This is a genomic window from Daejeonella sp., from assembly GCF_036405355.1.
Taxonomy (GTDB): domain Bacteria; phylum Bacteroidota; class Bacteroidia; order Sphingobacteriales; family Sphingobacteriaceae; genus Daejeonella.
Genome location: NZ_DASWXT010000050.1, coordinates 1 through 57,671 on the forward strand (window position 1 = coordinate 1; position 57,671 = coordinate 57,671).

Genomic DNA, 57,671 nt, shown 5'->3' on the forward strand with positions numbered 1-57,671 from the left:
TTGCTTTACTAAAGTTTTGAAAGTTTTAACCTGCATCTCTTATCTTTGTATATGGAAGAACCATTTGATATTTTTATAGGATCAGCAACCTATTCCGTATTTCCGGAAGAGGATAATACATTTACTATTTTCAAAGAAGGCAAGGAATATATCCACATTCAAAAGGATACAGAAGGCGTATGGTTAAAACTCGATTATGAAACCGACCTTCCGATTTTTGATGAAGATCCTGAGGTAAATGATATTGGTCGCGAGATAAATTTACACCAGGCCGATTAGTATTATCATTATTTGTTCATCGACAAAGAATTAACTTTTTATAAAAAAGGCCGTTCCGGAATCCGGAGCGGCCTTTTGAGTAGTTAGGAGAAAAATTATTTCAACTCTATCAAACGTGAAGTGCTTTTAGCTTCCTCACGTTTACCAATATCGAGTTTAAGTATTCCGTTTTCATAGCTTGCTTCGATCATATTGAGATCAGCCTGCTCAGGAAGGTTAAAGGACCTGACAAAGGATGTAAAGCTATATTCACGATGGGTATAGCGCTTGCCTTCTGAATTGTGTTCCTCATTGTCCTGGTAGGAAATATTCAGGATTTGCCCCTCTACATTAATTTTAAAACATTCCTTTTTTAATCCCGGAGCAGCCATTTCTACATGATAGAAGTCGGCACTCTCACTTGAATTCACAGCAGGCAGAGAGCCGGGAATTCTTTCACTGAAAAAGGTATCATTAAAAATTGATTCGAAAACATCATTAAAGCCTGGCAATAATGATCTGCTTCCATTGTTGTTAAATTTAACCAGTGTCATAATTGTTATGATTTAATAAAGTTTAAAATAAAGTTTAAAATTTCAATTTGTTAAACTGCCGGCAGGGCCAGTTTTACTTTTCCGCTTTCATCAAGGTAGACTGCTTTTTTGATTATTCCTTTCTTCAACAGCACTTTGTATTCTGTATCCACCCTTCTGCCGTTATTATCAATTCGCTCCTCTTTGTCAACAAGCGACCAGCCATTATATCTCGATTGGATCGTCTGGTTCACAGGTTCAGGTAAAGAGTCCTTTTTAAGAGTCTGTTTTAAGCGCATCAGGTTTCCCTTGCTATTGTAAATTGCTTTATATCTGCCCTCACTATTGATGATATCCACTTCATAATACAGGGGATCCTGTTGTTCAGACGCAGGGCTGATCTCTACATTCCACTGTTTTCCATAATTCTGAGCTGTGATTTTTGTAAGGGTCTGGCTTATGGGTTCAGGGAACGATTTTTTAATAGAATCCAACACCACAGTAGGTGTATTGCCATTTTCAGTAGGTTTAAGAGCTACTTTTACTACTTGTGCGCTGCCTGACAATGTTGCAACGTTCAGCGCCATGATTAAGATTAGTTTTTTCATAATTGTTTCTAGTTAAAGGTTCAACCATAAATAAATTAACTTTTACCATAACGGTGATTTATCCTGTACAAATTGTGTACAAAACCCTGTTTAAAGCCTCCAAACTGACATTTTGTTAATTTCATTACCTGATTTCTGAATTTTTGACTTTTAAAAATGACATATTTTAAGATTTAATGAAGCCCCCTTCCTGATAACATAAAGTAGATTAGATTTAGTGATGAGGCAGACATAATATACTCTGTACTGAACTCGTCTGGAACCTGTAATTAATTACTGATTTACTACCGCTTCTTTTGTTGAAACTCCTGAAATGTAATTCTTAGATTTAAAAACAACTATAAGTAGCTTAAATACAACTATAAGTGTTGGTAGTTTTCGCGTTCGGCAAGTTCACCTGCATAGCTTTGCTTATCGAAAATTAAATAAAAGATTTACAATGGAAACTAAGATGATCGGCAATAAAATTGCCACAGCCCGAAAGAGAATAAACATGTCGCAATCCCAACTTTCTCAACTTCTGTTTATTAGTCCGCAAGCGGTTGGAAAATGGGAGCGCGGTGAATCAATGCCTGATATATTAACCCTTAGCCGCCTGGCAGAAATTCTGGCTGTTGACCTGAACTATTTTTCTGAAAACTTTCAATCTGATGATAATCAAATGCCTTCCAAAATATCGGCTGAAGATATTGAAGACATTGACCAGACTACGCAGCCGCCACTTACACAAGAACGTCAGATTAAAATAAATCTTAAGGCGGTCAATCTGCAGGAGAGTGATTTTGCGGGCACTGTATTACACAAAGGGAAATTTAAAGCGAGTCCCTTATTCAGGGCCGACTTTGCGGGTGCCGACTTGACCGGAAGCTCATTTGAAGTCAGCGATGCCCGTGAAACTAATTTTGACGGCACAAATCTGACAGACTGCAGCTTTTCCATCACTGACCTTAACGGGGCCAGCTTCCACAAATCCATTCTTGTCCGTACCGATTTTAATAAGTCATCACTTATCGGAACCAGGTTTACAGATGTAAACCTGATCGATGTGAAATTAACAATGACCGACCTCAGAAAAACAATTTTTGAAAACGGCACCTTTACAAACGTTGATTTCAACTACTCCGACCTGCGGGGAATGCATTTTGAAGGTCAAACCTTTATCGGAGTACAGTTCGACAAATCTGCACTGAACGATGTTTCGTTTACCGGAGCCACACTCAGAAACGTATCATTCCGGCTGCCATTTTCTCTAACAAACAAATCTTACCGTGCTTTCAAGACCGTATGCTTTGACGGGGCAATGATGGATAAACTAACTTATGCCGGACTGAAAGGTCTATGGGTTGTCGATTTATCAAAGGTTATTATTATTTAAACAGGAATATCATGGAAGCTTGTTCAGCTACCCTTAAGCGATGATTCCCTGACAATCAATAAAGGCTCAAGAACAATCTTATCAGGTTCTCCATCATAAGGATTTGCCTTATTACTCATTGCAAACAGTAATCGGGCGGCCTCCTCTCCCATCTCGACTGTCTTTTGGTTTATCGTAGTTAAACTTGGGGAAATATGCTCGCTAAATCCTTCGTTCGAAAATCCAACTACCCCCACATCCTCAGGAATCCGGTATTTTTGAGCCTTTAATGCTTTTATTGCTCCCAGAGCCGTAAAATCTTCAACGGCAACGACGGCATCAGGAACTAATTGAAGCTGTAATAGCTTATCCATACATTCTGTCCCTGATTTAATGGTGTTTTTACCATAAATGATCAGTTCTTCTTCAACAGGGATATTATACTTTCTCAAAGCGTCCAGATATCCGCGTAAGCGCTCATTAAAAATTGGAATATGTTTTAGGCCTGAGATATAGGCAATCCGTTTATATCCGTTTTGAATGAGATGCTCGGTTGCGATAAAACCACCTTTGTAATTATCTATTGTTACTGTCGGCACAGGAATATTTTCATTGACCGTATCAAATAAGACCAGCGGAATATTGCGCTTCTTAACTTCAAGGTAATGCTGATAGTTAATGGTCTGTTTCCCCATCGTGGCTATGATACCATCCACACTCGACTGGATGAAGGTATCAATACCTTTAATTTCATTTTCGGGCAATTCATGCGACTGATACAATAGAATACTATAGCCATTCTGGTTAATGATATTTTCCATACCGAATACAATTGAACCAAAAAAGCTTTTATCTGCACTCGGAATAATGACACCTATAATTTTCGTCTGACCCGACTGCAGTGAAGAAGCAATTTTATTCGGCCTGTAATTTAATCTTTCAACTGCTTCATTAACCCGCTGTTTAGTCGTGGCACTGATACCCGGATGCCCGCTCAGGGCTTTTGAAACACCCGAAATCGTAAGGTTTAATTCTTCAGCAATATCCTTAAGCGTCGTTCTCTTTGCCATTCTTTTTAAAATGCATTAAAATGATTTGAAAATTGAAAATTAAAAATATACATTTATTCAAACGTTTGAATAGCTAACAAATCAAATCATTAACCCTATTTAGCATAATCGCCTTACCAGCGATAAAGATACCTTATGATTAGTATAAATAAAACACTGAAGCCTTCTGACCTTCAAACTAAGCTAAAACAATTCTGGAAGCTCTCGGGCCAAAAGATAATGGATCTGGATAAGAATTATGATGTTTCTAAAGGATCGCCAGTCTTTACTGTGAAAGGGAAATACAGCACCCGTGGCTGGACTGAATGGACCCAGGGCTTTCAGTTTGGTTCTGCCATTTTACAGTTTGATGCGACAGGCGATAAAGAATTTCTGGAGATTGGCCGGAAGAACACTTTGGCAGTGATGGCCCCGCATATCAGCCATATCGGAGTTCATGATCATGGTTTCAATAATGTGAGCACCTACGGCAATCTCCTGCGACTGATGAACGAGGGCAAAACAGAATATAACGAGTGGGAAAAGGAATTTTATCAACTGGCGCTTAAAATTTCTGGTGCAGTTCAGGCAAGTCGCTGGACAAACGTAAAAAATGGCGGCTTTATTCATTCCTTTAACGGACCGCATTCCTTATTCGTAGATACGATCCGCTCCTGCCGTGCCTTATTGGTGAGCCATCTTCTGGGTCATGTATTTCAGGCTGAAGGCGATATAAAGATCAATTTACTCGAAAGGGCCATATTGCATCTTAAAGCCACTGCAGATTATTCAGTTTTTTATGGTGAAGGCCGTGATATGTATGATTTATGGGGCAGAGCGGCACATGAAAGTGTTTTCAATACCAAAGACGGGAACTTTCGCTGTCCTAACTCACAACAGGGTTATACCGGTTTCAGCACCTGGACACGCGGATTAGCCTGGGCAATGTGTGGTTTTGCCGAAGAGCTTGAATGCTTCGAAACGCTTTCGGATGCTGAACTTGATCTGTTTGGTGGCCGTAAAGAAACGGAAGCCTTTATGCTGAAAGCAGCAAAAGCAACCTGCGATTTTTACATTGAACATACCCCATCTGATGGCATCCCCTATTGGGATACCGGTGCACCCGATCTTCATAAACTCGGCGATTATTTAAATCGTCCGGCCGAACCATATAATGATTTTGAACCTGTGGATAGTTCTGCAGCTGCGATTGGGGCACAGGGACTCCTTCGTTTAGGAAAATATCTGATCAGGAAAGGTGATCAGGAAGCTGGTGAACGCTATTGGCAAGCCGGTTTAACGGTAATGAACACTTTATTTGATGAACCTTACCTGAGCACAGATACGAATCATCAGGGTTTGATCTTACATTCAATTTACCACCGTCCGAATGGATGGGACCATGTCCCGCAAGGCAGCAAAATACCAAACGGTGAATCCAGTATGTGGGGAGATTATCATGCGCGTGAAGCTGCATTATATCTTCAGCGGATCATAAACAATGAATCCTATTTATCATTTTTTGGAGGTCTAAAATGATGCCGGAACAATTGATGGATCTTTCGCGTTTATGTGTTCACACAATAACCACTAAACCCTGGACTATTGAACAGGCTGCAAAGAATTTTTCAGAGGCAGGAATTGGAGGAATTACGGTCTGGCGTGATACGCTGAATGGAAGGGATATCAAACAAACGGGGCAAATGCTCCGGGATTCTAATCTGGATATTGTCTCACTTTGCCGGGGAGGCTTCTTTCCGAACAGTTCAGTTGCAGGCCGGCAGGAAGCAATTGATGATAATCATAAGGCAATTGATGAAGCTGTGGCATTGGGCGCACCATTGATTGTTTTAGTCTGTGGTGCAGTGCCCGGACAATCTTTAACTGAATCGCGTAAGCAAATAAAAGACGGAATTGCGGCTGTTTTACCATACGCTGAAGCTGCCGGAGTAAAATTAGCCATTGAGCCTCTGCACCCGATGTATGCAGATAGCCGATCAGCGATCAATACGTTAGCTCAGGCAAATGATATGGCTGAAGAACTGAATTCTCCCTGGCTTGGAATCGCACTGGATGTCTACCATTTATGGTGGGATCCTAATCTGGAACAGGAAATTAAACGCTGTGGACAAAACAATAATCTTTCTGCCTTTCATATCTGCGACTGGAAAAGCCCGACGCTTGATATGCTCAACGACCGGGGTTTAATGGGTGAAGGCTGCATTAATATTAAAGAAATACGGGGATGGGTTGAGGAAAGTGGTTTCAATGGATTTATAGAGGTAGAGATCTTCTCTAACTTATATTGGAAAGAGAATCAATCCGTATTCCTTAAAAAAATTACCGAAGCATATTTAAAAAATTCTTAAGAATACAACATAATGAAAGTACATAACATAGGAATCATCATGAACGGCGTCACCGGGCGCATGGGAACCAATCAGCATTTATTAAGGTCGATAGCTGAAATAATTAAGCAGGGAGGAATTAAGGTTAGTTCTGACGAAATCATCATGCCTGATCCGATACTGGTAGGCCGTGATATCCATAAATTAGAAAAATTAAGTCAGCTGTCTGGCGTAAAAAAGATGACTACCAATGTGGATGAAGCCCTGGCCGACCCACATAATATCATCTATTTTGATTCCCAAACCACAGGCAGAAGAGCAGAAGGTGTAAGAAAAGCAGTACAGGCAGGCAAGCATGTTTATTGTGAAAAGCCGATAGCCATTGATACCAAAACTGCACTTGAATTATACGAGCTCTGCAAGGCTGCAGGATTAAAAAACGGGGTTGTGCAGGATAAGCTATGGCTACCCGGTATCATGAAGCTGAAGAGGCTGATTCAAAACGGATTTTTTGGCGAGATCCTGTCTGTTCGGGGCGAATTTGGTTACTGGGTTTTTGAAGGGCATTCCATCCCTGCTCAAAGGCCTTCGTGGAATTATCGCAAGGAAGATGATGGTGGTATCATCGTAGATATGTTATGTCACTGGCGCTATGTGCTTGATCATGTTTTTGGAAAGGTAAAAGCAGTATCATGTCTGGGTGCAACTCATATCCCTGAACGTATTGACGAACAAGGCAAAGCTTATAAATGTACTGCCGATGATGCTGCCTATGCGACTTTTGAATTAGAAGGAGGTGTAATTGCCCATTTTAATTCATCCTGGGCCGTTCGCGTTCGCCGCGATGATCTGCTAACCCTGCAGGTTGACGGAACCAAAGGCTCGGCAGTTGCAGGTTTGAGAGAATGTTATACACAGCATTACGGTAACACACCTAAACCGGTATGGAATCCGGATATCGAGCAACCGATTAAATTTTTTGAGGGCTGGTCTAAAGTGCCTGAGCAGGAAATTTTTGAAAATGCATTTAAAGTACAATGGGAGCTGTTCTTAAGACATGTTGTAAAAGATGAACCATTTCCATGGGATTTGCGGGAAGGTGCAAAAGGGGTTCAATTGGCAGAAAAAGGTATTGAAAGCTGGGAGAAAAGGTGCTGGCTGGATGTACCGGAGTTGTAGAGCAATGGGCTGTGAGAAATGAGATATGAGCAATGAGATTTGGGCTGTGAGCTGTGAGAAATGAGATTTGGGCTATGGGATATGAGCGTTGCCCAAGCTGAAAGCCCATAGCTCAAAGCCCAAAGCCCAAAGCAAAATCAATAATAATTAATTGGCATTTATTAGCATATCATATGCAAACAAAGAAAATAGCATTTATAACCGGGGGCACCCGTGGAATTGGTTTTGGCATAGCGCTGGAACTGGCGAAGGCTGGTTTTGACCTTGCCATTAATGGTGTCCGCGCTGAGGAAGCCGTACAGGAGGTGATTCGGGAACTTGAAACACATGGCGGACAAGTAATTTACTGCCGGGGCGATATCGCTTCAAAAGCAGACCGCACTGCAATGATTGAAAAAATCAAGGCTCATTATGGAGGTCTGAATGTTTTGGTCAATAATGCAGGGGTAGCACCCAAAGAGCGTAAAGATATTCTGGAAGCATCCGAAGAAAGCTTTGAGTATCTGCTGTCCACCAATCTCCAGGGACCCTATTTTCTGACTCAGGCAGCAGCAAACTGGATGATTGTTCAACAGCAGCAGGATAAAAACTATAAAGCCTGTATAATCAATGTTTCGTCTATTTCAGCAACGGTTGCCTCGGTTAACCGCGGAGAATATTGCGTTGCAAAAGCGGGCTTAAGTATGACAACACAGCTTTTTGCCTCCCGTTTGGGCGAATTTAACATTCCGGTATATGAGGTAAGGCCGGGTATAATCCATACCGATATGACTGCCGGTGTTACCGAAAAGTATGATAAATTAATTGCAGATGGCTTATGTGTTCAAAAGCGCTGGGGTGAAGCTTCTGATGTTGCTAAAGCAGTGCTGGCACTGGCAACAGGTTATTTCCCCTATTCCACCGGACAGGTAATTATGGTTGATGGTGGCTTAACCCTTTCCCGTTTATAAATAGAAGATCAATAAACCATTGAAAATGAAGCAAAACCCTATTGACATTCAAGCTACTGATCAGGAATCTACAGATCCTGTTGATTTTAAATATATCATCAAACAACTGGTACAGATTCCGGTTATGGTGGCAGCCCTGGGTTACCTGGTGGATATGTATGATTTGTTTCTGTTCAGTGTGGTTCGCGTCCCAAGTTTATTATCACTGGGAACTTCCCAGGAGGCCTTATTAGACGATGGTATCGTTTTATTGAATTTACAGATGGCCGGACTATTGATCGGAGGAATATTCTGGGGGATTTTGGGGGATAAAAAAGGGCGGCTTTCTGTACTCTTCGGCTCGATCCTGATCTACTCTCTGGCTAATATTGCCAATGGCTTTGTCACTTCCTTTGAGCAATATGCCGTTTTAAGATTTATTGCAGGTGTGGGTTTGGCTGGTGAGCTGGGTGCAGGGATTACCCTTGTTGCTGAAGTGCTTCCACGCAAAATACGGGGTTACGGGACTACCCTGGTGGCAACTATGGGAGTCTTAGGGGCTGTTCTGGCTTATTTTATGGCAGATCTGTTTGATTGGCGGACTTCATATTTCATAGGTGGCGGACTTGGTTTATTATTGTTGGTACTCCGGATGAAGGTATTTGAATCAGGAATTTTTGTAAAAATCAAGGATAAAAATATCGAACGGGGTAATGTTTTAATGCTTTTTAATAATAAAAAAAGGTTTTTTAAATACCTTAAATGTATCCTGATCGGTTTACCTATCTGGTTTGTTGTAGGAATATTGATAACATTCTCTCCTGAATTTGGTAAGGCCCTTGGAATAACAGAACCGGTCAACGCAGGGAAGGCCGTTATGTTTGCATTTTCAGGTCAGGTGCTCGGTGATCTGGCAAGCGGATTTCTAAGCCAGTATTTCCAGAGCAGAAAGAAAATCATTTTAAGCTTTATGCTGATTTCCTCTCTTATGGCGGCGGTTTATCTTTTATTCCCGACAAAGGATATTGTTGTTTTCTATGCTATATGCGCACTTTTAGGCTTTGCTAACGGCTACTGGACACTGTTTGTGACTGTTGCTGCCGAAATGTTTGGAACTAACCTCCGGGCAACGGTCGCTACTTCGGTTCCTAATTTTGTCAGGGGCTCTGTGATACCGTTAACAGCATTATTTATTCAGTTCAAAGGGAGTTGGGGCATTATTTATGCGGCAGCCGCAGTTGGTTTACTGTCGTTTGTAATAGCTGTAATTGCGCTCAGGTATTTAGATGAGACCTTTCATAAGGATTTGAATTATGTGGAGGAGGAGGATTAGGGACCCGATAGCTATCGGGTGGGGAATAGGAAATTGGGAATAGGAAATGGGGAACTAGAACAAATACAATTCTTAACATTAAAATTTGAAAGATGAGATCAACACTATTTTTTTGTTTGATAGTTGGTGTATTTTTGGATGCAAGTGCCCAGGTATCTAAGACCATTCGGATTGCGAATGATAATATTGTAAGAAAAAATAGTATTGTCCGGTTCAAATTAAAGTCTGCAGGGGCTAAAGAGAATATATATCTTATTGATAAGGACAAAAAGAAGTATCCTGTACAATTTCTAACAGATGGCTATGCCTGTGCGATAATGAGTCTTAATCCGGGGGAAGTTAAAAGCTTTAAAACGATCAGGGAAAGAAAATCAGCAAGCAAAGCAGATGTTTTATTAACAGAGGCTGAAGCTAAATTCACAGTAAATGGCAAGCAGGTTATCGGTCTGCAAACCGGTAAAAAAGAATTGCCGGCAGAGATTGAACCTGTATTCCGACGCGGAGGGTATATTTTTCCGGTGCTCTCCCCTTCCGGTCTTTCAGTTGCTGATGATTACCCATTAAATCATAAACACCATCATGGGATATGGGCTGCATGGACAAAAACTGAATTTGAGGGTCGGAAGCCCGATTTTTGGAATATGGCCGATAAAACAGGTACTGTTTTGTTTGATGGAATTAAAAATACGGAGTCAGGATCAGTATTTGCGTCTTCAGAATCTGTAAATGCATATTATGATCTCTCAGTAAGCCCAAATAAGAAGGTTTTGGATGAAAACTGGATGATTAAAGTTTACAATACAGAAGGTGATGAAAAGCCTTATTATATCATTGACCTGGAACTCAGACAGCAAAATTCCACCTCTTCTGTCTTAAAACTTCCGGAATATTTATATGGAGGAATCGGCTTTAGAGGCAATGGAGAGTGGAATGGAAAGGATAATGCCAATTTTTTGACTTCAGAAGGCAAGGACAGAAGTAATGGGCACGCTAGCACTTCAAAATGGGTTCACATCAGTGGTAATATTGGTGGAAAACTTAGTGGTATCAGTATTTTATCCCATCCGGATAATTTCCGATCTCCACAACCCATGCGTATCCATCCTACAGAACCTTTCTTTTGTTACGCACCATCACAAGCAGGCGACTTTGAAATTAGGCCAGGAAAGGAGTATATAGCCAGATACCGCTTTATTGTTTATGATGGGGCAGCTGAAGCAGCTTTTATCAGCAGGATGTGGGATGATTATGCTCATCCACTGGTAATTAAATAGTCAAAGATGGCAGCATACAAGATTTATCCAACCAAGCAAAGTCAGTATAGTTTAATTGCAAATAAAACAATTAATATGGTTTACTTAAAAGTATTTATTGTCTTCTGTTTTGCGCAGCTCATTATTCTCAATGCAGAAGCACAAACAATCAATGATTATCCCCAGGATAAGAAAACCATTGAAGAAGGAAAAGCCTTATTTACCCAGAACTGCAGTTCCTGCCATAGTTTTACACAGAGAGGTATCGGACCGGATTTATCAGGCATAACTACTGAGCTAACCAAACCTGCACTCCTTCGCTTTATTCGCAATTCACAGAATGTAATTGAAGGTGGAAACCCGCGCGGGATTAAATTGCTGCAGGAATATAAGGTTCCAATGCCTTCATTCGAAGCCCTGAGCAATGATCAAATGCTGTCAGTATTGGCCTATATCAATACATTTAAGGTAAAAAAAGAAGCAGCAACTGAAAAATTCGGGCCTGTATTGAATGACCCTATCCCCGAAAAGATAAAAAAATCAGGTTTAAGACTTGAACTGGAGGAAGTTACTAAAGCCAATCCAAGCGCCGACAAAATACCTCTGGCCAGAATAAATCAAATGCGGGTTTTACCAGGTAAGAAGGAACGCAGCTTTATTGAAGATCTGAGAGGTAAATTATATGAATTAAAAGGCAGTCAACTGACTGAGGTAATGGATATTAGTACTCAAAGACCAGCCTTTATTTCAGTACCAGGTTATGCTACCGGTTTTGGAAGCTTTGCCTTCCATCCCAATTTTTATAAGAACGGATTATTTTATACCATTCATTCTGAAAAGCCGCGTTCAGCTCCCTCAGATTTCGCTTATGCGGATTCTATTCCGGTTCTGGTACAATGTGTACTTACGGAGTGGAAAATTAATGACCCAAAATCAGACAAATTTGAGGGTAAAAGCAGAGAACTTTTACGGATTGACATGCCAACCGTAATTCATAGTATGCAGGAAATTGTCTTTAATCCCCTCTCCCGGCCCAAAGATTCAGATTATGGATTATTATACCTTACAATGGGCGACGGTGGTTCGGCAGAAGCCGGGTTTTCTTTCCTTTGCAATACAAACACTCAGATCAGGGCCTCCGTTATACGCATAGACCCTCGGGGAAACAATAGTAAAAACGGGAAGTATGGAATCCCGGCTATTAATCCATTTGCCAGCGACAATGATGATAAAACACTTGGAGAGGTATATGCAAGAGGATTCCGCAATCCAAACAGAGTAGCATGGACACCTGATGGAAAGATGCTGGTATCTGATATCGGCTTAAACAGTATTGAAGAATTAAATCTGATTCAGGCTGGAGCTGATTATGGCTGGCCACAGCGGGAAGGAACATTTTTCCTGAATAATAAAGGCAAAATGAATAAGGTATATGCCTTACAGCCTGATGAATCGGACTTTAATTTTGCTTATCCCATTGCACAGTTTGATCATGATGAAGGAAATGCAATATCAGGAGGTTATGTTTATGAAGGCAATATCGAACAGCTTAAGAATAAGTATATTTTCGGCGATGTTACGACCGGAAGGGTATTTTACCTTAACAATGAGGAAATTGAAGCAGGCAAAGAAGCCCGAATTCTGGAATTTGACTTGTCATTTAATGGAGTCACCTCTACCTTTAAAAACATCACCGCCAGCCGCAGAGCTGATCTTCGTTTTGGATTAGGAGCGAATAAACAATTTTATCTTTTTACTAAAACTGATGGAAAAATCTGGAAAGTAACGGGATGTAAGTGATTATGATTTTTACTCTTGCATCGTCACCGGTAAACTGCCAGTATTTTAGCCTCCTAAGTATTCCAGTAAGTTCGTTAAAGTATTTATGACATGACCAGTACGGTTGCTCAATAGGCTTTAGCTTGAGCTAATATTCCGTTTATTTTCGGGCCAGTCCGAACGGAGTTCATCCGGGCGGGCTTCAGCCCATAGACTACAGTAATTGAAAGTTTTGGAATAATAAAAATTTGGATTAGGGAATGGCGGGTATGAATTATTTATCGGCAATTTGGTGCTGAAGCACCAGTAATTGTTCCGTTCTGGTCGCTTAGGTTTTGGGCTAAAGCCCGATCCGAAAACCTAATCATTACCCGGAGCTAAAGCTCCGGGCTATTGAGCGACGTGGCTAACCCAACGATCGATCAATAGGCTCCAGCTTTAGCTGGGGTCAAATAATTTGTTCGTTTTCGGGCCAGGCGGAAATACAGACCGGACGGGTTTTTGACAATATTCCATAAGACGGGAGCAAAATTATATTGAGCTGAAGCCCGACTAATGCGGTCGCTCAATAGGCCCCAGCTTTAGCTTGGGTCAATGAGATTGTTCGTTTTCGGGCTTCAGCCCAATATTCAGCAACAGGTGAGAAAAATTACATTGGGCTTTAGCCCAATAGATAGAACATTAATTTCATCCAATTTGTTTGAAACCTATTTTATCAATAAAACTATTGTATTCTTCTTCAAATGATTTTCTCTTATGATGCCTTTCCTGATTTTTAATGTATTCTCTTACCCTTGCTAAATTGGATTCAGAAACAGAAATTGCCAGGTATTCATCCTCCATTCAAATTTTGATGCATACGAATTGGTAAATCCCCCTCTCAGGTTGATCCATCTCGAAGATTCTCCTTTGATTAGTTTTAGAACATCTTTAATACATTGATCGCTTTTTAAAGAAATGAGACAATGGCAATGTTCATCATATCCGTTTATGGTATCTATATGGATATTCTTCTTTTTTGAATTTTGGCGAATGTGTTCCCATAATTCATTCCGGAATTTCGATGATTTTAAAAATGGAATTCGATTTTTTGTGCTCCAAACACAATGGATAATTATTTTTATAAATGACATTGCAGGGCTTTTTAGACCACAATATTTGAAAGTTTTGGAATATTAAAAATTCGGATTAGGGAATGGTGGGCGTGGATTGTTTATCGGTATTGCGGCGCTGAAGCACCGGTATTTGTTTCGTTCTGGTCGCTTAGATTTTGGGCTGAAGCCCGATTTGAAAACCGGATCTTAACCTGGAGCTAAAGCTCCGGGCTATTGAGCGAGGTGCCTATCCCAACGTTCGATTCGTCATAATATTTATGGCATGACACTAGTACGGTCGCTCAATAGGCCCCAGCCTTAGCTGGGGTTAAATAATTTGTTCGTTTTCGGGCCAGGCGGAACGGAGTTCATCCGGGCGGGTTTTAGCCTAATAGTTTTTTCCGTAAAATATCACCCCCATGTCATCTCTGCTAATAAATTGGAATATCGAGAATTTCCGATATATCTTTGCACAGTGGATCAGGTAGAAATTTTCAAAGCACTGTCAAACAAGACGAGATTGCAAATCCTTAATTGGCTTAAGGAACCGGAATTAAACTTCCCGGATCAAAAACAACATGCCGGTTTTGAACATGGGGTTTGCGTTGGACAGATCCAACTAAAGGCAGGACTTACCCAGTCGACTGTTTCTGAGTATTTATCGCTTCTGCAGCGAGCCGGACTCATCAAATCAACCCGGATTGGTCAATGGACCTATTACCAGCGTAATGAAGAGGCTTTTGAGCTTTTAAGCCAGGTTATTCAAAAAGAAATCTAATTAAATTTAAAAAATAGTATGAATACAGACAGTTTATTCAGGCCGTTCAGCCTGAAATCACTCAATATAAAAAACCGCATTGTAATGGCGCCAATGACGCGTTCGTTTTCTCCAAATGGCATTCCTACAGATACTGTAGCAGCATACTATCAAAAGCGGGCAGAAGGCGAAGTGGGATTGATTCTCTCTGAAGGTACGGTCATTGACCGGGTATCTTCCTCAAATGATCCTAATATCCCCCATTTCTATGGTGAACAATCCTTAGCCGGATGGAAAAAAGTAATCGACAAGGTTCATGAAGCTGGAGGCAGTATGGCTCCGCAGATATGGCATATGGGTGTTATGGATAATCATCGTTCCGGCTGGTTGCCTGCACAGCCATTTGAGGGTCCGTCTGGCTTAAACCGTCCGGATTTCAAAAACGGTAATATCATGACCAAAAAGGATATTGAAGATACTATCATAGCCTATGGAAAAGCGGCTGCTGATGCCAAGCGTCTCGGTTTTGATAGTGTTGAGCTGCATGGAGCACATGGCTATTTAATTGACCAGTTTTTTTGGGATGGCACCAATAAACGTACTGATGAATATGGTGGAAAAACACTTGCAGATCGCAGCCGTTTTGGTGTGGAGGTAGTCAAAGAAGTGCGCAAACAGGTGGGTGAAGATTTTGCAGTAATTATTCGATTATCACAGTGGAAACCTTCTGCATATACCAATCAAATGGCCAAAACTCCTCAGGAAATGGAATATTGGCTAAATCCGCTTTCGGAGGCCGGAGTCGATATCTTCCACTGTTCTCAGCGCCGTTTCTGGGAGCCTGAATTTGAAGGATCAGATCTTAATTTTGCAGGATGGGCAAAGAAAATTACCGGTAAAGCCACGATCACCGTTGGTTCTGTCGGTTTAACAGGCGAATTTTTAGCAGCATTTGCTGGTGAAAGTTCTGAGCCCAGCAATCTGGATGAGCTGATGAGGCGTATGGATCGCGGTGACTTTGACCTCGTTGCTATTGGTCGCCCCCTACTGGCTGACCCTAACTGGGTTAAAAAGATTAAAAATGGTCAGAGTGATGAGTTAAAAGGATTTACGAAAGCTGCACTTGGAGAATTGGTTTTAGAATAAAAATGCGACTGCTCATTAATAATGAGCTAAGGGAAATTTTTAATTTATAAATCAAGAATATAAAGCCTGATGTGAAAATATCAGGCTTTGATGTTTTTCCATATTCATTCTTTATTGTTATCTTAAATTAATATGAGTTTACCTGGTTTATTTCAAATGGCAGGTGGTCCTTTTGCCGGGCTGTTGGTCCCGATGAAAAACAGCTCCGGGTAAAATAAACCTTGCCGGAGGAAGTATCTTCCGGCTATTCGTAATTTGAACCAGAACGCAATTTCTTGCCGGAAATACTCCGTAGGAAAGGACTGTGCCTGCCTATAACACACAGATATTGCTTTCCAAAATCTAATAATTGTGAGTCCAGTGCCTTATCTGACCAATTATAACTGTAATATATTAACCTTCCTTATATCCACTTCAGGTTAGATTAATCCTCCGGTTTCAAATGTTTAATTAAAATCTACTCTACCTTCCCAATAACCATTCATCAAATTTTATTTTAATTTTATACCCAATCAGTATTAAAATGAAAGTCCACCAGACCACGATATATGACATCGCCAGGGAATTAAATATATCCAAGTCTACCGTTTCACGGGCTTTAACCAACCATCCGGAAGTAAAATCTGAAACACGGAAAGCAGTTCTTGAACTTGCCGAAAAGCTGGACTATCAGCGTAATATGCTGTCAATCAATCTGATTTCAAGAAAAAGCAACCTGATTGGGATCATTGTTCCTGAATTCAATACTTCATTCTTCCCACAGGTGGTGATTGGTGCACAGGAAATGGCTAGCAAGCATGGTTATAATATCATTGTGAGCCAGTCGAACGAAAAATTTGAAACCGAAGTAGAAAATGCCAGGGTCATGCTGGCCAGCCAGGTTGATGGAATACTAGTCTCAATCACAAAAGAAACCCGAAGCTATGAACACCTGAAAATTTTTGAACGTAAGGGCATTCCAATTGTTTTATTCAACCGTGTTTGTGATGAAATGATAGTACCTAAAGTGGTGATCAATGATTATGAAGCTGCATTTGGAGCTGTTGAACATCTTATCCTTACAGGTAAAAAAAGAATTGCCCATCTGGCAGGTCCTGATTCCTTAATCACAAGCAGAAAGCGCTTGAAAGGATATCTGGATGCCCTTAAAAAGCATAAAATACCGGTAGATGAATCTCTGATCATCCCCTATGATCTAACCATTGGTAAGGTAAAGATCTATATCAAACACTTAATGGATCTTAAAAGTCCGCCTGACGGATTGTTCGTTGTAAATGATCCGGCAGCAGTCGAGGCGATCCAAACAATTAAAAAGATGGGAATCCGTATTCCGGAGGAAATAGGAATCGTTGGTTTCAGTAACGACTATGGCTCCGACCTTATCGAACCCAGTCTGACCACTGTTGCTCAGCCACAAAGACTGATGGGCAGTACTGCGATGCAATTATTGCTCGACCTCATGGACAAGGAGGTCTCACAATGGAAAGCCGTTACTAAAACCCTCGATTCAAAGCTGATAGTCAGAAACTCCAGCGTGTTACAGGAACCAGAACCTAACTGATTCCTAATGTTTTAATTCATCTAAAAGACCTGCACCTCGAATATTGCTGCCGGAACATTACTTGCAGGATGTTCAGGGAAAATCCTGATGGAAGAGGTACTTATTGCCTTATCGAATATCACTTCATTAACTGTCTGATAATTACCAGTTTTTTCAAAGATCAGGTTGCCTGAGGCATCCATTATTTTATAATTTCTGACTGTATGGGGCACAATACGCTCTGGATGAACCCTGAGGGTTGACTCGAGCGGATGATCAAAATCTGAGTCGAAAAATAACACAATCCGCCTGATCTGAACAGTTTCATCCCAGCTTAAGGTTACACAAGGATTTACATCACTAAGATCGGCTACCCAGGCATTAGCAGCATTTGTTGGACGGCAGAATCCATTATTCAGGTTTGAAACTTTAAAAGGTTTGAGTGCAGCAGACAGTTTAAAGGCCAGATTTTGCTCTGACGGCCTTCTTGAAGGGAGCCAGAACTCAAAGGTGTCGATTCCGATCCCATCGGGTGGTAACTGTACCCCGCTTGTTGCTACGGCTTTATTGTAGCGGTTCATTAACATCATGGTTCCTGTAAGGAACATCTTACTGGTTTGAACTGAAACAAGTTCATTTTTAAGAATACAGACAAAAACATACTGTTCCTCCCCTATTATTTGATCAAAATCAACGCTTATTGTACTCTTTCCCGCTGCGGCAGGAATTTCACGGCTCTCCAGGATTATCTCAGGCGTGTAATTGATTTGTTTGGCACTGACACGTAATTGAAGGCTTAAAATTGTAGTCTTTTCTGCATCGATCTCAAAACTGATCTTTATCTGATCTCCAGGGGCAGCCGGTAATAGCTGTGCAGTAGAATATTCAAGTTTCTGCCAGCTTCCATCAGCCTTTAATTCTTTAAGTTTAAATTCAGAACTGGCACTGATACCTGCTTTATGCGCTAAATTCGTCCTTTCCGGTTTCAATCCAGGAATAAAATGTCCCCTTTGCATCAGTTCCTGCCTCAACTCCTGAACTTTTGAAGAATTAGCGAGTTTTGAAGGGGTAATCTTGTTCTTCAGGCAATATTGAGTCGCCAGACCCAGAACCTGCGCCGAATAAGATACTGTGGCCATTACCCTAGCAGAACCGAATGCCACGTGACTGGCACTTATAATTCTGCCGGCTAACCAGAGATTTTTAATGTTTTTGCTATACATGCATCGAAGCGGGATCTGATATATCCCCTTTGAATGCCATTGATTACATCCCGGCCTGTCACTAAAAACTCCATCGGCCGGATGCAGGTCCAATGACCAGCCACCATAAGAGACAGCGTCCGGATGCTCCCTTTGTTCAACAACATCCTTCTGTGAGAGCATATAATCTCCTTCAAAACGCCGGCTCTCCCGCTTACCAGGTATATGTCCAACCCATTCAAGAGTCAGGTTTTCAGCTTCAGGGTATTTCCCTGAGTTTTTAACATGATCCCAAATACCATAGATTACTTTCCATAATTCCCATTTAATCTCTTCGGTCTGATGTATAGTATCGAGCCTGCCCCCGTATTCAAGCCACCAGAGTTTGCAGCCATGATCACTGATATCATAAGAACGGTATTTAACAATAGAAGAAACATCCTTTAAAGCATAAGATGGGGCAGTAAATGTTATTGGACGACCGGCATTTTTTGTAAAGAAGTAAATGGAATGTCCTAAAAGTTCTCCATATTCCTTGTCAGGTGCAAACCCCTCATCAAATTCATCCTTTGACTCTGCTCCCATCCTGAATGCAGCACCGGCCTGAAAAGCCACAATACCGTCTCCGGATGCATCACAAAAATAAGGTGCTGATAAAATATAACGGGTCGAGTTCTGGCTGCAAAAGGCAATTACTTCACTGATCATATCAGGACCTGATTTTACAACTTCATAAACCGCAGTATTTAAAAGAAGCGTTAGATTCTGCTCATTCTTCACCTTTTCCAGCAAAATAGTGTCAAGAATGATTGCATTACCATCCGGGTTGCGGTACATATTCTCAATCAGGATTTCACTCAATACACCACCTTCCCTCGACCAGCGATTATTATTCCCCATGCTGGAAGTCGCTCCTAAAATCCACAATCTCACTTCACTGGAGGCGTTTCCACCAAGTACGGGCCTGTCCTGCACCAGAATAACCTTTAAACCCTCCCTTGCAGCAGCAATGGCTCCGCATGTACCTGCGATACCCCCTCCAATGATAACCAGATCAGCATTCATTGGACGTTCATAAATTGAACGACCGGCAGAAGAAAACTCACTTTTAATCATAAATTATAAATTAATATCAATGGATAGACTAACCTTTGGAATAGAATATGATCCTTTTTGATGCCCTCCAGGGTATCAGTGCCAGCACAAAAATCAGGGCAGCTATCGACCCCAAAAGACCAATATTCTCTCCAGTAATTAAACCTAAGACCAATAAGAGAAATGCAGTAAACGCCAATGCAAAGGCAGTTATTTTTAAACCAAATTTATTTTGTTGTAATGATTCGCTGATCTCTTCTTCACTTAAATTAGCCTGCTGAGCCTTTCTTGAGTTTTTCAGGGCTTTAAATTCCATATATTGTGAACTCATATAATTTGCATAATAAGCCCTGATCTCATTGCCTATCAAAAGCAGCAGAGGTACACCTACCCCAACCAGCATTTCTTCTGCCCGGCTAAGTTTGAAATCAATAAGGAAGGGTAAAATGATTTTAAATATCAGATTGATTCCTAAACTTACGTAAGTGATGATCAGTGTGGCTTTTCCGCTAAGTCTTTTGGAGAACAATGCCCAGATCGGTGGAGCTAAAATCGGACCACCGGTGATTGCACCCACACTTATGGTCACATTCACCAAACCACCGATATATGGCACCATGAGCGCAATTGCGATCATCCCTAGGCCAATTAGCCAGGATGACAGACGCGCAACCCGCATTAGCTTACGGTCGCTTGCCGCAGGATTGATCCTGCCTTTATAAATATCATTAGTAAATACGGCTGAAACAACATTTAAGGTTGTATTTGCGGATGCAGAAGTTGAAAAATACATTCCGGTAAGCATCAAACCTAATAATCCCGGAGGGAGCACCAGCTGACAGATCATTAAATAAGCATTCTCTGTATCAAGACCAGTCAGAGAAGGATTAATAGTCTTGTAAATCATTGGTGGCAGCATCCATAGCACCGGGCTGATCAGATACAGACCCGCAAAAAGGTAAGCTACCTTTCTGGCCGATTTACTATCCTTAACACTGGTATAACGCTGTACAAAGGTCCAGTTGCCCCCGATGTAAAAAATATGGTAAAGTGTAAATGCAATGATGAATCCCAGAGTAAATTCCCCGTTAATCAGTTCAAAAAATCCTTCCTGAGCATTCGCCTGAAACTTTGCGAGTCCTCCTGCAGCATCAAATGACAGGGGAAGGATAATCAGTACAGCCGCAGTTAATATTACAAACTGAAGAATATCAGTTACCATAACAGCCCAAAGTCCGCCAACAGCCGTATATGCGATCATAAATAAGCCCAGCACTATAGTGGAAGGCATTAATGGATAACCCAATGAAGCGCTGACAAGCTTTGCAACCGGATATAATACGGTACCTTTAATAAATAAAGAAACCAGCATAAAAATATAGATATAGGTCTTTTGTACCTGAGGACCGAGGCGCTCCTTGATAAACTCTGCCGCGGTAAGGTTACCCGTAGATTTCCATAAGGGAGCAAGATACATTCCACTGATCAAAGCCCCAATACACATGGTCCACTGGATGGTAATTGCTACCCATCCGTATTTATAAGCTATTGAACCCCAGGCTACAAATGTACCTGCAGAGAAAAAACTCATAAAGAGCGATAATCCGCCGATAAACCATGGAACTGACTCTCCTCCCGCAAAAAATGACTTTAAATTAATTCCTGTTCTTGCGAAAACAAGTCCTATGCATAATACGAATGCCGAAAAGACAAAGATGACTATGGTATCTATATTTGGACTCATAATTAATTAAAATCTGCGTTAAATACCTCTCATTAATTTAAGACACTTAAACCCTATCCTGTTGAGTACTTATTAATAAGCCCTTACATTCATTGCTCTGAATGAAACACTTATATAAATGTATTGTTAAGATTAAAACTTTGTCTTAAGCCATTGATAAAAATATTTTCGGGAACAGTCCCGATTTTCGGGAGCGCTCCCGGCAAGGCTGATGTTTTTCAAAAAATCTAATTAATTAAGTCTTTTATTTCTAATCCTTAAAGAATATGCGAACCATAAGGAATGTTATCCAATAAAGCCTGACAGCTTGGAAAATATTTATAGATTTATTAAAAATTAAAACGATGATCAAAGCATTTTCTCCAAAAATATTATCCCTTGCGTTTCTGCTCTCCTGCACATTTTCTGTTTTCGCTCAAAATGAAAAAGCTGAAGCAGATTTGCGTGAAATAATGAAAAAACTGGATGTGGTGGGTCTTTCTGTTGCCGTAGTAAAAAAAGGCGATATCATTTATGCCAATTCTTTCGGTTTAAAGAATATTGAGACAAAAGCTCCTCTTTCGGATACAGATATCTTCCGGATTGCATCCATATCCAAGTCATTTTCAGCAACTTCTATTATGCAATTAAGAGAAGCCGGAAAGCTTTCACTGGATGATGATTTTAGTGATCTGGTAGGTTTCAAAATCAGGAATCCAAAATTCCCCGACAAGGTAATCACATTGAGAATGGTACTATCGCATACATCGAGTATAAATGATAGTCAGGGTTATTTCACGCTGGATGCAATTAATCCTTCAAAAAACCCGGATTGGGCTAAATGTTACAGCGATTATGCTCCGGGAGCAGGGTACAGATATTGTAATTTAAATTACAATATGGTGGGCACTGTTATTGAAAAACTAAGTGGTGAACGTTTCGACAATTATGTTAAAAACCATATTTTGAATCCACTCAAACTTTATGGTGGTTACAATGTAGACTCACTGGATGCAAGCCGTTTTGCAACACTGCATGAGTATGATGCCAAAACAAAGACATTTAAACCATCTCCTGCAGCTTATAATCCAAGACGTGAGGAAATAAGAAATTATGTAATGGGTTATACAACCCCTATTTTCTCACCGACCGGGGGGATGAAGATCTCTGCCACTGACCTAGCAAAATACATGAGCATGCACATGAATATGGGTAAATATAAAGGCAGGAGAATTATGTCGAAAAAGAGTGCAAAACTAATGCAGACTAAAGTAGCTGATGAAGAAGGTTATGCCCTCGCCCTGACAAACTTAGATGATCTGATACCCGGTAAAATGATGGTTGGACATACCGGTTCGGCATATGGATTATACAGCGCAATGTTTTTCCATCCTAAAGAGAAATTCGGAATTGTAGTGATTACCAATGGTTGTAATCCTACTTATACAAAAGGTATTAATGATGTTCTGCGGGCCGGGGTGAATAGTTTGTACGAGAATTTTATTAAATAGTATCAAGAGCCAAGAACCAGGAATCAAGACTAAATCCTTGTTCATTTGAAATTTGGTTTTCAGACTTACGAATTTACCTAGGCATCATGCGTTTAAATTCGTAAGTCACTTGCTAGTGTGTCAGTATCAAGAGCCAAGAATCAAGTATCAAGACTAAATCCGGGTTCATTTATAATTTTATATTCAAGAATATTGACTATTTCTAAACATTTTACAGATGAAAATCAGTTTTTATAGGCATGAGATCCCTCCAGTGTCAGGATGACAGTCAAGGTTTGAGCATTAGGAATCAAGACTAAATTCGGGTTCATTTGAGATTTGGATTTAAGGATATTTACTAATACTACCTAACTTGACAATTTGCTAAATTGCAGACAACTGATAACAGACAACTCACCACTCTGTAAAATATAAGATAGAAACCTCCATTACAATTTCTTTTCAATAGACTTGTATTGCAGGATTTTAAGCGCCTTCTTTTAAACTATAAAACCATTTGAAATGAATAAAATTTTACAATCTGTTCGCCGGCAAAAAATTTCAAAATTCTATGTCATAGCATTATTAGCTGTGTTTTTCATAGTATATGGATTTACACTTTACCAAACTCCCAAATTGCCTCCGGGGGATCCGAATAATGCAGGGCTGGTTCTTCCCGATGGATTTGAAGCCCTGGCGGTAGTCGATAGCCTGAAGGGTGATGCGAGGCATCTTGCAGTAAACAGCAATGGTGATATTTATGTAAAAACCCGTCTTCATGCACTTACTGAAGGATACGGCAATGTGGCTTTAAGAGACACGGATGGTGATGGCAAGGCTGATATCATCACCCATTTCAATAAATATGAAAGCGGGCAGTATGGTACTGCAATGAAAATCCATAATGGCTATCTCTATTACAGTTCCAATCTGATTGTTTACCGTCAGAAGCTGAAACCAGGCCAGTTAGTTCCCGACAGTAAGATCGATACGATAGTTATCGACAATCCGCCAAGCCATTCCCATCAAACAAAACCTCTGGCATTTGATGGCAAGGGTTATATGTATGTGGGTTGGGGAGCCGGTTCTGATGTTTGTACTAATGGTCGCCCGGGATCAATGGGTGCCGGAAAACCCGATGCGGTTATTCCCGGTGAAGGATGCCCTCAATTAATTGACCACGGTGGAATCTGGAAATTTGATGAGAACAAACTAAACCAAAAGCAGGAACAGGGCCTCAGATATGCAACTGGTATGCGTAGTATCGTTGGAATGGATTGGGATAAGGCCAGTAATTCACTTTATGCGGTAGTTCACGGAAGGGATAATTTCAGAATGCTTTGGCCGGGTATGTATTCCCCATGGGAAAGTGCTGTTCTGCCGTCAGAAGAACTTTTTAAAGTCCATCAGGGAATTGATGGTGGATGGCCATATTATTACTATGATCACATGAAAGGAAAGAAATTACTTAATCCTGAATATGGTGGTGATAAGATTAAAGAAGGAAACGGCGCCAAACTAACAAAACCAGTAATGGGTTTCCCGGGCCACTTTGCTCCGAATGATATTCTTTTCTACCAGGGTAACCAGCTACCTGCCAGATATAAAAAAGGTGCATTTGTAGTCCTGCATGGCTCTACAATCCGCCAGCCTTACCCTCAGGGGGGATATTTTGTCGCATTCGTTCCGATGGTAAACGGAGTCGTTACTGGTCCGTGGGAGGTTTTTGCAGATGGATTTATCCAAACTGATCCGGTATTAACTGCAAATTCAGCAGGTTACCGTCCAATGGGAATTACCGAAGGTCCGGATGGTTCTTTGTATATCAGTGAGACAGAAAAAGGAAAGATCTGGAGGGTAATGTTTAAAGGAGATAAAACGAAGTTCGGAACTGCTCAATTGGCAAAAATGGTGATCAGGAAGAAAACTGCAAGCAATATCAAAGACCCTGATCCAATAAAAGATGATCTTGATCGCGGTAAACCTGTGGTTGCATCAGCCGTTTATACGATGTATTGTGGTGCCTGTCATCAGCGTGATGGAAAAGGTGATGGCGGAAGATTCCCCCCATTAAGTGAATCTGAATGGGTGAATGGTGATAAGACCAGATTGATCAATGTAGTTCTTAAAGGTCTGTCCGGTCCGATCACAGTTAAAGGATTACCATACAGTGAAACCATGCCGGCACATGGCAGCTTCCTGAATGACGATCAGGTTGCTGAGGTATTGACCTATATCCGCAAAAGCTGGGGGAATAATTCGGATGCAGTGACTACGGCTGAGGTTGCGGCATTGAGGTAATAAGACTTAAGAATTTCGTCTTATGAAATGAATTTCTGCAGAGACACAAAAATTTAATTCTTTGTCTCTGCAGATTTATTCATCAGTAAAAGTCCAGGCAAGTACCCTGCTCGACTTCTGTCCCTGTTTCATGTCAATTGTTCTCACCTCTTTTACACCCAATCTTTCCAGTGCCTTATAACATGCTGCCAGGGTTTCCTTTTTTGAAACCAGAGAAGTAAACCACAAAACCGACTGGGCAAAAAGGGCACTCTCTTCGATAATCCGCAAAAGAAAACGCTCCTCCCCGCCCTCACACCATAGTTCTGCATTTTTACCACCAAAATTCAGGTCGATCCCTTCCTTTTTATCCTTACCCAAATTTTTCCATTTTCGTGCAGTCCCTTCTGCGGCTTCTTTCATTGAAGTATGAAAAGGCGGATTGCAGATACTTAAACTGAATTTTTCGCCCGGGTTAATGATATCTGTAAAAATCTGATCTGCATTACGTTGTCTGCGCACACTAATGAATTTTGAAAGTCCATTAGCTTCAATAATGTTTGCTGCTGAACGGCTGGCAAGCTGATCGATCTCAGTACCGACAAAGGTCCATCCATATTCATAATGACCGATCAGGGGATAAATACAATTTGCTCCTACCCCTATATCAAGTACTTTAATATGTTTGCCTTTAGGAAGCTTTCCATCCGCTCCGATCAGCAGATCTGCCGCATAATGAATATAATCTGCTCTTCCGGGTATCGGCGGACATAGAAAGCCCTCAGGTATATCCCATAAGCCAACATTATAAAACTGCTTGAGCAAGGCTTTATTAAGAGCCTTAACTGCATTTTGGTTTGAAAAATCAATAGAAAGATCCTGAAATTGGTTTGGCGAAACATATTCTGCCAGTTCAGGGCAAGCTTTGGTCAGTTCCGGGAAATCATATCGATGCCTGTGTCTGTTCCGGGGATGAAAATTGTCCTTTTCTTCAGGCAGGGATTTTTTTTTGATGGGCATTCAGCTAAATTATCTAAATAAATTGAGCTTCTGATGAGTACCCACCTGTTCTCTAAATGGAAATTCCATTTTCCTCAAGGTCTGTGACATCATCAATATCACTAAGCTCTTCGAGTAAGGCATAAGAAATGCCCTGTTTAACGAAATCATCGATTGTTTTTGCAAAAACCTGATTCGTGCTCCATGGCTTATTGATAAATAAATCAGGGTAAAATTTAGTTAATCCAAGCAGATAATAGCCTCCATCACTTGCAGGACCAATAACAGCTGCATTAGAATCCAGTAAAGCAACCGCTTCCTCCAGAGTTTCCGTTTTTAACTGTAAACAATCACTGCCAATAATGATAATCCGGGTAAAACCCTGATCAAAAAGCTCTTTGAAAGAATTAAGCATCCGCTCTCCAAGATCATTTCCATTTTGTTTTCTTTTAGTATAACCGGGAACACTCCAAAGGTCATAATCACTGACTTCATCCGCATAGTAAATAAATTTTCTGAAACTTAGGCCTCTTGTAATTTCAAGGGTATGCTGAAGTAACTGAAGATAAATTTCAAGGGCCCTTTCATCACCAATATCCTTTGCCAGACGCGTTTTTACCTGCCCTGAGATTGGGTTTCTGACAAAGATCACTAATGCGGTGGTGCTGAGCATGTTCATTTAAAATGTAAGGCTTCCTCCACAACTGGATCCTTCGCCTGCGGTACATCCAAAACAATGTTGCTTTACAACAATATTCCTGTTCTTAAGTATCGCAAAATCAAAATCTGAGATATGCTGGCTATCTGAAGCGCTTACTTTAAGGTCAAGCATTTGATTAAAATCGCAATCATACAAATATCCATCCCAACCAACGGAAAGTGTATTGCGGCACATGAGATTTTGAACTGATGCAGGATTATAAGCTGATATCAGTTTATCCATATACCTGCTGTAATTCCCGGAGCTCAATAAATAATCGAGATAGCGGCTGATGGGCATATTCGTAATCGCGAAAAGCTGGTTAAAAACGATGCCATATCTTGAAGCAAGTACCATTTTGTATTCTTTCTCAAGTGCTACCTGTGATGGGGGCAGAAAAGCTCCTGCAGGATTGTAAACCAGGTTCAGAACCAATCCGCTCCCCTCCTGTCCGTAACCCACCAGATTAAGCATTTGGAGGGCCTTGATTGAGTCATTAAAAACACCATCACCACGTTGCCTGTCGGTACGATCCTGTGTAAAACCGGGTAGGGAGGAAACTACTTCTACCTGATGTTGTTTAAAGAAATCCGGCAGATCATGGAAACGTTTATTCGCCAGGATGATAGTCAGATTGCATCTCACTATCACATGCTTTCCTAGTTTCTTTATTTGCTCTACTAACCAGCGAAAATCAGGATTGAGTTCAGGAGCACCTCCGGTAAGATCAACTACATCAATATCCGAGTTTTTAAGTACATCCAGGCATATTTGCATCGTGCTGCGACTCATCATTTCCTTTCGGTCAGGCCCTGCGTCAACATGACAATGCTTGCAGGTTTGGTTGCACATTTTCCCCAGATTTAGCTGCAGAATGTCAATACCAGAGGCCCGCAGTGGATAAATTCCGCTCAGCTCTAGTTTCTCATTAAAGGTCGGATGAATACTCCCTAAGGAGTTTTCAAGTACCTCAAGCTGATTTTCAGAATCTGCTAAAGGATGGTGCAAAACTTTTAATGACTTAATCATACACTATTACATTCCTATTTCTTTGACCTTGTTCATCATCTGTACACCATGAACAAGAACCGCACCACCTTTTATTGCAGAGGCCACATGAACAGCTTCCATCATTTGTGCCTCGCTATAACCCTTTTCGAAGGCATCACTACTATAAGCATCAATGCAATATGGGCATTGTACAGCATGCGCAACTGCTAATGCAATCAGTGATTTTTCTTTTGCTGTCAAATGGCTGTCCTTAAATACTTCCCCATAGTAAGAAAAGAATTTATCGGCCAATTCTTTCTGATATTCAGCTATATTACCGAATTTTCCAAGATCACTGGCCTTGTAATAATGATTTTCCATCTTTTATCTTTTTTAATATCGATTTGCTTTATTTACGTGTAAAACTGGTTTTTGGCTTTAAATAACAGGAATTAAGTGATTTAATAACCAAATCTCAAATTTTGATACCTAATATGCAATCGTTCTCAAATCAGGTCAAATGAACGAGCATACTGACTTAATTCAAAATAGGATTTTGTTTCCAGCTTCTTTCGGATATTCTTTCGATGGGTATCAACTGTTCCTAATGAAATGAAAAGCTCATTCGCAGTTTCGGATGATGATTTCCCCAAAGCCATATGTTTTAATACTTCCCGCTCTCTTTTACTTAGCCGGCAATAACGGTGATGGTTTTGTCTCAGAAAATTATTTTCATCCAGAAGCTTACCTGCCTTATTGACCATATGATGCATCGCATCTATTGGAAATGAGATCGTTATAGTATACAAAGGCCTGTTTTGCTCATCGCGATAGAATATCCTCGTGCTGCTCATATGCCAGGTCCAACCCAAATCCTCACGATATCTTACCTGCTGAAAACAAGTTATGATCTCCTCATCGTTATTTCTTTCAAGTAAACCTAAGATTTTCGGAACGTAATCTTTAGCATCCGATTCATTAAAATACCGGGAATAGTAGTCTTCTGCAGAGCTGTTCAGAAGTTCTTCCATACTGATGTCCAGCTGTTCCAATCCCATCTTCGACATCCACATCACCTTACCCTCGAGATCATGAATAATCACTACTCCAGGCATCAGGTGTTCTACTGACGCAATTTGTTCTATTTGCTGCTTGAAATCTGAGAAATTTTCGACCACTTTCATATTTAAATTAATGCGTTCTGTTTATTACCAGACCCCTCAAGATAATTAGATAAATGGATAAAAATCAGTATAGTAGAACTGAAATCGGGAATACGCTCTTGTTCAATCAATTAGTTTTTATTACTCCCCGAATTGAAAGTGATTCCCGGAGAAGAATTGATTTTAATTTTATTAACAAAAAAGGACGGGATTTCTCCCGTCCTTTGAAAACAAAAAAAGATTTTAGTAGTTTAATTAGGAACAATATCGATAATTACTGTTCTGTTATAGAAACGTTCTTCAGGAGTATTATTATCAAAAGGTGATTGATTGATATCCTCTCCATAACCAATGGTTTCATAACGTACATTTCTCTTACCTGCTGCGTTCAAAGCACGCTCAATTATTTTTTGAGTTTGCATAGCTCTGCTTTCAGATAATGTATTGTTATATTCATCAGATCCAATGATGTCGGTATGACCATGAATAATTACTCTTGAACCATCTGAAATCAATGGAACAATCGTTTCAACAATGAATTTTTCATAAGAATCAATGGTTTTTGTTTTATCGAAATCGAATAAAATACTAAAGCGATAAGCTTTTTCTAATGTCTCGGTCTGACGCTCCAAACGGACCATACTTTCTTTCCTGACAGTTAAACCATTTTTGGTCTCACCAGTCATTACTACTTTATAATTACCTTCAGCACGATCGCCCAGAATATTCTTGCCCGGTACACTCACTAAATCCCTGGTAAAAGGACCCAGATGTTGTGTATTACCCTGATCATTGGAAATATCCATAGACCAGGTTTTAAGAATTTCTTTAGCTCCTCCAACCTGGAATACAACATGGCTATCCATTGGATCAACCTGAATTGCATCTATGGTTATTGGTTTCATCATACCGCCACCAACTTCAAGCATTAATTCCGGTGAAGAACTTACAATATCTACACGGCGATCTCCTTCACGAAGAAGGGTAAGCTCTTTACTTCCTCCGGGCTGTTCTGATGGAATTAATGGTTTGGTACGGCCATCAGTTGTAATTCGGTTTGCATCAATACCAAACCTGTCAACAAAATAGTATTTGATTGCTTCTGCGAATTCTTTACCTTCTCTCGGGCCTTTTAAAGAAGCTCCGCTCAACGAGATACTGCTCCCTGGATTTGATCGCATACGATCAGCAGTGATATTCAAAATATTATGATAAACGTTTATCTGACGTGCAGAACGACCGGTCATACTTTCAGTTTGAATACTTTGTAATTGTACTTCTCTGAATGAATTTGCCTGGTCTTTGCTCAGCATGACATAACGATTTGGAATTTGGGATGATCCTTCATCGAAAAATACATAGTTACGCAAAGGAAGAGTTTCGCTGACCTGACGCTTCAATGGAACATATTTAGGAGCACGAACCGTAAAAGTAACATCACGTACAGGTACTGCAACCTGAGCTACCTCCTCTATAATTGCAGCAGCTTTTCCTTTTCCGAATTTAAGTGCTGCACCGATTCTAAGTGTCGAAACCGACCAGCTTTCAATGGTACGGGTATCCTGACCGAAATATGGATGATAAGAAACAAAAGGTGATAAAACAGCTTTATTAACACTGCTCGCAGGAGAAAGCTGGAATTCATATCCCACTCCAACCTGACCTGATAACAGCGTTTTACGGATTGCACTAAATTCACCTTCTGTATCAGGTTGCTTCTCCTGAGTATACCAGAAATCTTTTGCAAGATTGAAGGCTACACGCGGGCCTGCAAAAAAGTACAGATTTGATTTCGGTGAGCCTAAACGTAAACTAGGTTCAACAGTTATATAACTTAGATTAGTTTCAAGTGTAGCCGGGCAATCACAGGGTGCAATCACGCCATCAAACTGTCCGCCACGGCCATCATAGCCAATATTCAGCATTCCTCCCCAATATGGTCCGGGGCGAAATTCCATCAAAAATGAGCCAAATGGTTTGACACCTTCACCTTTGTGAAAGGCTGATGGAACAAATAATGAATTATTCATTCTTTGGGTTGTTCCATCGTAAAAATTCAAGTTGGCTGCTCCTGATACTCCAAACCACCAGGTTGGCTGCGAGGTCTGTGCCTCGGCCTTGCTTTGAGCAAACATGATCATCAAAACTAAGATGGCCCATCGCTGCATTATTTTATTTATTGTTAACATGAGATTTCTCTTTAATATTTTGTGTAAATAATATTCCTTATAAAATCTCCCCGGCCATGCCGGAGAGATTCACTCGAATTTGTTATGGCTTAAGAACTGTACTTGCATTTAATGTCACAGCAGTTTGTGCCAATAACCTTCCTGTTAGTCTTGAACCAGTATTCATTGAAACAAGAGTTTTACTCAGAATATTTCCACTAACATTTGCGTTTGAACCAATGGTAGCCTGTCCTGATACCACCCAGAAGATGTTTTTAGCTTGCGCTCCACCTAATAATGTAATTTTCGCATTATTATTAATGGTCAGATTCTGTGCAATCTGGAATACCCAAGTATCATTTGGACCACCGGTAAGTGTTACACCTGCACTGGTAACTAAAACACCAGTACTCCATTTGTAAAGTCCCGGAGGAAGGATCCTTCCACTGATATCACCGGCATAAAGATCTACAATCGGCGCAGGGGTGGTTAAACCATTTGCTGTAGTAAAGGCAGTTTCCATGTCGCTTACTGCTGTTGTCATCTTGGCCGGTGTTGGAGCTGCATAATCAGATGCGTAGGCCTTTCCAATAACAATTGGCGTATGAGAAGACTGCCCGTTCGTATCCATAATCAAACCAAAGCCAGTCATAGCAGTTGCTGCTGCAGGACTAACACCAATATCACCTGTAATTGAAGTTACACCGGTTGTTGAGATTCCCGATTTGGTCAGAATCGCAAAGTCTCCGGCTGTTCCAAGATTAACAGCTGTTGGGCCAACTGCCGCGAGTGGTGTGAAGTTAGCTGTGATATTTTTATTGGCGTTCATGGTCACAGTTAAAGGATTTACCGAACCTGTAGCATCTCCGCTCCAGAATGAGAAGGTATAACCTGCAGCCGCTGTAGCAGTAAGTACCACCGTACTTCCACTGGTGTAAGTTGGCTGATTGGCAACTTTTGCAACCGAACCATTCACTGCATTAACTGTAAGAGTATACTGATTAGCTGGTATCGCAGTGAAATTTGCTGTGATATTTTTATTACTGGTCATGTTTACAGTAAGTGGATTCGTTGTACCTGTAGCATCACCACTCCAGGAAGAGAATACATAGCCTGCAGCAGGTGTTGCTGTTAGAACTACATTACTTCCGTGATTGTAAGTCGCCAGATCGGGTGCCTTTGAAACCGTACCATTTACTGCATTAACAGTCAGCGTATAGGTATTCAATAAGAAATTTGCAACCAAAGTTCTGTTAGCAGTCAAAGCGAACGTATAGTTCGGACTTGCAGAAACAACCGCTCCGCTTGCCAGATCTGTCCAGTTTGTAAAGGTATAACCTGTATTTGCTACTGAAGTTATGGTCACTGATGTTCCGGCTGCATATGCACCTTCACCATCAGTTGTTCCGCCTGAGGCAGGACTTGATGTTAAAAGAACTGCAAACTGTGATGCAGGAATTGCTCTGAAATTAGCAACAAAGTTTCTGCTTGCATTAAGTGTGAACTGAATGTTCGAACTCGTTGAAACTCTGACACCGTTTTCTGTCCAGTCTACAAAGGTATAACCTGCGTTTACTCTTGCTGATACAGTTACACTTGAACCTGCATCAAACGAACCTGCGCCTATTGTTGTTCCGCCTGCAGTTGGATTAGCTGACAATACCACAGCAAATTGACCAATTGGAATAGGTTCAAAATTCGCGATAAGCGTTCGGTTTCCATTCATAGGAAACTGGTAACTCGCACTGTTAGAAACTGCCGGACCATTATCAGACTCAGTCCAGTTAAGGAATGTATATCCCGCGGCTGGTACCGCACTTACCGTTACTACTGAACTTTGAGCAAATGCTCCGCCTCCAGTAACTGTTCCACCAGCAATTGGATCTGCTGATACCGAAAGAACTGGAATTGTGGTGAATGACCAAACATAATCAGCGACCATTGCGGTACGTAAGGTATCTGTAACAGATTTGCTTATTGTTCCGGTATAGGTTGTAAATGGCAAAAGATCCACATCGGGATCAAATGTAAAAACAGCTGCATCAGATGTTGGTGCTATTTTTCCTGAAATTTGGGTTGTTCCCTGCCTGATAACAAATGTTGAATTGTTAATGGTAGATCCCTTCATTACGGTATTAAATGTTGCCGTTATAACTTTATTTAGCGGCACATCAACAGCCTTGTCCATCGGGTCAGTAGTAACCGTCGGACAAAGTCCGACAACCTCATCGGTAAAATCATCTTTCTTACATCCTGCAAGAAAGGCCACAAAAAGTAAAGCCATAAAAGCTATGGATTTGCTAATTGTATAATAGCCTTTGCTTTTACTCAGTTGTGGGCTATTACTAAAAACAGTAATTTTTTTGTTCATAATAGGTTTTTTATAGGTTTATAAGTCCCAAAGTGCGAATTCTACAGACCATAGGACTATAACAAACCTACCCAACGAAACCATTCCGAATGTTATACTATTCTGGAGATAAATTACATAATTCACACATTCTGATGGAGCATAGGGCTGCATTCAGTAATATTTTTGTATTGAGAGGGAGTCATTCCTGTTACTTTTTTGAACTGTGACGAGAGATGTGCCACACTGCTGAAGTGCAGTTTCCAGGAAATCTGAGTTAGGTTTAACTCATTGTACAAAATCAATTCTTTTACACGGACGACTCTGATTCTGATAATAAATTGTTCAATAGTGGAACCAGTGGTTTCAGAAAATATATTTGCAAGATAGGTATAATCAAAATCCAGCTTATTACTCAAATAATCTGAGAAATTTGTTCTGAGTGGCTCATCAAAATTATAAACCAATTCAATAATGATATGCTTAATTTTTTCTACGAGTATAATCTTTCTATTACCGATTAATTCAAGTCCGGCACTTTCTAATGCAAGCCTGAAATCCTGGAGTTGCTCAATGCTTGGCGTGTTAATTGTTTTAACCCTTCCCAGCTCAATTTCATGACAATAAATTCCAAGTTTTTCAAGCTCGAATTTTACTAGCATTTTGCAGCGGGTGCAAACCATGTTTTTTATAAAGATCTCCATCTACCTTATTAAAGCAAAGGGAGTGCCCCGATAAATATGAACCCGAAAAACTAAATACAGGTTTACCTGAATATTTTACTTAGGATAGTTATTTAGATAAAATGCCTTTAAATTATCTCAAGGTGACATTTATTATCTATTAAGATTACAAATTATACTTTTGATTAAAATATATCTATTCAACACTGAACAATATTCCAATTGCCCGAATTCTAAACATCGCTCATTATAAAGGAAATTGTGTATTGATTATACGAAATATAGTGTAGGATCAGAATCGGAAAACCTTAAATTATTTCATAACTCCAATTCCCACTCCCTCAAATCCTGGAAATAATTGTTGTTTGTCTTTGATCTGAAGATGATGTTCTGCAAGCTCCGAGAAAATACTCCTGAAATCAGTAGTAACAGCCAGATCTCTTCCATCTTCCAGATTTTCTGGTGCAAGGGTATCCACTTTTCCATGAACAATTCCTCCGTTCACATCCTTACCCAGTATAAAATTACAGGATGCCCTGCCATGATCAGTACCGCCAGTACCGTTTTGTTTAACCGTTCTCCCAAATTCGGTCATGGTCATAACAGTCAGATCATCCTGATAAACTTCCATATCCTTCCAGAAAGCGATGATACTCTGACTCAGATCAGTCACATTCCTCGCAAATATCCCATTAGCTGCCCCCTGATTAAAATGGGTATCCCAACCTCCTGACTCAGCAAATGCAACTTCCAGTCCCACATCCATTTTTATTAATTGAGCAATCTGTTTCAAAGAATTACCAAGCGGACTGGTTGGATAAACCACATCATTAGCAGGTTTATAATTTCTTACATCAGTCTTTTGAAGCATTTTAACCGCATCAAAACTATCTTTACCTGTAGTTTTTAATAATCCTGAAGCAGTTTGGTCGTAGAGCTCCTCAAAGCTTTTTGAAATCCGATTGGCGTTCATTGGATTACCCCGCATCTGGATTGAAAAGTCCTGCAGATTGCTTATTGCCAAAGCGGGCATTTCACCATACAATGAGCGGGGCATTGATGAAGTCAGGCTTACAGCCTGAAACGGTGTTGCTTCATGCCCAAGCATTCCAACAGCCCTATTCAGCCAGCCACTGGATGTTCCTTTATTAAAAGGTGTTCCCGATTCCATATAATCCTGGGCATCAAAATGTGAACGGGTATTATTGGGCGAACCCATCCCGTGAACAATAGCGAGATTTTTTTCACGAAATACAGATTCAAAGGCATGCATTGCCGGATGTAAACCAAATCGTCCGTCAAGATCTATTAATGAAGGAATATTCCCGCTCTTAACAGCCGGCATAAATAAAGCGGGTCTTGCGGCTTTCAGGAATTGATCATTAAAAGGGCTAACAGCCATCAAGCCATCCATAGCCCCACGCTGAAATATGCTTACCAGAATTTTCCTTCTCTTGAAAAGTGCTGGTTCCTGCACAAGATTGGCTGCCTGAGCCATAAAAGCGGGTATTCCGCCAATCCCAATCCCAAAAAGTGTAAGACCTCCTGCTTTTAAAAATGCTTTTCTTGATATCATGATCTCGTAATTTTATATCACTTCCTTTGAAACTCCGGAGATCCCAAAATCACCCCAACAACTTGTGCAAGCATCAAATTACCAGCATTTTGTGTTTGTCTCTGACTGTTCCCTGAAATGGTTTTGTTTCCTTTTGGTTCTGTTGCATCACTCATCTGCCGGGCATCTTCATTTACCATAGTTGGCTTTGGTTGTTGCACCATATTAAGAGATGCAGCCCTTTCAACCTTATTAAGAAGCTCGGGATCGTTTAGCATAGGAATTAAACGTGCAATTGTTTTTTCGAGATCCCGTTCCGGGAGAATTAATTCGCTATACTGATGCAAAGCAGATTCAGAACTTTCAGGTTCTCTATTTTTATTTAAAGCAAGTAAATTCAGCCTGACTCCAGGAATCCGCTGAGCAGCAAGTGCCAGACCAAAATTCATCCTGTTCAGCAAAGAACCTGTATTGATCCAGTATTGCCCCTTATCCGGAAAACCGGTCGGAGCCTGATAAAAATACATTTTTTGCCCCATTCTGCTGATCCAGTTGTTTAGCTGGAATGGCTGACTAACATCAGCATTTAAACCTCTCACAGCGCTAATAGCTAGTTCAAAAGGGGATTTTGTCTTTTCACGTAAAGCTTCCGCGGACCAGAATTCAGGGGAAGATACCATACGCGTCAGGATCGCCGAAATATCACCATCCTTTTGCTTAAAAGTTTCTGCCATCTTTTCAATCAAAGTTTCAGATGGATTATCATTAACAAAGCGTACGGCTATTTTTCGTGATATAAATTTTGCGGTTGAATTATGATTAGCGAGCATTTTTAAAAGTTTAATACCCTCTTCATAAGCACCATTTGCAGGAAAAACTTTACCCAGAACCACTTTTTCCCCTCTGTCATGCCGATTTGCAGCAAAAAGAAAATCTCCCTCTATTACAAAGCCTCTTTTCTTCAAATTATCTACTCCTGCTTTTTCAATCATATTTCTCAAGGGATTTCCATAAGCATTATCCATCGGGTAAACCGACCAGCCTGTAAGAACCCGGGCAGCCTGAGTCACATCCGATTGGGTATAACCTCCATCCACCCCAATGGTGTGCAGCTCCATTAGTTCACGTGCATAGTTTTCATTCAAGCCTTGATTTTTTCTGTTCTGCTGAACTTTTTTCAAGGCCTGAGCCCTTTGAGAATTGGTATCGGCCATATGCATCTTTGCCTTTGCCAGAATTTGACTCCTGACCTTATCATTCACAGCCATTTGAGTACTCTCACTTGTCCCCGAACTACTGAAATTGTCGAGAAAAAAAAGCATAGCCGGAGATTTAGCAGTAGCAATTAGCAAATCTTCAAACCTGCCATTCACATTGGGCCTGATCACATCCCTTTCATAAGCCGGGATATATTCAGCACAAATATTTTTGGTGATCGAAACGTTAAAATGGTTGAACCAAAATTCTGTTAAAACTTCCTGAAGCTGATTATTACTGTATACAGCCCTTAATATCTTTTGATTAACAAGCTGTCTGAACAGTTCTGCCTGTGGTCTGTAGCCCTTATCACGCATATACGTTGCTAAACTTGCACGATATTTCTTCATATCAGACAGATTAACTGAGTCTTTGTTAATCAGTCCGTCTTTTATCGCCGATCGTAAAATCTGCGCATTCTTAGGAAAGAGTTTTACAACTTCTGCATTGCTGAGATTGATTGCATCATATGAGCTAAGCCTTTTATTCAGTTCATCTTCCTTTTGCCCTGCAGCCAATTGCTGAGAAAACCATTTCTCCAGTCCGATATTTACTACCTTATCAATATCTCCTGGACGGGCTCCGAATGTAAACCGATTCAGTAAATGAGCCGCAGCCTGACGTTCGGTCAAACCAGTTTTTTTATAAGGGAATTTGATTTTGTCAGATTCAGAAATTTTGAATGATGAACCGATTATCAGACAAAAAGCCAGAAAAATGGGCAGATAAAAGTATTTAAGAATATTTTTCATAGTGCTTTTCCGGTTTTGTTCATTATGACTGTCTAAATCGTTAAGGGATTAATCCTTCCTGAAATAATTGCTGTACCCCTGTCTAAAGAACACTACCCTGCGAAATTTATTTTAATACTGAGAGAAAAGATTGCCAAAATGTAAATATCCGGCAGGCTGAATAATATCCTGCCTTATAATTTTACCATAATCCATAATTTATCCGGTAAATGGATTAAATTCATATATTCCAATCTGTATTGAATATTAATATCGGTTGCAAACCCATTTCATTGAAACCAAAATCAAAAATTAGAGATGAAGATCAAATACATCATTTTAGCTGCCTTTTTTATAACTGTAACTTTTAATACTAATGCACAAATTGCTGGTAAATGGAGCTTAGAAAAGGCTAACAACTGGCAAAAAGAGAATCCATGGATCAATGGGGCCAATTTTATTCCAAGCAGCGCAATCAACCAGCTGGAGATGTGGCAGGCTTCCAGTTTTGATCCCCAAACAATCGATCGTGAACTGGGCTGGGCTGAAGGAATTGGGTTTAATACCATGCGCGTTTATTTACACAGTCTGGCCTATAAACAAGATCCTGCGGGCTTTAAAGGCAGGATCGATAAATACCTTAGTATTGCTGATAAACATAAAATAAAAACCATTTTTGTATTTTTTGATGATTGCTGGAATAAGATTGGAGTCATTGGGAAACAACCCATTCCTAAACCGGGAATACATAATTCGGGCTGGGTACAGGATCCGGGTGATCCGAATTACAGGGAGACTGAGAACTTTCCTGCACTTGAAACTTATGTCAAGGATGTGATGCGTCATTTTGCTAAGGATAAGCGTATTCTTTTATGGGATTTATACAATGAACCTGGCAATTCGGGCAAACTGGATACTTCCCTGCCTTTGTTAACCAAAGTTTTTGAATGGGCAAGACAAGTTAATCCTGATCAGCCATTATCTGCCGGACTCTGGCGCTGGGATTTTGAAAAACTGAATGCATTTCAGGTCCTGAATTCCGACATCATTACCTATCATGACTATGAAGCAGCAGAATGGCATAAAAGGGTCCTGCAGGTATTGAAGACTCATGGAAGACCCCTGATCTGTACTGAATATATGGCAAGGACCAATAACAGTACTTTCGCCAATACGATGCCGATGCTGCAAAAAGAAAATATTGGTGCAATTAATTGGGGACTGGTTTCCGGGAAAACGAATACAATTTATGCCTGGGACAAACCAGTTAAGGATGGTGCTCAGCCCGAATTATGGTTTCACGACATTTTCTGGCCTGATGGCAGACCTTATCGTAAAGAAGAAACTGATCTTATTAAAAAACTGAATAACAAATAAACATCTGGTTCTGATTAAAGGATTAATTTTGTGAGTATAAAAGCATCCCTGATAATTAGATATGAGCATAAATTCAATTAATCCTGCAAACGGACAAGTAATTCAATCATATCAGACACATACTCCAAAGGAGGTAAGTACAATAATTGCAGGTACCCATCAAGCCTGGGAAAATTGGAAAGAAACCCCCTTTTCATTACGAACTAAGCTTTTGCATGCTGTGGCTAAAATCCTGCGCAACAGAAAAGAAGAGCTTGCTATACTTATGGCTCTTGAAATGGGTAAACCATTACAAGGAGGTCGGGCAGAAATTGAAAAATGCGCGGATGTTTGTGAATACTATGCTAAAAACGCAGAACAATTCTTAAAAGATGAACCTGTTCACACAGATGCATCAAAAAGCTATGTAAGTTTCCAGCCTTTGGGAATTGTACTGGCAATCATGCCCTGGAATTTTCCTTTCTGGCAGGTTTTTCGCTTTCTTGCACCAGCCCTGATGGCTGGCAATGCTGGAGTATTGAAACATGCTTCTAATGTTTTCGGCTGTGCAATTGAGATTGAAAATATAATCATTGAAGCAGGCTTTCCTGAAAATCTGTTCCGAACACTGTTGATTCCAGGAACTGAAGTAGATCAGGTGATTGAAAATCCGCTGATTCAGGCTATTACAATCACAGGAAGCACTGAAGCGGGTAAAAAAGTAGCGGCAAAAGCAGCTTCCTTACTTAAAAAATCAGTCCTGGAGCTTGGTGGAAGTGACCCCTATCTTATATTCGAGGATGCTGACCTTGAACTTGCAGCAGAAAGCTGCGTAAACAGCAGATTGATCAATAGCGGACAAAGCTGCATTGCTGCCAAACGATTTATCGTTGTAAAATCAATTGAAAAGGAATTCACTGAACTTTTCAGACAAAAAATGGCTGCAAAACTCATGGGCGATCCGATGGATAAAAATACCGAAATCGGTCCGCAGGCCAGACCAGATCTCAGAGATGAACTTCATAAGCAAGTACTGAAGAGCATCAAACTCGGTGCTAAATGTATTTTAGGAGGAGAAATACCAGCAGGAGCACATTCCTTCTACCCTCCCACCATACTCACTGAAGTAAAAAAAGGCATGCCAGCTTATGAGGAAGAACTTTTCGGACCAGTCGCTGCAATTATTTCGGCAGCTAATGAAGAAGAGGCTATTCAAATTGCGAATGACACTTCATTTGGATTGGGTGCAGCAGTATTCACAAGAGATTTAAAACGAGGGGAGCTAATAGCATCCCATCGTTTGGAAGCAGGTTCGTGCTTTGTCAACACTCTGGTCAGATCAGATCCGCGTTTACCTTTTGGAGGAATTAAACAATCAGGCTATGGCCGGGAGCTTGGACTTTATGGCATCAGAGAATTCGTGAATGTTAAAACTGTTTATATTAAATAATCCTAAATATATCCGATTAAGGGATCAGCTTCCACACAATTGTAGTCATCTTTCTTCAAGGCAATCTGAGGTAATATCTCTGTCCAATAGTTTGAACAATCTGAGGTATATTCCTATTCGGTTGATACTGAATGAAAATGTGTATTGATAAAGGCAGATCACATGGGAATTCGACATGCCCTAAATTTCAATAAACAGGTCTGCTTTCACTCAGAATGATAGAAATGCAGACCTGTTTATTGCTCATTTCTTCTTTTCCGCAGTAGGCAGGTTAAATACGGTCTGGTACACTTCATCAGGTGAAGTAATCAGATTTAAAACTTTCATCCTAAGTGGCGTACTTTCAGGGTATTTCCAAAGTGCTTTCAGGGTAATTGTTGTGGTATCATGTGCCGCGAGTGTTACTTGTCCGAATGGGTATCGTTCAATATCATAATCGGCTGAAGCCTGAATTTTAAAAGGAATATCACTGTTATTTGTCAATTTTATAATAAGGATCGGTTCTCCATTTCTTAAATTCCGTTCTGTATTAACCTGAATTGCAGCTTTGAAAAATGCATCCGCCTCCTGTTGTCTGGCAACCAGATAATCATCAAAATATAGAGCTGTCCTTCCTGCCAGTAATGCCTCTTTTAAACTTTCAGCAGTTTTTTCTTTGGCAAAAACAAGAGTCATAGGGCGATGTGTTTTTGCATACCTCGGTGAGTTGTCATAATGCTCATCAGTATTGCAAACCATAGTCAGATTGTATTTCATAGCAAGTCGGTGAGCCAGAATATTATACACTCCCGAATTAACAACCTCAACGCCTTTTAGTATTTTTCTTTCCAATAATTCTTTATGAAAGGAGGTAAAGATTGCAGTATCTTTTTTATCCCACCATGAATACCCGGGATGATTATAAAAGACAAAGGCATCCTGATTTTTAGCTTCCAGAAAAGGTGCAAGAAGCTGTTCATGTGTTATTGTATCCTTCATGATGAATTTTTTCTTCCAGTCCTTCATATACTCAGTAGGCAAGATATTCGCATCCTTTATGAACAGGGCATTGTTATGATAAGGAGGTACTCTGGGTGAGATCTCCAAACCTTTAATAATCATCAGATTTTTATTTTTTGCAGCATCAACTGCAATTTCATAGGATTGGTTATAATTCCTGGCAACAACATCCGGAAACCCTTCATAATCAATATGTTCCGTTAAAGAAATTACATCAAGTCCATCGCGTATGGCTTCATTTACGCGAAAACTTGGCCATACATGTCCATCAGAAAAGACAGTATGCATGTGAAAGTCACATTTAAGAGTTATAAATCCCGGAATATCAGGAACTGAGATGACCCGGTTTGTTCTTTCGGTTATCTGAGCTATTGCTGTCATACTTAAATTGGAAAGAATCAGGATCAATAGAAACCGAATGAGGTCTTTAGTTTTTTTCATTTCTTAATTGAAATTAGATGAATAAAAAAAGAAAACAGGCTGGCTTTTGGCCAGCCTGAGGTTTAAAAATTTACCAGCCAGTGTTCTGGGTAAGTTTAGGATTTAATAGAATCTCATTGGCGGGAATTGGATATAGGTAATTTTTGTCGGGAAAACTTTTTGGGGTATTGCTTAGCCATAACAGGTTTCCCTTATTTCCTTGCGATAATTTCGAAGAACTACCATCAACAACGAAATAGGTAACACCCGGCACTTTACTTGTCGGAACTTTATCAACAAAACTTACATCAGCTTTTCCATCTTCGTTTAAATCAAGCAACTGACCTTTGGCAGGAACATAAATGCCTTCATAAACTTTCTCAAGAAGTTTACCGGCTTTCCATCTGCGTAAATCATCATAACGATATCCTTCAGCAGCAAATTCTATCCCACGTTCGCGCCGTATTTCGAGAATAAGTGGATTATCAATATTTGGAAAGAACTGATTTTTCAGGTAAGGATCGGCGATCAATGGCATTACCAATGCATTGCTTAAACCAGCCCGGTTCCTAAGTGCCCCGACTGTTAAATTCCAGTCGGCAGCGGTCAAGGTCCCTAACTCTGCTTTTGCTTCAGCGAAGTTTAGCAGTACCTCTGCATATCTCATAATCGGAATCGAATTGTAGCTTTCGGTACGGGTATCAAAATATTTATCATCCATTGAGAACTTTTGTATCTGATAGCCCGAGTAGGTAACAGTAAAATCGGGTGGCGCAGGAGATCCATCTGTGCGTTTATAGGCCCCCATACGTATGGTTTGCTGTAACCGCTTATCCCGGTTTTTAACCTCATCTTGAAACTCCATAATTTCATATCCAGGAAGATCTGTAAACCTAGTACCATCCGCATTCAAATAGGTATTAATAAACTTTTTATCCAAGCCTAATCGTGCACCCAATGTGGCACTGTTGAACCACCATGCAGCATTATGCCATTTTTTTAATGAATTATTATAAACAGATGCAAGCAATACCTCATTTGAAACCGGGTTTTCACTGATAAATAAAGAGCGGTAATCCGAAGCCGGATTTCCAGTATTTTGAAGTCGGTACTGACCACTTTTGATTAGAAGATCAGCGGCATTTGCAGCTTCCTGTAACCATTTATCGGCAGTAGAGTTCAACCCTGCTTCCGGATGATATTTCCGGAAAGTACCTTCAAACAGACATATCCTCGATTTTAGTGCCAAGGCTACCCATTTGGTTACCTGGGTGCTCGAATTATCTTTTGTACTATAAATATTTGCTGAAGCAAAGTCAATATCAGCCAGTACTGAATCCATTACCATATTCCTTGGATCACGTGCCTTATACATTTCAGGATCATCAACCTTAAGCGTTTTTCCATACCAAGGCACATCTCCAAATTGTTTAACCATGTTATAGTAGAACATAGCCCTGAAGAATTTCGCAATTCCTGCATAATGGTTTCTTGCTTTCAATGAAATATTGGGGTTATTATAATGCTCCAGAAAATAATTGATATTCCTCAGGTCGCTCCAGTTCCAACCTGTTGCATCCTGAGCATTCAACCTGCCTCCAATATAGCCGGGAACGGCATTCGGGACTGTGATATCAGCCATTACATCACCCTGATAGATTTGAGGGCCTGTGGGTAGCATTTGTGTATAAAAAGAATTGATATAGAGCTGAAGGTTATTTTCATTCGCAAATGCCTGCTCAGTAGTAAGCTTATCTATGGGTGCCTGATCAAGATACTTCTCGCAGGATGTTATTGTCAATACAAGGGTTAACAATAAGAGGATATTATTCTTTAACATGTCTTTTTAAATTATGATTTTATAATCCTAGGTTAATTCCGAAGGTGAACGATTTCTGCATCGGGTATGAGAATCCATCACCACCTCCTGCATTTATCTCAGGATCCGATCCTTCAATAACTTCCGGGTCAAAATTTTTGGTAATCTTATACATAGGAGAGTATGTCCACAGATTCTGACCGGTAACATAGGCCCTTATGGAAGATATTTTCAGTTTATTAGTGATACGAGCAGGCAGAGAATAACCCACAGTCAAGTTTTTAAGCCGTATATAACTCGCATTCTGAAGATATCGGGTTTGAGGAACTGCCAACTCTCTGGTACCTGAAAGTGCAGTATAGCCTCTGTAGCGTGGAAAATAGGCGTTTTGATCAGGATTTTGTTCAGTCCAGCGATTAAGATTGAATTCCGGCAGAAAGCTATATGGACGATTCGATTGTCCCCAGAAAAATGCAGCTTCTTTTGATGGGAACCAATCTCTCTTGCCGACACCCTGGAAAAAGAAGGATAGGGAGAAGTTTTTCCAGCCCAAATCACCTGTGATACCATATGGTAATCGTATCGAAGAATTGCCAATAATCTTCTGGTCTCCCGGATCATCCAGTGTGTTTTTTCCATTGTTCACTTTGCCATCATTGTTCAGGTCTTTAAACTTAATATCTCCCGGTAGCAGTTTGTTGGCATTGGATACTACGAAATAACTTTGGTTTGCATGACTTGCAATATCCGCGGCTGATTCAAAAAAACCTTCAGTCTCAAAGCCCCATATATCACCTAGTTTTTGTCCTTCGTAATAACTTGATAACAAGTTGTTCGGATTATAGAACTTTGTGATGGTTGAAACATTGTCCGCCAAAGTTAGACGAAGCCCATAGCTCAGGTTTTTATTTGGCCCGATTTTGTCTCTCCAGCTTAAAGAAACCTCCCATCCCTGAGTATTTAAATCTGCAAAATTACCTTTAGGTACTGCTGAGCCGAAAACCGAAGGCAGCGGTTGTCCGGAAGTAATCATGTTGCTTGTCTTACGCTGATACCAATCAAAGGTAGTAGTCAAGCGATAGTTTAGGAAACTGATGTCTGTTCCCAGATCCAGAGTGGTAGATTTCTCCCAGGTGAGTTCGTCAGGAAGTACGGATGGTTTTTGTATGTAATTTGGAAAATTGCCATTGATAATTACTCCTGATGTAGAGGGGGTAATGGTTTCGAGAAAAGTGTATGGTGCAATATTTCCATTACCTAAAGAACCGTATGAGCCCCGGATTTTGAAATTATCCAGCCAGTTTTTAGTTCGCTCCATGAATTTTTCTTCCGATACAACCCAACCGGCTGATGCTGAAGGAAAAAATCCGAATGCCTGAGCTTTCGGGAATTTAGATGAACCATCATAACGTCCGTTCAGCTCTAAAAGGTATTTATCTTTAAAGCTATAATTAGCACGGTAAAATATTCCTGCAGTTGACCATTCGTAGCCACCACCGGTCAATTTATAGTTTAATCCGGTGGCCAGGTTAAAATCTGCCAGGTCATCTACAAGCAAACCATCCCTTTGAATGTAGCGACTGTTAAATTTGTCATATTCAAGGTTACCCCCAGCAAGCACCTTCAGACGATGATTACCAAGTGGAAGACTGTACTCCCCGAAAAGATTTGAGCCATAATAGTTTTCTTCTGAAGAATTCTCTCCCAAATAATTTAATCCTGAATTAATAGTTTCTCCGGGCTTAATACTGTATGGTACTGGAAAAAATTTACGAAGATCAGTACTGGTGGACTTTAGATAAGAGAAATCACCTTTTATTGTCAGTCTGTCTTTAATAGGACGGGCCTCAAATGATACCGAATTCCGGTTAAAGTTTTCCCTTGCAGTTGAGTTACTCTTACCATAATAGAAATCACCGATAGAGTAAGCACCTACAATCGACATACTCCCATCCGGATTTAATAGGGGCGATACCGGGAAAGCTGTTACCGCCATTAAACGCCATACTGCATTCACCCCTCCCACCGCTGTCAAGGGATACCTATAAGAATCACTGGAGAAATCTGTGTTTGTACCCAGATCTAACCAGTGATTAATCTTGATATTGCCCTTTGCCCTGAAGTTGTATTTATTGAAACTATCTGAGTTATACCTAAAAATACCTTCCTGATTAAAATATCTTCCTGAAACCAGGAAATTTACTTTATCTGTTCCGCCACCAACACTTAAAGAATGCTCCATCATTCCAGTATTGTCTTTATAAAGTTCTTTAAACCAATCGGTACTACCATAATAATTGTAGCGTCCGGTAACAGGATCAATAGAAATTTTTGGCAGGCTGGGGTTTTCGGAGCGGGCTTTTAAGGAGTCCAGATCAGAAAGAGCAAAGGGTAACTGAGAATTGATACTCTGCGGATGTGAGAGGTAATCATTCCAGGAGTTAAAAGATTCATCGAAGTTTTTTGCCCAGATATATCCGTCAGAAACAAGATCCGGGGTTGTTGTGCGCTGATTATTTGAATAATTCGCGCTGTAATTCACTTGGACCCTGTCTGTTTTGGGAGTTTTTGTAGTGATAAGTACAACACCGAAGGCTCCCCGGGCACCATATATAGCAGCTGATGAAGCATCTTTCAATACCGAAATGCTTTCTATATCATTCGGGTTGAGGGTATTCGGATCGCCTGGAACACCATCAACCAGGACGAGAGCACTTCCACCAGAACCTATAGATGTTATACCCCGGATATTATAGGTAGAGCCCCTGGTAGGTTTTCCATCAGTCATTTTGATATTGAGGTTCGGAATAACTCCCTGAAGACCACGGGTAAGATTATTTAGAGGGCGATCTTCAAAATATTCACTTCCAACCTGATCGACCGCTCCAGTCAGATTTGCTTTCTTTTGTGTACCATATCCAACAACAATTACCTCATTAAGTGCTTTCGAATCTGCAACCAATTGTACATTGAGGCTTGTCTGGCGATCCAAAGTTATTTCCTGACTCTTGAATCCTATGTATTTAAATTCAAGAATATCGCCATTTGAAGCATTGATACTGAAATTACCATTAATGTCGGTAGATGTTCCCTTTATATTGCCCTTAATTCGCACAACGACACCCGGAAGCGGGGTTTGCTCGTCATCAATCACTTTGCCAGTGATTAGACTCTGTGCATTCAGGCTGTCTGAACAAATCAACAATAATAGCACTACCGCTAGTTTTGATTTGAATAAATTGAAAAGAAAATTCATGATTTTGTTTCTTGGATATGTTTAAATGAAAGATTATTTATTGACACAAGAGTAGCCTAGGGTTGTTATCATTAAGTATGTTTAGTATTATTGTTTGAATACCTATTAGATAAATCAGTGTTAAGTGTGAATGATTTTTTAACACGGATTAATACTCTGTCTTAAGGCGGGAAAGCCTGAGCTAGAAAATGCTTTTGTTTTTATACTCCTACTTTTTCTTCGGTCAATATCTCGGTAACTGGCTCAGTTAATCCCGAATACAATTTGTCTATCAATACATTATATCCAAAACAATGATCAGTCAGTACCAGGTATCCCCGATTAAAGTTTAAACAAGTAGGGAACAGCGAAAACGAAAAGAATTCAGATGGAAAAATCTTCTTTATAAACGTCTATTAATTAATAACTATCAGTATCTCACTATTTACCTTACACTGACCATCATTATATCTTACTATTCGTTTAATGCCTTATCTTTGTCTCGGTTAAAAAACATTAGCCTAAGTATAAGTTTTCAATGAGCAAAAAAGGAAGAGTACTGGTTGCAATGAGTGGTGGAGTGGATAGTTCTGTTGCTGCAGTTATGCTGCATGAACAGGGTTATGAGGTAATCGGCCTGACTATGAAAACCTGGGATTATGCTTCTTCCGGGGGCTCATCAAAAGAAACGGGCTGCTGCAGTCTGGATAGTATCAATGATGCCCGTGCCCTTGCAGTTGCTTATGGTTTTCCACATTACATTCTGGATATCCGTTCTGAATTTGGGGATTATGTAATCGACAACTTCGTTGATGAATACATTGCAGGCAGAACCCCTAACCCATGTGTTTTATGTAATACCCATATCAAATGGGAAGCCCTCTTAAAACGTGCTGATAAGCTGGATTGTGAGTTTATTGCAACCGGACATTACGCCAATATCCGTTTGCAGGATAATGGCAGGTATGTGATCTCAAAAGGAAAAGATGAGCATAAAGATCAGTCTTATGTGCTTTGGGGTGTATCTCAGGAAAATTTAGCCCGTACACAGTTTCCTTTGGGAAGCTTCGCAAAATCAGAGATCAGGCAAATGGCTAAGGATATGGGACAATTGGAACTAGCCAACAAATCTGAGAGTTATGAGATCTGCTTTGTTCCTGACAATGATTATCGTGCTTTTCTAAGAAATAAGGTTCAGGATCTTGATGATCGTATAGGTCCCGGGAACTTCATGCTCAGCGATGGCAGCATTGCTGGAAAACACCTCGGTTATCCTTATTATACTATCGGTCAGCGTAAAGGATTGGGTGTAGCCTTTGGGCACCCAATGTTTGTAACACGCATACTTCCCGAAAGCAATACAGTCATGCTTGGTACAATCGATGAACTCGAGAAATCTGAGGCTATGGTAAGGAATATCAATCTGGTAAAATATGATAACATACCCGAGCCGATCGAAGCTATAAGCAAGATCAGATACAAAGATTCAGGTGCTATGAGTACCCTCACACAGGAAGGCGAAATGATCCGGATTAATTTCCATCATTCAGTGTCCGGAATTGCACCCGGACAGTCGGCAGTTTTCTATGAAGGAAATGATCTGATTGGCGGTGGATTTCTGGTCTGATCTGATTCTTAACCAGATCAAATCTTTTTAAAATTTTCGATAATTCTTTCCTTTTTTGGTCCCGAATTTCAATTTCTGCCCATGGCTAATTTGTCATTCCCTTTAATAATCCCTTTATTTGCAGAATATCAAAGAATTTAATGGCCAAAAATTTACTTATTGTTGAGTCACCGGCAAAAGCCAAAACCATCGAAGGATATCTTGGAAAAGATTTTCTTGTCAAATCAAGCTATGGTCATATTCGCGACCTGATCAAGACCGATGATGCAATTAACGTGAACAATAATTTTGAACAGCGCTATGAAGTTCCTTCAGATAAAAAAGCCGTAGTAAATGAATTAAAGAAATTGGCTAAGGATGCAGAAATGGTATGGCTTGCATCGGATGAGGACCGCGAGGGAGAGGCAATTTCATGGCATCTGTTTGAGACTTTGGGCCTGAAAGAAGATAAAACCAAACGCATTGTTTTCCATGAAATAACGAAAACAGCCATTCTCAAAGCAATTGAAACACCCCGAAAGATTGACTATAATTTAGTTTATGCTCAACAGGCACGCCGGGTATTAGACCGTCTGGTTGGTTTTGAATTATCCCCGGTATTGTGGAAAAAGGTAAAACCTTCCCTTTCTGCAGGACGCGTACAATCAGTTGCGGTACGATTAATCGTGGACCGTGAACGTGAAGTAAACAAATTCACAGCTACTGCTGCATTCCGTGTTGTTGCTATATTTTCTACCGATAATCAAAAAGAAATTTTCAGGGCTGAATTGCCCGAACGCTTTGAAAAAGCACCTGAAGCTGAGAATTTCCTGAAGGATTGTATCAATGCAATCTACACGGTCAATAGTCTGGAAACCAGACCAACTAAAAGAAGTCCGGCTCCTCCTTTTACCACTTCTACCCTGCAACAGGAGGCCAGCAGAAAACTAGGTTTTTCTGTTGCCAGAACCATGTCGGTAGCTCAAAAACTATATGAAAGCGGTAAAATTACCTATATGCGTACCGACTCTGTTAACCTGTCGGATACCGCACTGAATGCTGCTGCAGATGAGATCAGATCTGCGTATGGCGAAAAATATCACCAATTAAGAAAGTTTAAAACCAAATCCGCAGGTGCACAGGAAGCTCACGAAGCAATAAGACCTACATACTTTGAACAGCATAGAATTAGCGGGGACAACTCAGAACAACGCTTGTATGAACTGATTTGGAAGCGTTCCATTGCTTCCCAAATGGCAGAAGCTAACTTTGAAAAAACGACTGCAAAAATCAATATTTCAACACGTCCTGAAGAATTTGTGGCCAATGGCGAGGTCATGAAATTTGATGGATTCCTTAAGGTTTATTTTGAATCTAAAGATGAGGAAGAAGTTGAAATTAACCTCGATGAAGACAACGAAAACTCAATTTTACCCCCATTAAGTAAAGGTCAGAGATTGAATTTACGCGAAATGAATGCTACTGAGCGTTATTCAAGACCACCTGCACGCTATACCGAAGCCAGCCTGGTTAAGAAACTCGAAGAATTGGGTATTGGCCGGCCATCTACTTACGCTCCTACCATTTCTACAATACAAAACCGGGGATATGTAGTCAAAGAAGAGCGTGAAGGTAAAAAGCGTGATTTTAAGGTGATCAGCCTGAAAGATGGAAAGATCAGTTCGGCTACCAAATCAGAAAACACCGGAGCAGAAAAAAATAAACTGTTTCCAACTGATATTGGTGCAGTGGTAAATGATTTTCTGGTAGAACATTTCAAGGGTATTGTTGATTTCAATTTTACTGCCAAAGTTGAAAAAGAGTTCGATGAGATTGCACAGGGATTAAAAGACTGGACAGAAATGCTCCGCACCTTTTACAATCCATTCCATACTGAGGTTGAAAACACCCTGCAAACTGCAAACAGAGCCAGTGGCGAAAGAGAACTGGGCAAGGACCCTGAAAGTGGAAAGAAGATATCAGTACGCATTGGAAGATATGGACCTTTTGTTCAGATCGGAGAATCCCAGGAAAATGATGAGGACGAGAAACCACGTTATGCGAGCCTGCGTGCCGGACAAATGATTGAAACCATCACATTGCCAGAAGCGCTTGATCTCTTTAAGCTTCCCTTCCAGCTTGAAGATTACCAGGGCAAGGAACTTAGTGTAGGTTTAGGGCGTTTCGGACCTTATATCAAATGGGGAGACAGTTTCATCTCATTACCAAAGGGTGAGGATCCGCTTTCAGTAAATCTGGATCGCGCCATTGAGCTTATTGATCAAAAGAATATTGCTGAGGCTCCAATAGCCCAATATGAAAACCTGCCGGTAACCAAAGGTAAAGGAAGGTTCGGTCCATTTATAAAGTGGAATAACCTCTATATCAATGTCCCTGTACGCTATAATTTTGATCAGTTAGGTCAGGCAGAGATTAACGAATTAATTAGTAATAAAGTCGAAAAAGAGTCCAACCGATTTATACAAACCTGGCCATCTGAAAAAATAGCCCTTGAAAATGGAAGATGGGGACCTTTTATTCGTTTTGGCAAGCAAATGCTAAAGCTTGGTAAAAACAAAAGCACCAACGACAAATACAGCCCTGAAGAGCTGTCTTCACTTTCTCTTGAAGCCGTTAAAAAGCTGATCGAAGAGCAAATTCCCGATGCATTTGCAACGAAAGCTAAGAAAGTTGTGAAGAAAGCTGGGGTTAAGAAAAGCACCAAAAAGCTAGTTAAAAAATAGGCGAAAGAATAGGAAATAAGGTTATACACCTCATGAAGAAAGATTTGCCTGAAAACATAGTCGAAAATGTAGCTATAGCTGTCGTACTGGAGTCATCAACCCCAGAAGTTAAAAACTGGAAGGTTTATCTGCTGAACCTAAAGGATGAGCCTATTGAAACTGTCCTTGTTAGTTCTAAAGGATATGGTGAAAAAGATGGAAAACAGGTTAAAACATCTGTTTTACGTCATTCATTAGGTATGGTAGCTGCCCGGGATTATGCGGCCATTGAGCTGATTGATGAACAGGTTCTCGGCCTGACCAATGAATATTGGCTTAGTTATTATATCAAAGGGCAGATCTTTGACAAGAAATTCATCTTTGTACCTGAGAGCATCATTGATACCAATCTAAGCAGAATTCCATTGTTGAACATGCCAGGAGTGATGATTGGCTAAAAAATTTACCAAATCCCATCCCGTTTACTCTTTGCAGACTCAGCCAATCACAAAATTTTACAATCAATTCTCTCCTGTACCAAAACCCCATATCTCTCAAATAAAATAGAAGCTTATCTTTGGGCATGGATTCGAATCAAACCTTAGCCCAGCTCAGCGCAGAAGAACAACGTGTTCTTGGTTCTCTGATTGAAAAAAGCAGAACCACTCCCGATTATTACCCTATGTCAATTAACGGTCTTCAGTCGGCGTGTAACCAAAAAACCTCAAGGTTTCCCATCGTACAGTATGATGAAGAATCCATTGTTGAGACTTTAAATTCCTTAAAGAAAAAAGTTTAATATCCACGGTAACAGGTGGTTCTAGTCGGGTGGTTAAATACAAACATAATCTTGGCATTGTCTACCCCCTGGTTCCGGCAGAGCTTGCTTTAATCGGTTTGCTTCTCCTCAGGGGACCGCAAACTCCCGGAGAACTGAATACAAACTCAGGAAGGCTATATGAATTTGAAAGCATTGAAGAAGTTCAGAGCACCTTGCAGGATCTTTCTAAAAGAGGTTTTGTAAAAGCACTTGAACGTCGCCCCGGACAAAAAGAAGTACGTTACGTTCACCTGCTTGGAGACAGCGTAGAAGATCCTGCTGTTTATCAATCAGGTATAAACCCTGCAAGTACCGATCAGCTTAGTGCCCGGGTTGAAATCCTTGAGAAAGAACTTTCAGAATTAAAAGAAGCATTCAATAAACTCCTGTCTGAATTAACTTAGCCGTTTTCTAAGCTTATTTTTATAAAAGGTTTATAATGTGTAATTTTCTAATACTGATAAAGATTCAAATATGTTAGAAAACATTGATCTTCAACAGGTTTTAGTTCTTGATATTGAAACCGTTCCTCAATACCCCACATTTAACGAATTACCTCCGGATTATCAGCAATTATGGGATCAAAAGACCCGATTTCAACGCCGTGATGGAGAAACAGCAGCAGAATTTTATTCCCGGGGAGGAATACTTGCAGAATTTGGAAAAATCATTTGTATATCGGTTGGAATCTTCTCAAAAAAAACTGAAACACTTGCCCTGCGTGTAAAATCTTTCTATGGAGATGAAGAAAAGGAAGTGATTCAGTCATTTATTGATCTATTAAACAAACAGTCCGATTCCCTTATCTTATGTGCGCACAATGGCAAGGAATTCGATTTTCCCTATTTATGCCGCAGGATGCTGATCAATGGACTTCAAATACCTGTTCAGTTGAATATTCATGGGAAAAAGCCCTGGGAGATCATGCATCTTGATACGATGGATCTATGGAAATTCGGGGATTATAAAAACTATACCTCGCTGAACCTGCTTGCTGCGGTATTCAATATTCCAAGTCCGAAAGACGATATAGACGGGAGTATGGTACACAAAGTTTACTGGGAAGATAATGATCTTGAACGGATCAGGATTTATTGTGAAAAGGATGTGATTACTACTGCACAAATCCTGCTGAAATTTAAATCCTTAGCTGCCCTATCCACAGATCAGATTACTATTGTGGAGCCCTGAACGGCATTTCAATGATCATTTGAATGTTATCAAATGGTAAAGAAGCTTATTATTAGCTGCTTAAGCCTTATCTTAGGGGAAATTAGTAAAAAATGTCAAAAAAGAAATCAAATAACTTTAACCTGGTTCTTACCAAACTCATTACTGATGTGTTTGAAAAATCAGGTAATAAGCCATTAAATTATAAACAGGTTGCATCAAAACTTAACCTCCATGATGATGAAACCAGAATCCTGATACTGGAGGTTTTGAAGGAAGAAACCAGAAAAGGAATTCTTCAGGAGCCTGAAAAGGGCAAATTCATACTAAAACAGCTTAAAACATTCGTAACAGGCAAGGTCGACATGACCAGTGACGGTTCGGCATATATTGTCAGTGATGATGAGTTTGAAGAAGATATTTATGTAGCGCCGCGAAAACTTCGTAATGCCCTGCACGGGGATATTGTTAAGGTATATGTCTATGCCAAAAACAAGGGCCGCAAAAAGGACGGAGAAGTTGTTGAGATCCTGCAAAGGGCCAAAATGGACTTTACTGGAATTATCAAGATTTCTGACCGCTTTGCATTTTTTGTGCCGGATGACCGTAAGATGCTGCATGATATTTTCATTCCATTAGACAGACTCAATGGCGCTAAAGATGGCTATAAAGCAATAGCAAAAATTGTTGACTGGCCAGAAGAAGCCAAAAATCCGATTGGTGAGATTACCCATGTACTTGGTAAACAGGGTGAGAATAACGCTGAAATGAATGCCATTTTAGCTGATTATGGTTTTCCTCTTGCTTTTCCTGATGAAGTTGAAAAACAGGCTGAATCAATAAGAGAAGATATCACCAAAGAAGAAATTGCCGTGCGGAAAGATTTCAGGCAGGTACTGACCTTTACTATTGATCCGGCAGATGCCAAAGATTTTGATGATGCCATTTCATTCCAGAAATTAAAAAATGGAAATGTTGAAGTAGGCGTTCATATTGCTGATGTTTCTCATTACGTTAAACCTGGATCTGCGCTTGACAAAGAAGCTTTTGAGAGGGGAACATCCGTTTACCTGGTCGACAGAGTGATTCCCATGCTCCCTGAGCGATTATCTAATGGCCTATGTTCACTTAGACCTAATGAAGACAAACTATGCTTCTCGGCCGTATTTGAGCTCGATAACGATGCAAATGTTGTTGAACAATGGTTTGGACGTACAATTATTCATTCTGATACCCGCTTCAGTTATGAAGATGCTCAGGAAGTACTCGAAAATAAAAGCGGCAAACATAGTGAAGAGCTTTTAAAGTTAAATGAGCTTGCCTATAAGTTGAGGGAACGTAAGTTTAAGCATGGTGCAATCAGCTTTGAGAGTGTAGAAATTAAATTCCGTCTTGATGATCAGGGTAAACCACTCGGGGTTTATGTTAAAGAGCGAAAGGATGCCCATAAACTGATCGAGGATTTCATGTTATTGGCTAACAAAAAGGTGGCAGAATTTATTGCAAAAAAAGGCAAAGGAAAACAGAAATTAACTTTTGTTTATCGTGCACATGATTCACCAAAAGAGGATGCATTATTGAGTTTCTCACAGTTTGCATCAAAATTTGGATATAAGATTGATATGAGTTCGGGACGTGAAACTGCCCGTTCGCTTAATTTTTTAATGGCTGATGTGGAAGGCAAAAAGGAACAGAATGTATTGACACAGTTAGCTATCCGATCAATGGCTAAAGCTGTTTATACGACTAAGAAACATAGTCACTACGGACTTGCATTCGATTATTATACCCACTTCACCTCTCCTATCCGCAGGTATCCTGATGTGATGGTTCACCGTTTACTCGAACTATACCTGGCGGACGGAAAATCTGTAAATGAAGAGGAATATGAAAAAATGTCAATCCACTCCTCCCAGATGGAGAAAAAAGCTGCGGATGCTGAACGTGCTTCAGTAAAGTATAAGCAGGCCGAATACCTTCAGAATAATATTGGGGAAGAATTCAGCGGAATTATTTCCGGATTGACTGAATGGGGTATGTATGTTGAAATTATAGCCAATAAATGCGAGGGTATGATTCGTTTACGCGATCTTAACGATGATTTTTACGTTTTAGACGAAAAGAACTACTGTATCATTGGTCAGCGACGTAAAAAGAAATATCAACTGGGAGATGAAGTTAGAATACTTGTTAAAAAAGTTGATTTAAATAAGCGGCAAATAGATTTCACCTTAGTAAAATAACCTGAGTTCGTTATAGTGATTAATTACTTTTTGAACTCTGGAAAAGGTATGAGGTATGGGGAAAGAATAGGTAATAGGAAATGGGGATAGGGAAATGGGGATAGGGAAATGGGGATAGGGAAATGGAGACCTGATCGGGTAAAATTTCTACGCTCAATTCTTCTATACAGCTCAAAGCTGATACCTCCAACCTGATTAAAATAGTAATGCTTATATCGAAATCACGTTAAAATAATTTATAATAGCTATAATGGAATAAAACAGAATGTTCCTGAAGCTAAATTAATCAGTTTTGCTAATTTTGCTTCAGGCCATAGCTTAAATTAAATGCATTCGATAGAACAGCTTCAAACCATTATCAATAAGGCTATAGCCGATACCAAATACACCGCAGAACCTGCAGAACTTTATGAACCAATCAGCTACCTGATGAAATTGGGTGGCAAAAGGATGCGACCGGTTTTGGTTCTTGTTTCAACTGAACTATTCGGAGGGGATGTTTTAAAAGCCCTGGATGCTGCAGTAGGCATAGAGTTGTTTCATAATTTCACGCTGATGCATGATGATATTATGGACAAAGCTCCCCTTAGAAGAGGAAATCCAACGGTACATGTAAAATGGAATGAAAGTGCTGCGATTTTATCGGGTGATGTCATGTTTGTAGAAGCCTACAAACTCATGATCAGGGTAGATGATTCGATACTAAGGAAAGTTCTGGATATATTCTCTGATACCGCATCAGGTGTTTGTCAGGGGCAGCAGGCTGATATGAATTTTGAGAAAAGGGATCATGTTAGCCTTGAAGAATATATTGAAATGATCAGGCTTAAAACTGCTGTCTTGCTCGCAGGAAGCATGCAGATCGGAGCTCTCATTGGTGGCGCTGATAAAAAGCATGCTGATTTATTATATGAATTTGGCGAAAACCTGGGACTTGCCTTTCAGCTTCAGGACGATATTCTCGATGTATATGGTGATCCTGAAAAATTCGGGAAACAGGTTGGAGGAGATATTCTAGCTGATAAAAAAACCTTTCTGCTGATCAAAGCAAGGGAACTTGCCAAAGGCGAAAGTGCTTCAGAACTTGATAAATGGCTCAATAAATCTGATGTACCTTCAGAAAATAAGGTTAATGCAATTACTGCTATCTACAATTCACTGGAAGTACGGAAACTTGCGGAAGCAGAAATGGAAAATTATGTCAGGAAAGCGATAGCCGCGCTGGACAAAATTTCAGTTGAAAATCCAAGTAAAGAGCTGTTAAGAGCATTTGCTGAGCAATTGTTAATCAGAGAGCATTAAAAAAGCCCTGATTCTCATCAGGGCTTCCATCATTTAATATTTCTTAATACTAAAATTATGCTTCTGCAGAAGCAGCATCATCAGATGCTTCTTTCTTTGCCGGAGCTTTCTTAGCTACTGGTTCTTTCTTAGCTGCAGGCTTTTTGGCCGCTGGCTTAGCTGCTACTTCTACAGCTTCTTCGATCACCTCAGCTTTAGGAGCCGCTGCTCTCTTTGCTTTTGGAGCAGCATCTTCAACTACTACCGCAGCTTCTCTTGGAAGAATAGAAACATATGATTTATTATCATATCTCTTTCTGAAAATTACTGTACCATCAATCAGTGCGAAAAGTGTATGGTCTTTACCAATACCAACATTCCTGTCAGGATGATGCTGAGTACCGCGCTGACGCACGATAATATTTCCTGCAATTGCTGCCTGACCACCGAAGATCTTAATACCTAAACGCTTGCTATGTGATTCGCGACCGTTTCTGGAACTACCGGCTCCTTTTTTATGTGCCATGTTATTTTATAATTTATGAATTGTAAACAATTCAGGATTTTAAACTTAAACTAATTGTAATCGTTTTGATTAAGAGTTAAAAGTTATAATCTATAACTTATTACTTATAACCTATAACTTATAAAGAAATGCCTGTAATCTCAATTTTAGTGAACATCTGACGGTGTCCGTTTTTCTTCTTGTAACCTTTACGACGTTTCTTTTTGAAAACGATTACTTTTTCTCCCTTTAAATGAGACAGTATTTTAGCACTTACTTTGGCTCCTTTCAATGCATCAGCACCGATTGAAAATTTACCATTGTTTTCAGCTAATAATACGTTGTCAAATTCAATACTAGCGCCTTCTTCTCCCTGTAAACGGTGTACAAAAAGATATTGGTCTTTAGCAACTTTGAATTGCTGTCCGGCTATATTTACTATTGCGTACATTATTAATATATTTTTTTAAATGAGGTGCAAATATAAGAATATTTCTT

General features: G+C 40.2%; 43 protein-coding genes and 1 pseudogene. 23 read left to right on the forward strand and 21 right to left on the reverse strand.

Annotated elements, in window-relative coordinates:
* The first annotated feature begins 51 nt into the window (after window positions 1-51).
* Window positions 52-279, forward strand: a complete 228-nt coding sequence (locus tag VGE44_RS06005) for a hypothetical protein (RefSeq protein WP_331076936.1) — start codon at window positions 52-54, stop codon at window positions 277-279.
* A 95-nt stretch (window positions 280-374) separates the two neighbouring features.
* Here VGE44_RS06005 and VGE44_RS06010 read toward each other — a convergent pair whose 3' ends face one another.
* Both VGE44_RS06010 and VGE44_RS06015 read right to left on the reverse strand, forming a co-directional pair.
* Window positions 375-812, reverse strand: a complete 438-nt coding sequence (locus VGE44_RS06010; RefSeq protein WP_331076938.1) for an Hsp20/alpha crystallin family protein — start codon at window positions 810-812, stop codon at window positions 375-377.
* 50 nt (window positions 813-862) lie between these two features.
* On the reverse strand, window positions 863-1,399 hold the full coding sequence (locus VGE44_RS06015; protein ID WP_331076939.1) for a PepSY-like domain-containing protein: 537 nt from the start codon (window positions 1,397-1,399) through the stop codon (window positions 863-865).
* A 439-nt stretch (window positions 1,400-1,838) separates the two neighbouring features.
* Here VGE44_RS06015 and VGE44_RS06020 point away from each other — a divergent pair, with 439 nt between their 5' ends.
* On the forward strand, window positions 1,839-2,774 hold the full coding sequence (locus VGE44_RS06020) for a pentapeptide repeat-containing protein (RefSeq protein WP_331076940.1): 936 nt from the start codon (window positions 1,839-1,841) through the stop codon (window positions 2,772-2,774).
* Window positions 2,775-2,797: 23 nt separating this feature from the next.
* On the opposite strand, the gene VGE44_RS06025 is transcribed toward VGE44_RS06020, so the two are convergent.
* Window positions 2,798-3,823 (reverse strand): LacI family DNA-binding transcriptional regulator, encoded by a 1,026-nt coding sequence (locus VGE44_RS06025; protein ID WP_331076942.1) that lies wholly within the window; start codon window positions 3,821-3,823, stop codon window positions 2,798-2,800.
* 135 nt (window positions 3,824-3,958) lie between these two features.
* Between VGE44_RS06025 and VGE44_RS06030 the strand changes: the two genes are divergently transcribed.
* The 7 genes from VGE44_RS06030 (at window position 3,959) to VGE44_RS06060 (ending at window position 12,644) form a co-directional block, all read left to right on the forward strand.
* Window positions 3,959-5,341, forward strand: a complete 1,383-nt coding sequence (locus VGE44_RS06030; protein ID WP_331076944.1) for a hypothetical protein — start codon at window positions 3,959-3,961, stop codon at window positions 5,339-5,341.
* Window positions 5,338-6,171, forward strand: coding sequence for a sugar phosphate isomerase/epimerase family protein (locus VGE44_RS06035; protein ID WP_331076946.1), 834 nt, complete (start codon window positions 5,338-5,340; stop codon window positions 6,169-6,171). The genes VGE44_RS06030 and VGE44_RS06035 overlap by 4 nt, the downstream gene beginning before the upstream one ends.
* 12 nt (window positions 6,172-6,183) lie before the next feature.
* Window positions 6,184-7,329, forward strand: coding sequence for a Gfo/Idh/MocA family oxidoreductase (locus VGE44_RS06040; RefSeq protein ID WP_331076948.1), 1,146 nt, complete (start codon window positions 6,184-6,186; stop codon window positions 7,327-7,329).
* Between the two features lie 173 nt (window positions 7,330-7,502).
* Window positions 7,503-8,279: a 3-ketoacyl-ACP reductase gene (locus VGE44_RS06045; RefSeq protein WP_331076950.1), complete on the forward strand. Its 777-nt coding sequence runs from the start codon at window positions 7,503-7,505 to the stop codon at window positions 8,277-8,279.
* A gap of 25 nt (window positions 8,280-8,304) precedes the next feature.
* Entirely contained in the window at window positions 8,305-9,591 is a 1,287-nt protein-coding gene (locus VGE44_RS06050; protein ID WP_331076952.1) for an MFS transporter, read from the forward strand.
* Window positions 9,592-9,683: 92 nt separating this feature from the next.
* A complete protein-coding gene (locus VGE44_RS06055; RefSeq protein WP_331076954.1) occupies window positions 9,684-10,865 on the forward strand; it encodes a PmoA family protein in 1,182 nt (393 codons plus the stop codon).
* A 6-nt stretch (window positions 10,866-10,871) separates the two neighbouring features.
* Window positions 10,872-12,644 carry a PQQ-dependent sugar dehydrogenase gene (locus tag VGE44_RS06060; protein ID WP_331076956.1) on the forward strand — a complete coding sequence of 591 codons (1,773 nt, stop codon included), beginning with the start codon at window positions 10,872-10,874 and terminating at the stop codon, window positions 12,642-12,644.
* Between the two features lie 776 nt (window positions 12,645-13,420).
* Here VGE44_RS06060 and VGE44_RS18420 read toward each other — a convergent pair.
* Complete coding sequence (locus tag VGE44_RS18420; RefSeq protein WP_414649290.1) at window positions 13,421-13,756, reverse strand: transposase; 336 nt, start codon at window positions 13,754-13,756, stop codon at window positions 13,421-13,423.
* A gap of 436 nt (window positions 13,757-14,192) precedes the next feature.
* Here VGE44_RS18420 and VGE44_RS06065 point away from each other — a divergent pair, with 436 nt between their 5' ends.
* The 3 genes from VGE44_RS06065 (at window position 14,193) to VGE44_RS06075 (ending at window position 17,181) form a co-directional block, all read left to right on the forward strand.
* Complete coding sequence (locus VGE44_RS06065) at window positions 14,193-14,495, forward strand: metalloregulator ArsR/SmtB family transcription factor (RefSeq protein ID WP_331076958.1); 303 nt, start codon at window positions 14,193-14,195, stop codon at window positions 14,493-14,495.
* An 18-nt stretch (window positions 14,496-14,513) separates the two neighbouring features.
* On the forward strand, window positions 14,514-15,620 hold the full coding sequence (locus VGE44_RS06070; protein ID WP_331076960.1) for an NADH:flavin oxidoreductase: 1,107 nt from the start codon (window positions 14,514-14,516) through the stop codon (window positions 15,618-15,620).
* Window positions 15,621-16,143: 523 nt separating this feature from the next.
* Entirely contained in the window at window positions 16,144-17,181 is a 1,038-nt protein-coding gene (locus VGE44_RS06075) for a LacI family DNA-binding transcriptional regulator (protein WP_331076962.1), read from the forward strand.
* A gap of 20 nt (window positions 17,182-17,201) precedes the next feature.
* Here VGE44_RS06075 and VGE44_RS06080 read toward each other — a convergent pair whose 3' ends face one another.
* Both VGE44_RS06080 and VGE44_RS06085 read right to left on the reverse strand, forming a co-directional pair.
* Entirely contained in the window at window positions 17,202-19,478 is a 2,277-nt protein-coding gene (locus VGE44_RS06080; RefSeq protein ID WP_331076964.1) for an FAD-dependent oxidoreductase, read from the reverse strand.
* Window positions 19,479-19,506: 28 nt separating this feature from the next.
* Window positions 19,507-21,201: a sodium:solute symporter family protein gene (locus VGE44_RS06085; protein WP_331076967.1), complete on the reverse strand. Its 1,695-nt coding sequence runs from the start codon at window positions 21,199-21,201 to the stop codon at window positions 19,507-19,509.
* A gap of 344 nt (window positions 21,202-21,545) precedes the next feature.
* On the opposite strand from VGE44_RS06085, the gene VGE44_RS06090 reads away from it, so the two are divergent.
* On the forward strand, window positions 21,546-22,691 hold the full coding sequence (locus VGE44_RS06090; protein WP_331076969.1) for a serine hydrolase domain-containing protein: 1,146 nt from the start codon (window positions 21,546-21,548) through the stop codon (window positions 22,689-22,691).
* A gap of 501 nt (window positions 22,692-23,192) precedes the next feature.
* On the forward strand, window positions 23,193-24,971 hold the full coding sequence (locus VGE44_RS06095) for a c-type cytochrome (protein ID WP_331076970.1): 1,779 nt from the start codon (window positions 23,193-23,195) through the stop codon (window positions 24,969-24,971).
* 75 nt (window positions 24,972-25,046) lie between these two features.
* Here VGE44_RS06095 and rlmF read toward each other — a convergent pair whose 3' ends face one another.
* The 10 genes from rlmF to VGE44_RS06145 form a co-directional block, all read right to left on the reverse strand.
* Window positions 25,047-25,970 (reverse strand): 23S rRNA (adenine(1618)-N(6))-methyltransferase RlmF, encoded by a 924-nt coding sequence (rlmF, locus tag VGE44_RS06100; protein WP_331076972.1) that lies wholly within the window; start codon window positions 25,968-25,970, stop codon window positions 25,047-25,049.
* Window positions 25,971-26,022: 52 nt separating this feature from the next.
* Complete coding sequence (locus VGE44_RS06105; RefSeq protein ID WP_331076974.1) at window positions 26,023-26,622, reverse strand: TIGR04282 family arsenosugar biosynthesis glycosyltransferase; 600 nt, start codon at window positions 26,620-26,622, stop codon at window positions 26,023-26,025.
* A gap of 6 nt (window positions 26,623-26,628) precedes the next feature.
* The gene (gene arsS, locus VGE44_RS06110; protein WP_331076976.1) at window positions 26,629-27,678 is read right to left on the reverse strand and encodes an arsenosugar biosynthesis radical SAM (seleno)protein ArsS; all 1,050 of its coding nucleotides are present in this window, start codon (window positions 27,676-27,678) and stop codon (window positions 26,629-26,631) included.
* Between the two features lie 6 nt (window positions 27,679-27,684).
* On the reverse strand, window positions 27,685-28,020 hold the full coding sequence (locus VGE44_RS06115; protein WP_324484152.1) for an arsenosugar biosynthesis-associated peroxidase-like protein: 336 nt from the start codon (window positions 28,018-28,020) through the stop codon (window positions 27,685-27,687).
* A 125-nt stretch (window positions 28,021-28,145) separates the two neighbouring features.
* Window positions 28,146-28,823: a response regulator transcription factor gene (locus VGE44_RS06120; protein ID WP_331076982.1), complete on the reverse strand. Its 678-nt coding sequence runs from the start codon at window positions 28,821-28,823 to the stop codon at window positions 28,146-28,148.
* Window positions 28,824-29,053: 230 nt separating this feature from the next.
* Window positions 29,054-30,991: an OmpA family protein gene (locus tag VGE44_RS06125; protein WP_331076984.1), complete on the reverse strand. Its 1,938-nt coding sequence runs from the start codon at window positions 30,989-30,991 to the stop codon at window positions 29,054-29,056.
* A gap of 82 nt (window positions 30,992-31,073) precedes the next feature.
* Entirely contained in the window at window positions 31,074-33,341 is a 2,268-nt protein-coding gene (locus VGE44_RS06130) for an InlB B-repeat-containing protein (protein ID WP_331076986.1), read from the reverse strand.
* A 122-nt stretch (window positions 33,342-33,463) separates the two neighbouring features.
* A complete protein-coding gene (locus VGE44_RS06135; RefSeq protein WP_331076988.1) occupies window positions 33,464-33,982 on the reverse strand; it encodes an AraC family transcriptional regulator in 519 nt (172 codons plus the stop codon).
* A gap of 334 nt (window positions 33,983-34,316) precedes the next feature.
* Window positions 34,317-35,579: a DUF1501 domain-containing protein gene (locus tag VGE44_RS06140; protein WP_331076990.1), complete on the reverse strand. Its 1,263-nt coding sequence runs from the start codon at window positions 35,577-35,579 to the stop codon at window positions 34,317-34,319.
* Window positions 35,580-35,596: 17 nt separating this feature from the next.
* Window positions 35,597-37,567, reverse strand: a complete 1,971-nt coding sequence (locus tag VGE44_RS06145) for a DUF1800 domain-containing protein (RefSeq protein ID WP_331076993.1) — start codon at window positions 37,565-37,567, stop codon at window positions 35,597-35,599.
* Between the two features lie 297 nt (window positions 37,568-37,864).
* Between VGE44_RS06145 and VGE44_RS06150 the strand changes: the two genes are divergently transcribed.
* Both VGE44_RS06150 and VGE44_RS06155 read left to right on the forward strand, forming a co-directional pair.
* Entirely contained in the window at window positions 37,865-38,923 is a 1,059-nt protein-coding gene (locus tag VGE44_RS06150) for a glycoside hydrolase family 2 TIM barrel-domain containing protein (RefSeq protein WP_331076995.1), read from the forward strand.
* A 61-nt stretch (window positions 38,924-38,984) separates the two neighbouring features.
* Window positions 38,985-40,352 (forward strand): NAD-dependent succinate-semialdehyde dehydrogenase, encoded by a 1,368-nt coding sequence (locus VGE44_RS06155; protein ID WP_331076997.1) that lies wholly within the window; start codon window positions 38,985-38,987, stop codon window positions 40,350-40,352.
* Between the two features lie 243 nt (window positions 40,353-40,595).
* Here VGE44_RS06155 and VGE44_RS06160 read toward each other — a convergent pair whose 3' ends face one another.
* From VGE44_RS06160 to VGE44_RS06170, 3 genes are all read right to left on the reverse strand, one after another.
* Window positions 40,596-41,792 (reverse strand): Sb-PDE family phosphodiesterase, encoded by a 1,197-nt coding sequence (locus tag VGE44_RS06160; protein ID WP_331076999.1) that lies wholly within the window; start codon window positions 41,790-41,792, stop codon window positions 40,596-40,598.
* A gap of 70 nt (window positions 41,793-41,862) precedes the next feature.
* Window positions 41,863-43,611: a RagB/SusD family nutrient uptake outer membrane protein gene (locus VGE44_RS06165; protein WP_331077001.1), complete on the reverse strand. Its 1,749-nt coding sequence runs from the start codon at window positions 43,609-43,611 to the stop codon at window positions 41,863-41,865.
* Between the two features lie 19 nt (window positions 43,612-43,630).
* Window positions 43,631-46,846, reverse strand: coding sequence for a TonB-dependent receptor (locus VGE44_RS06170; RefSeq protein WP_331077003.1), 3,216 nt, complete (start codon window positions 46,844-46,846; stop codon window positions 43,631-43,633).
* Window positions 46,847-47,363: 517 nt separating this feature from the next.
* Here VGE44_RS06170 and mnmA point away from each other — a divergent pair.
* The 7 genes and pseudogenes from mnmA to VGE44_RS06205 all read left to right on the forward strand — a co-directional run bounded on the left by mnmA (window position 47,364) and on the right by VGE44_RS06205 (window position 56,689).
* Window positions 47,364-48,452, forward strand: a complete 1,089-nt coding sequence (gene mnmA / locus VGE44_RS06175) for a tRNA 2-thiouridine(34) synthase MnmA (RefSeq protein ID WP_331077008.1) — start codon at window positions 47,364-47,366, stop codon at window positions 48,450-48,452.
* A gap of 140 nt (window positions 48,453-48,592) precedes the next feature.
* Entirely contained in the window at window positions 48,593-51,175 is a 2,583-nt protein-coding gene (gene topA, locus VGE44_RS06180; RefSeq protein WP_331077009.1) for a type I DNA topoisomerase, read from the forward strand.
* Between the two features lie 32 nt (window positions 51,176-51,207).
* A complete protein-coding gene (locus VGE44_RS06185) occupies window positions 51,208-51,612 on the forward strand; it encodes a hypothetical protein (RefSeq protein ID WP_331077011.1) in 405 nt (134 codons plus the stop codon).
* Between the two features lie 125 nt (window positions 51,613-51,737).
* A pseudogene (locus VGE44_RS06190) lies at window positions 51,738-52,378 on the forward strand (YceH family protein).
* 70 nt (window positions 52,379-52,448) lie between these two features.
* Window positions 52,449-53,165, forward strand: a complete 717-nt coding sequence (locus tag VGE44_RS06195; protein WP_331077013.1) for a 3'-5' exonuclease — start codon at window positions 52,449-52,451, stop codon at window positions 53,163-53,165.
* 92 nt (window positions 53,166-53,257) lie between these two features.
* Window positions 53,258-55,387, forward strand: a complete 2,130-nt coding sequence (rnr, locus tag VGE44_RS06200) for a ribonuclease R (protein WP_331077015.1) — start codon at window positions 53,258-53,260, stop codon at window positions 55,385-55,387.
* A 327-nt stretch (window positions 55,388-55,714) separates the two neighbouring features.
* Window positions 55,715-56,689: a polyprenyl synthetase family protein gene (locus tag VGE44_RS06205; protein WP_331077017.1), complete on the forward strand. Its 975-nt coding sequence runs from the start codon at window positions 55,715-55,717 to the stop codon at window positions 56,687-56,689.
* A gap of 55 nt (window positions 56,690-56,744) precedes the next feature.
* On the opposite strand, the gene rpmA is transcribed toward VGE44_RS06205, so the two are convergent.
* On the reverse strand, window positions 56,745-57,194 hold the full coding sequence (gene rpmA / locus VGE44_RS06210; protein ID WP_331077019.1) for a 50S ribosomal protein L27: 450 nt from the start codon (window positions 57,192-57,194) through the stop codon (window positions 56,745-56,747).
* 118 nt (window positions 57,195-57,312) lie between these two features.
* Window positions 57,313-57,624: a 50S ribosomal protein L21 gene (gene rplU, locus VGE44_RS06215; protein ID WP_324484195.1), complete on the reverse strand. Its 312-nt coding sequence runs from the start codon at window positions 57,622-57,624 to the stop codon at window positions 57,313-57,315.
* Window positions 57,625-57,671: the final 47 nt, after the last annotated feature.

What these genes read in the sequence shown, in the direction of transcription:
- rnr (WP_331077015.1), top strand. Translation starts at nt 53,258, where the DNA reads ATGTCAAAAAAGAAATCAAATAACTTTAACCTGGTTCTTACCAAACTC.
- VGE44_RS06085 (WP_331076967.1), bottom strand. Translation starts at nt 21,201, where the DNA reads ATGAGTCCAAATATAGATACCATAGTCATCTTTGTCTTTTCGGCATTC.
- VGE44_RS06195 (WP_331077013.1), top strand. Translation starts at nt 52,449, where the DNA reads ATGTTAGAAAACATTGATCTTCAACAGGTTTTAGTTCTTGATATTGAA.
- VGE44_RS06125 (WP_331076984.1), bottom strand. Translation starts at nt 30,991, where the DNA reads ATGTTAACAATAAATAAAATAATGCAGCGATGGGCCATCTTAGTTTTG.
- VGE44_RS06055 (WP_331076954.1), top strand. Translation starts at nt 9,684, where the DNA reads ATGAGATCAACACTATTTTTTTGTTTGATAGTTGGTGTATTTTTGGAT.
- VGE44_RS06090 (WP_331076969.1), top strand. Translation starts at nt 21,546, where the DNA reads ATGATCAAAGCATTTTCTCCAAAAATATTATCCCTTGCGTTTCTGCTC.
- VGE44_RS06130 (WP_331076986.1), bottom strand. Translation starts at nt 33,341, where the DNA reads ATGAACAAAAAAATTACTGTTTTTAGTAATAGCCCACAACTGAGTAAA.
- VGE44_RS06080 (WP_331076964.1), bottom strand. Translation starts at nt 19,478, where the DNA reads ATGATTAAAAGTGAGTTTTCTTCTGCCGGTCGTTCAATTTATGAACGT.
- VGE44_RS06060 (WP_331076956.1), top strand. Translation starts at nt 10,872, where the DNA reads ATGGCAGCATACAAGATTTATCCAACCAAGCAAAGTCAGTATAGTTTA.
- VGE44_RS06140 (WP_331076990.1), bottom strand. Translation starts at nt 35,579, where the DNA reads ATGATATCAAGAAAAGCATTTTTAAAAGCAGGAGGTCTTACACTTTTT.
- mnmA (WP_331077008.1), top strand. Translation starts at nt 47,364, where the DNA reads ATGAGCAAAAAAGGAAGAGTACTGGTTGCAATGAGTGGTGGAGTGGAT.
- VGE44_RS06010 (WP_331076938.1), bottom strand. Translation starts at nt 812, where the DNA reads ATGACACTGGTTAAATTTAACAACAATGGAAGCAGATCATTATTGCCA.
- VGE44_RS06045 (WP_331076950.1), top strand. Translation starts at nt 7,503, where the DNA reads ATGCAAACAAAGAAAATAGCATTTATAACCGGGGGCACCCGTGGAATT.
- arsS (WP_331076976.1), bottom strand. Translation starts at nt 27,678, where the DNA reads ATGATTAAGTCATTAAAAGTTTTGCACCATCCTTTAGCAGATTCTGAA.
- VGE44_RS06095 (WP_331076970.1), top strand. Translation starts at nt 23,193, where the DNA reads ATGAATAAAATTTTACAATCTGTTCGCCGGCAAAAAATTTCAAAATTC.
- VGE44_RS06020 (WP_331076940.1), top strand. Translation starts at nt 1,839, where the DNA reads ATGGAAACTAAGATGATCGGCAATAAAATTGCCACAGCCCGAAAGAGA.
- VGE44_RS06150 (WP_331076995.1), top strand. Translation starts at nt 37,865, where the DNA reads ATGAAGATCAAATACATCATTTTAGCTGCCTTTTTTATAACTGTAACT.
- VGE44_RS06070 (WP_331076960.1), top strand. Translation starts at nt 14,514, where the DNA reads ATGAATACAGACAGTTTATTCAGGCCGTTCAGCCTGAAATCACTCAAT.
- VGE44_RS06145 (WP_331076993.1), bottom strand. Translation starts at nt 37,567, where the DNA reads ATGAAAAATATTCTTAAATACTTTTATCTGCCCATTTTTCTGGCTTTT.
- VGE44_RS06030 (WP_331076944.1), top strand. Translation starts at nt 3,959, where the DNA reads ATGATTAGTATAAATAAAACACTGAAGCCTTCTGACCTTCAAACTAAG.
- VGE44_RS06025 (WP_331076942.1), bottom strand. Translation starts at nt 3,823, where the DNA reads ATGGCAAAGAGAACGACGCTTAAGGATATTGCTGAAGAATTAAACCTT.
- VGE44_RS18420 (WP_414649290.1), bottom strand. Translation starts at nt 13,756, where the DNA reads ATGTCATTTATAAAAATAATTATCCATTGTGTTTGGAGCACAAAAAAT.
- VGE44_RS06040 (WP_331076948.1), top strand. Translation starts at nt 6,184, where the DNA reads ATGAAAGTACATAACATAGGAATCATCATGAACGGCGTCACCGGGCGC.
- VGE44_RS06050 (WP_331076952.1), top strand. Translation starts at nt 8,305, where the DNA reads ATGAAGCAAAACCCTATTGACATTCAAGCTACTGATCAGGAATCTACA.
- VGE44_RS06165 (WP_331077001.1), bottom strand. Translation starts at nt 43,611, where the DNA reads ATGTTAAAGAATAATATCCTCTTATTGTTAACCCTTGTATTGACAATA.
- VGE44_RS06075 (WP_331076962.1), top strand. Translation starts at nt 16,144, where the DNA reads ATGAAAGTCCACCAGACCACGATATATGACATCGCCAGGGAATTAAAT.
- VGE44_RS06115 (WP_324484152.1), bottom strand. Translation starts at nt 28,020, where the DNA reads ATGGAAAATCATTATTACAAGGCCAGTGATCTTGGAAAATTCGGTAAT.
- VGE44_RS06105 (WP_331076974.1), bottom strand. Translation starts at nt 26,622, where the DNA reads ATGCTCAGCACCACCGCATTAGTGATCTTTGTCAGAAACCCAATCTCA.
- VGE44_RS06135 (WP_331076988.1), bottom strand. Translation starts at nt 33,982, where the DNA reads ATGCTAGTAAAATTCGAGCTTGAAAAACTTGGAATTTATTGTCATGAA.
- rlmF (WP_331076972.1), bottom strand. Translation starts at nt 25,970, where the DNA reads ATGCCCATCAAAAAAAAATCCCTGCCTGAAGAAAAGGACAATTTTCAT.
- VGE44_RS06120 (WP_331076982.1), bottom strand. Translation starts at nt 28,823, where the DNA reads ATGAAAGTGGTCGAAAATTTCTCAGATTTCAAGCAGCAAATAGAACAA.
- VGE44_RS06015 (WP_331076939.1), bottom strand. Translation starts at nt 1,399, where the DNA reads ATGAAAAAACTAATCTTAATCATGGCGCTGAACGTTGCAACATTGTCA.
- VGE44_RS06205 (WP_331077017.1), top strand. Translation starts at nt 55,715, where the DNA reads ATGCATTCGATAGAACAGCTTCAAACCATTATCAATAAGGCTATAGCC.
- rplU (WP_324484195.1), bottom strand. Translation starts at nt 57,624, where the DNA reads ATGTACGCAATAGTAAATATAGCCGGACAGCAATTCAAAGTTGCTAAA.
- rpmA (WP_331077019.1), bottom strand. Translation starts at nt 57,194, where the DNA reads ATGGCACATAAAAAAGGAGCCGGTAGTTCCAGAAACGGTCGCGAATCA.
- VGE44_RS06005 (WP_331076936.1), top strand. Translation starts at nt 52, where the DNA reads ATGGAAGAACCATTTGATATTTTTATAGGATCAGCAACCTATTCCGTA.
- VGE44_RS06160 (WP_331076999.1), bottom strand. Translation starts at nt 41,792, where the DNA reads ATGAAAAAAACTAAAGACCTCATTCGGTTTCTATTGATCCTGATTCTT.
- VGE44_RS06155 (WP_331076997.1), top strand. Translation starts at nt 38,985, where the DNA reads ATGAGCATAAATTCAATTAATCCTGCAAACGGACAAGTAATTCAATCA.
- VGE44_RS06170 (WP_331077003.1), bottom strand. Translation starts at nt 46,846, where the DNA reads ATGAATTTTCTTTTCAATTTATTCAAATCAAAACTAGCGGTAGTGCTA.
- VGE44_RS06185 (WP_331077011.1), top strand. Translation starts at nt 51,208, where the DNA reads ATGAAGAAAGATTTGCCTGAAAACATAGTCGAAAATGTAGCTATAGCT.
- topA (WP_331077009.1), top strand. Translation starts at nt 48,593, where the DNA reads ATGGCCAAAAATTTACTTATTGTTGAGTCACCGGCAAAAGCCAAAACC.
- VGE44_RS06035 (WP_331076946.1), top strand. Translation starts at nt 5,338, where the DNA reads ATGATGCCGGAACAATTGATGGATCTTTCGCGTTTATGTGTTCACACA.